Origin of the sequence: Phenylobacterium sp. (assembly GCF_030693405.1) — a bacterium.
Classification (GTDB): Bacteria; Pseudomonadota; Alphaproteobacteria; order Caulobacterales; family Caulobacteraceae; genus Phenylobacterium.
Map to the genome: position 1 here is coordinate 111,419 of NZ_JAUYAW010000044.1, position 55,419 is coordinate 166,837.

At 68.5% G+C, this 55,419-nt stretch carries 51 protein-coding genes and 1 tRNA gene (1 of these 52 running past the window's edge); 19 read left to right on the forward strand and 33 right to left on the reverse strand.

Going from position 1 to position 55,419, the window contains the following annotated elements:
* Positions 1-52 precede the first annotated feature (52 nt).
* Positions 53-1,087, reverse strand: coding sequence for a DUF2125 domain-containing protein (locus Q8N19_RS08605; protein ID WP_305589726.1), 1,035 nt, complete (start codon positions 1,085-1,087; stop codon positions 53-55).
* Between the two features lie 36 nt (positions 1,088-1,123).
* Here Q8N19_RS08605 and Q8N19_RS08610 point away from each other — a divergent pair, with 36 nt between their 5' ends.
* Positions 1,124-1,672, forward strand: coding sequence for a gamma-glutamylcyclotransferase (locus tag Q8N19_RS08610; protein WP_305589728.1), 549 nt, complete (start codon positions 1,124-1,126; stop codon positions 1,670-1,672).
* Here the strand turns inward: Q8N19_RS08610 and Q8N19_RS08615 are convergent.
* The 4 genes from Q8N19_RS08615 to ftsE are packed head-to-tail and all read right to left on the reverse strand — an operon-like array spanning position 1,669 to position 4,702.
* Entirely contained in the window at positions 1,669-2,373 is a 705-nt protein-coding gene (locus Q8N19_RS08615) for a 1-acyl-sn-glycerol-3-phosphate acyltransferase (protein WP_305589729.1), read from the reverse strand. The two genes, Q8N19_RS08610 and Q8N19_RS08615, sit on opposite strands and share 4 nt — an antisense overlap.
* Positions 2,374-2,431: 58 nt before the next feature.
* Positions 2,432-3,058, reverse strand: coding sequence for a YdcF family protein (locus Q8N19_RS08620; protein ID WP_305589731.1), 627 nt, complete (start codon positions 3,056-3,058; stop codon positions 2,432-2,434).
* Positions 3,059-3,065: 7 nt separating this feature from the next.
* Positions 3,066-3,974 (reverse strand): ABC transporter permease, encoded by a 909-nt coding sequence (locus Q8N19_RS08625; RefSeq protein WP_305589733.1) that lies wholly within the window; start codon positions 3,972-3,974, stop codon positions 3,066-3,068.
* Complete coding sequence (gene ftsE, locus Q8N19_RS08630) at positions 3,971-4,702, reverse strand: cell division ATP-binding protein FtsE (RefSeq protein WP_305589735.1); 732 nt, start codon at positions 4,700-4,702, stop codon at positions 3,971-3,973. The genes Q8N19_RS08625 and ftsE overlap by 4 nt, the downstream gene beginning before the upstream one ends.
* Positions 4,703-4,758: 56 nt before the next feature.
* Here ftsE and Q8N19_RS08635 point away from each other — a divergent pair, with 56 nt between their 5' ends.
* Together Q8N19_RS08635 and Q8N19_RS08640 are read left to right on the forward strand one after the other, a co-directional pair.
* Complete coding sequence (locus Q8N19_RS08635; RefSeq protein WP_305589737.1) at positions 4,759-5,649, forward strand: DUF3426 domain-containing protein; 891 nt, start codon at positions 4,759-4,761, stop codon at positions 5,647-5,649.
* Complete coding sequence (locus Q8N19_RS08640) at positions 5,642-6,169, forward strand: phosphoribosyltransferase (protein WP_300575631.1); 528 nt, start codon at positions 5,642-5,644, stop codon at positions 6,167-6,169. Before Q8N19_RS08635 ends, Q8N19_RS08640 begins: the two co-directional genes overlap by 8 nt.
* Positions 6,170-6,180: 11 nt before the next feature.
* On the opposite strand, the gene Q8N19_RS08645 is transcribed toward Q8N19_RS08640, so the two are convergent.
* The 5 genes from Q8N19_RS08645 to argH all read right to left on the reverse strand — a co-directional run bounded on the left by Q8N19_RS08645 (position 6,181) and on the right by argH (position 12,450).
* Positions 6,181-7,290 carry a PepSY domain-containing protein gene (locus Q8N19_RS08645; RefSeq protein WP_305589740.1) on the reverse strand — a complete coding sequence of 370 codons (1,110 nt, stop codon included), beginning with the start codon at positions 7,288-7,290 and terminating at the stop codon, positions 6,181-6,183.
* Positions 7,290-9,341, reverse strand: a complete 2,052-nt coding sequence (locus Q8N19_RS08650; protein ID WP_305589742.1) for a TonB-dependent receptor — start codon at positions 9,339-9,341, stop codon at positions 7,290-7,292. The genes Q8N19_RS08645 and Q8N19_RS08650 overlap by 1 nt, the downstream gene beginning before the upstream one ends.
* 111 nt (positions 9,342-9,452) lie before the next feature.
* Positions 9,453-10,721 carry a diaminopimelate decarboxylase gene (lysA, locus tag Q8N19_RS08655; protein WP_305589744.1) on the reverse strand — a complete coding sequence of 423 codons (1,269 nt, stop codon included), beginning with the start codon at positions 10,719-10,721 and terminating at the stop codon, positions 9,453-9,455.
* Positions 10,718-11,008: a hypothetical protein gene (locus tag Q8N19_RS08660; RefSeq protein ID WP_305589746.1), complete on the reverse strand. Its 291-nt coding sequence runs from the start codon at positions 11,006-11,008 to the stop codon at positions 10,718-10,720. The genes lysA and Q8N19_RS08660 overlap by 4 nt, the downstream gene beginning before the upstream one ends.
* Positions 11,005-12,450 carry an argininosuccinate lyase gene (argH, locus tag Q8N19_RS08665; RefSeq protein WP_305589748.1) on the reverse strand — a complete coding sequence of 482 codons (1,446 nt, stop codon included), beginning with the start codon at positions 12,448-12,450 and terminating at the stop codon, positions 11,005-11,007. The genes Q8N19_RS08660 and argH overlap by 4 nt, the downstream gene beginning before the upstream one ends.
* On the opposite strand from argH, the gene Q8N19_RS08670 reads away from it, so the two are divergent.
* Entirely contained in the window at positions 12,451-13,068 is a 618-nt protein-coding gene (locus Q8N19_RS08670) for a TlpA disulfide reductase family protein (RefSeq protein WP_305589750.1), read from the forward strand.
* A 165-nt stretch (positions 13,069-13,233) separates the two neighbouring features.
* On the forward strand, positions 13,234-13,437 hold the full coding sequence (locus tag Q8N19_RS08675; RefSeq protein WP_293318179.1) for a cold-shock protein: 204 nt from the start codon (positions 13,234-13,236) through the stop codon (positions 13,435-13,437).
* An 82-nt stretch (positions 13,438-13,519) separates the two neighbouring features.
* Here the strand turns inward: Q8N19_RS08675 and Q8N19_RS08680 are convergent, their stop codons facing one another.
* The 3 genes from Q8N19_RS08680 to Q8N19_RS08690 all read right to left on the reverse strand — a co-directional run bounded on the left by Q8N19_RS08680 (position 13,520) and on the right by Q8N19_RS08690 (position 18,285).
* Entirely contained in the window at positions 13,520-13,954 is a 435-nt protein-coding gene (locus tag Q8N19_RS08680; protein ID WP_305589753.1) for a helix-turn-helix domain-containing protein, read from the reverse strand.
* A 666-nt stretch (positions 13,955-14,620) separates the two neighbouring features.
* Complete coding sequence (locus Q8N19_RS08685; RefSeq protein WP_305589755.1) at positions 14,621-17,011, reverse strand: bifunctional diguanylate cyclase/phosphodiesterase; 2,391 nt, start codon at positions 17,009-17,011, stop codon at positions 14,621-14,623.
* Positions 17,012-17,016: 5 nt separating this feature from the next.
* On the reverse strand, positions 17,017-18,285 hold the full coding sequence (locus tag Q8N19_RS08690; RefSeq protein WP_305589757.1) for a FecR family protein: 1,269 nt from the start codon (positions 18,283-18,285) through the stop codon (positions 17,017-17,019).
* A 177-nt stretch (positions 18,286-18,462) separates the two neighbouring features.
* Between Q8N19_RS08690 and Q8N19_RS08695 the strand changes: the two genes are divergently transcribed.
* Positions 18,463-20,073 carry a ShlB/FhaC/HecB family hemolysin secretion/activation protein gene (locus Q8N19_RS08695; protein ID WP_305589759.1) on the forward strand — a complete coding sequence of 537 codons (1,611 nt, stop codon included), beginning with the start codon at positions 18,463-18,465 and terminating at the stop codon, positions 20,071-20,073.
* A gap of 4 nt (positions 20,074-20,077) precedes the next feature.
* On the opposite strand, the gene Q8N19_RS08700 is transcribed toward Q8N19_RS08695, so the two are convergent.
* On the reverse strand, positions 20,078-22,096 hold the full coding sequence (locus Q8N19_RS08700; protein ID WP_305589761.1) for an ATP-binding protein: 2,019 nt from the start codon (positions 22,094-22,096) through the stop codon (positions 20,078-20,080).
* Positions 22,097-22,192: 96 nt separating this feature from the next.
* Positions 22,193-22,414, reverse strand: a complete 222-nt coding sequence (locus tag Q8N19_RS08705) for a hypothetical protein (RefSeq protein WP_305589763.1) — start codon at positions 22,412-22,414, stop codon at positions 22,193-22,195.
* Between the two features lie 224 nt (positions 22,415-22,638).
* Here Q8N19_RS08705 and Q8N19_RS08710 point away from each other — a divergent pair, with 224 nt between their 5' ends.
* The gene (locus Q8N19_RS08710) at positions 22,639-24,426 is read left to right on the forward strand and encodes a long-chain-acyl-CoA synthetase (RefSeq protein WP_305589765.1); all 1,788 of its coding nucleotides are present in this window, start codon (positions 22,639-22,641) and stop codon (positions 24,424-24,426) included.
* A gap of 13 nt (positions 24,427-24,439) precedes the next feature.
* Here the strand turns inward: Q8N19_RS08710 and Q8N19_RS08715 are convergent, their stop codons facing one another.
* On the reverse strand, positions 24,440-25,936 hold the full coding sequence (locus Q8N19_RS08715; protein WP_305589767.1) for a sensor histidine kinase: 1,497 nt from the start codon (positions 25,934-25,936) through the stop codon (positions 24,440-24,442).
* A gap of 157 nt (positions 25,937-26,093) precedes the next feature.
* Here Q8N19_RS08715 and uvrC point away from each other — a divergent pair, with 157 nt between their 5' ends.
* The 4 genes from uvrC (at position 26,094) to Q8N19_RS08735 (ending at position 29,995) form a co-directional block, all read left to right on the forward strand.
* Positions 26,094-27,953 carry an excinuclease ABC subunit UvrC gene (uvrC, locus tag Q8N19_RS08720; protein WP_305589852.1) on the forward strand — a complete coding sequence of 620 codons (1,860 nt, stop codon included), beginning with the start codon at positions 26,094-26,096 and terminating at the stop codon, positions 27,951-27,953.
* Between the two features lie 68 nt (positions 27,954-28,021).
* Positions 28,022-28,288 carry a hypothetical protein gene (locus Q8N19_RS08725; protein WP_305589769.1) on the forward strand — a complete coding sequence of 89 codons (267 nt, stop codon included), beginning with the start codon at positions 28,022-28,024 and terminating at the stop codon, positions 28,286-28,288.
* Between the two features lie 20 nt (positions 28,289-28,308).
* Positions 28,309-28,929 (forward strand): CDP-diacylglycerol--glycerol-3-phosphate 3-phosphatidyltransferase, encoded by a 621-nt coding sequence (gene pgsA / locus Q8N19_RS08730; protein WP_305589771.1) that lies wholly within the window; start codon positions 28,309-28,311, stop codon positions 28,927-28,929.
* A gap of 241 nt (positions 28,930-29,170) precedes the next feature.
* Complete coding sequence (locus Q8N19_RS08735; protein WP_305589773.1) at positions 29,171-29,995, forward strand: SH3 domain-containing protein; 825 nt, start codon at positions 29,171-29,173, stop codon at positions 29,993-29,995.
* 59 nt (positions 29,996-30,054) lie between these two features.
* On the opposite strand, the gene Q8N19_RS08740 is transcribed toward Q8N19_RS08735, so the two are convergent.
* The gene (locus Q8N19_RS08740; protein WP_305589775.1) at positions 30,055-30,951 is read right to left on the reverse strand and encodes a pirin family protein; all 897 of its coding nucleotides are present in this window, start codon (positions 30,949-30,951) and stop codon (positions 30,055-30,057) included.
* Between the two features lie 156 nt (positions 30,952-31,107).
* Between Q8N19_RS08740 and Q8N19_RS08745 the strand changes: the two genes are divergently transcribed.
* Positions 31,108-31,578 carry a 2TM domain-containing protein gene (locus tag Q8N19_RS08745; protein ID WP_305589777.1) on the forward strand — a complete coding sequence of 157 codons (471 nt, stop codon included), beginning with the start codon at positions 31,108-31,110 and terminating at the stop codon, positions 31,576-31,578.
* A gap of 15 nt (positions 31,579-31,593) precedes the next feature.
* On the opposite strand, the gene Q8N19_RS08750 is transcribed toward Q8N19_RS08745, so the two are convergent.
* Positions 31,594-32,262 (reverse strand): alpha/beta hydrolase, encoded by a 669-nt coding sequence (locus Q8N19_RS08750; RefSeq protein WP_305589779.1) that lies wholly within the window; start codon positions 32,260-32,262, stop codon positions 31,594-31,596.
* A gap of 148 nt (positions 32,263-32,410) precedes the next feature.
* Here Q8N19_RS08750 and Q8N19_RS08755 point away from each other — a divergent pair, with 148 nt between their 5' ends.
* A complete protein-coding gene (locus Q8N19_RS08755; protein WP_305589781.1) occupies positions 32,411-33,742 on the forward strand; it encodes a DUF6880 family protein in 1,332 nt (443 codons plus the stop codon).
* A 21-nt stretch (positions 33,743-33,763) separates the two neighbouring features.
* Here the strand turns inward: Q8N19_RS08755 and Q8N19_RS08760 are convergent, their stop codons facing one another.
* From Q8N19_RS08760 to Q8N19_RS08770, 3 genes are all read right to left on the reverse strand, one after another.
* Positions 33,764-34,165: a GFA family protein gene (locus Q8N19_RS08760; protein ID WP_305589783.1), complete on the reverse strand. Its 402-nt coding sequence runs from the start codon at positions 34,163-34,165 to the stop codon at positions 33,764-33,766.
* A gap of 93 nt (positions 34,166-34,258) precedes the next feature.
* Positions 34,259-34,708: a ribose 5-phosphate isomerase B gene (gene rpiB / locus Q8N19_RS08765; protein ID WP_305589785.1), complete on the reverse strand. Its 450-nt coding sequence runs from the start codon at positions 34,706-34,708 to the stop codon at positions 34,259-34,261.
* A gap of 8 nt (positions 34,709-34,716) precedes the next feature.
* Positions 34,717-35,214 (reverse strand): Lrp/AsnC family transcriptional regulator, encoded by a 498-nt coding sequence (locus Q8N19_RS08770; protein WP_300575567.1) that lies wholly within the window; start codon positions 35,212-35,214, stop codon positions 34,717-34,719.
* A 141-nt stretch (positions 35,215-35,355) separates the two neighbouring features.
* Between Q8N19_RS08770 and Q8N19_RS08775 the strand changes: the two genes are divergently transcribed.
* Together Q8N19_RS08775 and Q8N19_RS08780 are read left to right on the forward strand one after the other, a co-directional pair.
* The gene (locus Q8N19_RS08775; RefSeq protein ID WP_305589787.1) at positions 35,356-38,787 is read left to right on the forward strand and encodes an indolepyruvate ferredoxin oxidoreductase family protein; all 3,432 of its coding nucleotides are present in this window, start codon (positions 35,356-35,358) and stop codon (positions 38,785-38,787) included.
* 50 nt (positions 38,788-38,837) lie between these two features.
* A complete protein-coding gene (locus Q8N19_RS08780; RefSeq protein WP_305589789.1) occupies positions 38,838-39,959 on the forward strand; it encodes an NAD(P)/FAD-dependent oxidoreductase in 1,122 nt (373 codons plus the stop codon).
* A gap of 116 nt (positions 39,960-40,075) precedes the next feature.
* Here the strand turns inward: Q8N19_RS08780 and Q8N19_RS08785 are convergent, their stop codons facing one another.
* Genes Q8N19_RS08785 through Q8N19_RS08795 form a run of 3 tightly spaced genes read right to left on the reverse strand, consistent with a single transcriptional unit; the run spans position 40,076 to position 44,096 of the window.
* The gene (locus Q8N19_RS08785; RefSeq protein WP_305589791.1) at positions 40,076-41,326 is read right to left on the reverse strand and encodes a PQQ-dependent sugar dehydrogenase; all 1,251 of its coding nucleotides are present in this window, start codon (positions 41,324-41,326) and stop codon (positions 40,076-40,078) included.
* Positions 41,327-41,367: 41 nt separating this feature from the next.
* The gene (gene asnB, locus Q8N19_RS08790; RefSeq protein ID WP_305589793.1) at positions 41,368-43,068 is read right to left on the reverse strand and encodes an asparagine synthase (glutamine-hydrolyzing); all 1,701 of its coding nucleotides are present in this window, start codon (positions 43,066-43,068) and stop codon (positions 41,368-41,370) included.
* Positions 43,068-44,096: a glycosyltransferase gene (locus Q8N19_RS08795; protein WP_305589795.1), complete on the reverse strand. Its 1,029-nt coding sequence runs from the start codon at positions 44,094-44,096 to the stop codon at positions 43,068-43,070. The genes asnB and Q8N19_RS08795 overlap by 1 nt, the downstream gene beginning before the upstream one ends.
* A 104-nt stretch (positions 44,097-44,200) precedes the next feature.
* On the opposite strand from Q8N19_RS08795, the gene Q8N19_RS08800 reads away from it, so the two are divergent.
* Positions 44,201-44,277 (forward strand) — tRNA-Met (locus Q8N19_RS08800).
* Here Q8N19_RS08800 and Q8N19_RS16965 read toward each other — a convergent pair.
* The 8 genes from Q8N19_RS16965 to Q8N19_RS08840 all read right to left on the reverse strand — a co-directional run bounded on the left by Q8N19_RS16965 (position 44,234) and on the right by Q8N19_RS08840 (position 52,537).
* Complete coding sequence (locus tag Q8N19_RS16965; protein WP_371133818.1) at positions 44,234-45,868, reverse strand: recombinase family protein; 1,635 nt, start codon at positions 45,866-45,868, stop codon at positions 44,234-44,236. The two genes, Q8N19_RS08800 and Q8N19_RS16965, sit on opposite strands and share 44 nt — an antisense overlap.
* 179 nt (positions 45,869-46,047) lie before the next feature.
* Positions 46,048-46,758 (reverse strand): DUF2786 domain-containing protein, encoded by a 711-nt coding sequence (locus tag Q8N19_RS08805; protein WP_305589797.1) that lies wholly within the window; start codon positions 46,756-46,758, stop codon positions 46,048-46,050.
* A gap of 478 nt (positions 46,759-47,236) precedes the next feature.
* Complete coding sequence (locus Q8N19_RS08810; RefSeq protein ID WP_305589799.1) at positions 47,237-47,557, reverse strand: hypothetical protein; 321 nt, start codon at positions 47,555-47,557, stop codon at positions 47,237-47,239.
* Entirely contained in the window at positions 47,554-47,793 is a 240-nt protein-coding gene (locus Q8N19_RS08815) for a hypothetical protein (RefSeq protein WP_305308858.1), read from the reverse strand. Before Q8N19_RS08815 ends, Q8N19_RS08810 begins: the two co-directional genes overlap by 4 nt.
* The gene (locus Q8N19_RS08820) at positions 47,790-48,293 is read right to left on the reverse strand and encodes a hypothetical protein (RefSeq protein WP_305589801.1); all 504 of its coding nucleotides are present in this window, start codon (positions 48,291-48,293) and stop codon (positions 47,790-47,792) included. The genes Q8N19_RS08815 and Q8N19_RS08820 overlap by 4 nt, the downstream gene beginning before the upstream one ends.
* Positions 48,293-51,478: a MucR family transcriptional regulator gene (locus tag Q8N19_RS16970; RefSeq protein WP_371133817.1), complete on the reverse strand. Its 3,186-nt coding sequence runs from the start codon at positions 51,476-51,478 to the stop codon at positions 48,293-48,295. Before Q8N19_RS16970 ends, Q8N19_RS08820 begins: the two co-directional genes overlap by 1 nt.
* Before the next feature lie 11 nt (positions 51,479-51,489).
* Complete coding sequence (locus Q8N19_RS08835; RefSeq protein WP_305589803.1) at positions 51,490-51,924, reverse strand: hypothetical protein; 435 nt, start codon at positions 51,922-51,924, stop codon at positions 51,490-51,492.
* A 217-nt stretch (positions 51,925-52,141) separates the two neighbouring features.
* Positions 52,142-52,537 (reverse strand): helix-turn-helix domain-containing protein, encoded by a 396-nt coding sequence (locus tag Q8N19_RS08840; RefSeq protein ID WP_305589805.1) that lies wholly within the window; start codon positions 52,535-52,537, stop codon positions 52,142-52,144.
* A gap of 169 nt (positions 52,538-52,706) precedes the next feature.
* On the opposite strand from Q8N19_RS08840, the gene Q8N19_RS08845 reads away from it, so the two are divergent.
* Positions 52,707-53,048, forward strand: a complete 342-nt coding sequence (locus Q8N19_RS08845) for a hypothetical protein (RefSeq protein ID WP_305589807.1) — start codon at positions 52,707-52,709, stop codon at positions 53,046-53,048.
* 7 nt (positions 53,049-53,055) lie between these two features.
* Here the strand turns inward: Q8N19_RS08845 and Q8N19_RS08850 are convergent, their stop codons facing one another.
* Entirely contained in the window at positions 53,056-53,793 is a 738-nt protein-coding gene (locus tag Q8N19_RS08850; protein ID WP_305589809.1) for a helix-turn-helix domain-containing protein, read from the reverse strand.
* Positions 53,794-54,637: 844 nt separating this feature from the next.
* On the opposite strand from Q8N19_RS08850, the gene Q8N19_RS08855 reads away from it, so the two are divergent.
* The gene (locus tag Q8N19_RS08855) at positions 54,638-54,991 is read left to right on the forward strand and encodes a hypothetical protein (RefSeq protein WP_305589811.1); all 354 of its coding nucleotides are present in this window, start codon (positions 54,638-54,640) and stop codon (positions 54,989-54,991) included.
* 2 nt (positions 54,992-54,993) lie between these two features.
* Positions 54,994-55,419: the 5' portion of a hypothetical protein gene (locus Q8N19_RS08860; RefSeq protein WP_305589813.1), read on the forward strand. Its footprint extends 24 nt past the window's final position; the window shows 426 of its 450 coding nt (coding positions 1-426); the start codon lies at positions 54,994-54,996; the stop codon falls past the right edge of the window.

The window sequence follows — 55,419 nt, forward strand, 5'->3', positions numbered from 1 at the left end:
GGGCGCAATAGGCGCCCTTCGCGCAAGAAAGTTGCAGCCGAAACCATCGGCCTCAATAGACCCGCGGCGCCGGCCCGATGGCCACGGGGCCAAGGGTCGTCTGGCCGGCCTGGAAGGTGATGGCCGCCTGAGCGACATTGTCCGCGCCCTGGCGCGCGGCGGCGACGGCGGCGGCGGTCTCGGCGGTCTCAGGGGGCAGGACGCCGCCGGCGCCCAGCGCCGCAAGGGCCTCGGGCGCCTGGCGCAGGGTGACGTCCAGGGTTCCGCGCAGACGGCCATCGGGGCCGACGAACAGCTGGCCGCGATTGACGCCGATCACCGCCTCCCCGGCGGTCAGGCCGGCTTCGCGCACCTGCGCCATGCCGCCGGCCTGGCTCCAGTTGCGCACGGCGTTGGGCCAGTCAGGGCCGCTGAATTCACTCATCTTGGTGAGCAGGGCGTCCCACTTCAGGTCGATGTCGCCGTCCTGGGCGATGCGGGCGAACAGGCCTGACATCTGCGCCTGGCCATCCTCGACCTCCAGGAACAGAGCGCCCTGATCCTCGGGGCCAGGCCGCAGGTGGAAGGCCACCTTTTGGGCCTGAGACAGGGCGAAGGGCTGGGCGCCCGGCGCCGGGGTGAAGATCAGCTCCCGGCCCTCGAAGTCAAAGCGCGGCGGCCTGGCCTCGGCGTTTCCCAGGCTGGCGCGGATCATCTTGCCGGTCACCTGGACCGCGCCTGAGCGAGGCCGGGTGAAGGTCAGGCCGTCGGGCGCGGCAAATATCCAGCGGCCCAGCGCATGCATATAGGCCTCGGACTCCAGGCGCGGGGTAGCCAGGGCCCAGCCGGAGGGCTCGCGGATGACCGCGTCGGTGAGGGTGACGTTCAGGCGGAAGGGATAGCCGCCGATGCTGCGCGTCCCCCAGCTGACCTCATAGCCTGCGATGCGCAGGTTTTCCGCCGTCGCGTCCATCCTGTCGCCGACCTGAATGCGGGTCCAGAACCAGAATCCGCTCCAGACGATCATCGCCAGGAACAGGAGGGCGAAGGGCAGGATCAGGCCCAGGCGGCGGGGTTTGCGGGCGGGGGCGGGATCAGGCACAGACATGGACGGCTTTGCAGGCTTTCTACGGACAGGTCAGGAATGGCGGACGGCGAGGGGCGGTGGGTGTTCGGCTATGGGTCGCTCATGTGGCGGCCGGGCTTCAGCTTTGTCGAGCGCTCGAGCGCCATCCTACACGGCCGTCGCCGGGCCTTCTGCATCTATTCGGTCCACCATCGGGGCACCTATGAGCGGCCGGGCCTGGTGCTGGGCCTGGCGCCCGGCGGCGCGGTGCGGGGCGCAGCCTATCTGGTGGCAGAGGCCGACTGGCCGGAGGTCTATGCCTATCTGATGGAGCGCGAGCAGCCCACCGAGACCTATCTGGAGGCCTGGCGACCTGTGCGCCTGGCCGATGGCCGGCGGGTGGAGAGTCTGGTCTTCCTCTCCGACCTCAGCCATCCCCAGTGGGCCGGGGCCCTTACCCTGGAGCGGCAGGCTGAGCTGATCACTGGCGCCGTCGGCCTGTCGGGGCCCAACGAGGACTATCTGCGCGACCTGTTGGGCCACCTCCGCGACGAGGGCGTGCGCGACCGGGCCATGGAAGACCTGCTGATCCAGGTCGAGACTCGCACCAGAGCCGCGCTGGCCTAGAGGTCCAGCAGCTTCATCGAGGCCGTTTCGATCCGTTCCTCCAGGGTGCGCATGAACTCGGCGCGCTTCAGGCCCGGCGGGATCGGCTCCAGATATTCGAAGACGATGACGCCCGGTTTGCGCAGAAAGCCGTGCTTGGGCCAGTGGACCCCGGAATTGGTGGCCACCGGATGCACCGGCAGGTTCAGCTCCCGGTAAAGGGCCGCGATGCCGGGCTTGTAGCTGCCGCGCACGCCGGGCTCGCCCCGGGTGCCTTCGGGAAAGATCACCAGCTGGCGGTCTTCCTGCAGGCGCTCTTCGGTGTCGCGCACCAGCTTTTTCAGCGCGGCGGCCTGGGCCTCGCGGTTGACCACGATCATACGCGCCTTCTGGGCGTACCAGCCGAAGAAGGGGATCCACATGAGCTCCTTCTTCAGGACGAAGCAGGAGTCTGGCAGCCAGGCGAACTGGGCGAAGACGTCGAACATGCACTGGTGCTTGGGCGCCACCAGGGCCTTGCCTTTGGGCAGGTGCTCTAGTCCCCGGACCTCGACGCGGATGTCGCAGATCCGCAGCAGGGCGATGACGCCGCGGCTCCAGAAATCGAGCGCCCGCAGAATCCACGTGCGCGGCGCCAGCATCAGCGGGGTGATCAGGATCGCCACGGTGGCGGACCACAGATAGAAGAGCGCCACAAAGAGCAGGGAGCGCAGAGCCGTCACGGCGAGCCTCTTTCTTGCATTGTCCTTGGTCCCTGGTTCGCCGCTGGTCGGCGAAAGATCAACCGCCCTGAGAGGCCGGCTCTGGCGGCGCCTCGTCCTTGGGGCCCAGGCGCAGGACCAGTTCGCGGCCGAGAATGGCCAGGTATTTGGAATACTCCATCACCATCAGCCGGGCGCCGCCGGTCGTGCGCCACCAACGCTGGGCGTCGAGGCTCGGCGTGGTCACGGGGTAGGCCTGGAGCGTGATGCCAGGCAGGGCCGAGCCCAGTTCCAGCATGGCCCGGGGCATATGGTAGTCGGCCGTGACGATGATCAGGCTGTCATAGCGCCTGGCCCGCACCCAGCCCGCGGTCTCCTGGGCGTTGCCAAAGGTGTCAGCGGCCTCGAAGCCCAGATCGACGCAGCAGTCGTAGAGCAACTGTACGGCCCGGCTGACATTGCGGATGTCTTCGCGGCTGGCCTCTCGGTTGACGCCGGAGATCAGCATCCGGTCGCCCTTGCCGGCCTCCAGGAGACGCATGCCCGCGGCGATTCGTTCGTTCGATCCCGCGCCGGTGAGGGCGACGATGCCGTCGGCGACCACGGGTTCCGGAGCCGGGGTGGACTGCTCGATCCGGATGGCGAAGGCCAGAAGGCCGGCGGCCCAGATCAGGGCGGCCACAAAAAGGAGGGCGAGCGTTTTCATGGGGCTCTCAGGACAGCTCGCGAATGAGACTCGCGGCCGTCACCCGCGCCGCCACCGCCGCCACCAGGGCTGCGGCCAAGGGGCAGGGTAGAACAGCCAGCAGATCGCTCCAAGCCACTGGAAGCACGGGCGTCAGCCCCTGTCCGCCGCCGCCCAGCCGCATCGCCGCGCCCAGAACTGCGGCGCAGGCGGCGCCCACCAGGCCGGCGCCCGCGGCCATCTGAGCGAACCGGACCTGGAACAGTCGGGCGATGAAGGCGTCCTCGGCCCCGGTCAGGTGCAGCAGCTCGACCACCTCGCGCCGGGCGGCCAGGCCCGCCCGGGTGGCGAAGGCGACGACCGCGGCGGCTGCGGCCGAAATTAGCAGGAAGACCCCAAGCCCGACCCAGCGGGCGATCGCCGCGCCGCGCTGGATGTCGGCGAGCCAGGTGGTGTGGTCGTCCACCACCGCATCCAGGCCGCGGGCCAGCAGGGCCCGCTCCAGGCTCTGGGCCGAAGCTGGGGCCTCGCGGTCGAGCACCACCGCCACCAGGCGGGGCACCGGCAGGTCGGCGAGATCGGCGGCCTCCCCCAGCCAGGGGGCGATCAGGGCCTCGGCCTTCTCCCGCTCAAGCGCTCTCGCCTCGGCGACGCCAGGGACGCCGGCTAGGGTCTCGGCGGCGCGGGCGGCGGCGGAGTCCGGGGTTTCATTAGCCTTGGGCCGGACGATCACCGTCATCTCGCCGCTGAGCTGGTGGGACCAGCCCCGGGCCGCCCGGTCCGAGGCGATGACGCCAAGCGCGGTCAGACAGGCCAGGAAACAGAGGACGGCGACCACGAAGACCAGGGCGCTGTCGCGGGTGTCCCGCTCGGGCAGGAAGGGGGCCGGCCGCCACCGGTCGAGGTCGAAGGGCCCGCTGGTCCGGCGACGGCTCATGGTCGCGCCCCGGCGGAAACCGGGCCCATGTGCGCCAGCCGCCCATCCTCCAGGTGCAGGACCGGCATGCCCGACCTGGCGACCAGATCCTGGTCGTGGGTGGCGATCAGCACGGTGGTTCCCAGGCGGTTCAGCTCCAGGAACAGGCGCAGGATGCGCAGGCCCATCTCATGGTCCACATTGCCGGTGGGCTCGTCGGCGAGCAGGATGTCAGGACGTCCCACCACGGCGCGGGCGATGGCCAGCCGCTGTTTCTCGCCGCCGGCCAGGGTGGGGGGCAGGGCGTGCATCCGGTCCTTGAGGCCGACCCAGGTGAGCAGCTCGGCCACGTCCTGACGGTAGGAGTCGGGCTTGCGACCGGCGATCCGCAGCGGCACGGCCGCATTGTCGAAGGCGCTCAGATGATCGAGGAGGCGAAATTCCTGGAAGACCACGCCAATCCGGCGGCGCAGGAACGGACGCACCTCGGCCGGAGTCTGGACCACATCCTGGCCGAACAGGTGCAAGAGTCCCTTGGACGGCTGGGCGGCCAGATAGATCAGTTTCAACAGGGAGGTCTTGCCCGCCCCCGAGGGGCCGGTGACGAAATGGAAAGACCCTTGCGGCAAGGAGAAGGAGAGGTCCCTGAGCGTCTCAGGCTCGCGTCCGTACCGCATGGAGACGTCGTCGAAGCGCACGACGGCGTCCCAGGCGTCGGCCGTTTCTGCGGCGTTCGGGTTTCTGGACATGGAGACCGGAATCGGCGACCTCGATACGGTGGGCTGGAGGGTCCGATACAGCGGCCATGATACTGACCTGTCCAGATTGCTCCACCAGCTATTTCGTGGACGACGCAAAGATCCCTGAACAAGGGCGCGTCGTGAAGTGCGCGAGCTGTGGAAACCGGTGGACGGCCCGCCGCGAAGCGCCTGCGGCGGCCCCTGAGCCGGTCGCAAGCCCCGCACCCGCCCCCGCCGATAGCCCCCCTGCGGCCGCCGATCAACCCACGCCCGAGGTTGCCCCGGCGCCTGAGGCCGAGCCCACGGGCCGGGCCGGCGAGGCCCTGCCGCGGGCTTTCCGAGCGAAGGCCGATGATTCCCGACGCCTGCGGGAGGCCGCCGCCACCGGCGTGGTCTGGGCCGGCATGTCGGCGGCGCTGGCCCTGATGATTGTGGTGGCCGTGGTGTTCCGGGTCGATGTGGTGCGCCTGTGGCCCAGCGCGGCCGGCGCCTTCGCCAGCGTCGGGCTGCCGGTCAATAGCGTCGGCCTGGCCATTGAGGGGGTGGAATTCGAGCCTGCCCTCCATGACGGCCATGCGGCCCTGTCGGTGTCGGGCATGATCCGCAATATCGAAGATCGCACCATCACCGCCCCGCCCCTGCAGATCCGCCTGCTGGACAAGGCGGGCGTGGCGGTCGCCACCAAGATCGCCCGCCCGGCCGATCCGGTGATCCCGCCTGGCGAGACCCGCCATTTCGCCATCTCCCTGATCGATCCGCCGGGCGCGGCGGCGGACCTGGAAATCACCTTCGCCGAGCTGCGCGCCGCCGCTGAACCCCCCGCGGCCCCGGCTGAAATGCTCGACCTGCGCGGGGCGGCCGAGGCCAGCCTCCCCGAGGCGGCCCATCCGCCGGCGCGGGACGCTGTCCCCCTGGCCGAGCCGGCGCACGCCGCCGAGGCGGAGCACCATGACTGAGCCGGTGGCCGAGATCCTGTTGGACGAGGCCGAGGTCGCCGCCCGGGTGGAGGCGCTGGCCAAGACCATCGCGCCCAGGATCGACGACGACACGGTGGTCATCTGCCTGCTCACCGGCGGTCTGTGGTTCTGCGCCGATCTGACCCGGGCCCTGGCGCGGGCCGGACGCCATGTTCGCTTCGACGCCCTGTGGCTGGCCTCCTATGGCGACGCCCGGGCCAGTCTTGGCCGCTGCGAAGTGCGCGCCGACCTGCAGCGTCCGCTGGAGGGTCGCCGCGCCCTGATTGTTGATGATGTGATCGACACCGGTCTGTCGCTCAGCGAAGCCGCCCGGCTGGTGCGGGACTCCGGCGCCTCTGAGGTGCTGACCTGCGTCTTCGCCACCAAGCCCTGGCCGACGCCCCGGGCCATCGAGCCGGACTTCGTCGCCTGGACCGCCCCGCCGCGCTTCCTCGTCGGCTACGGCATGGACGCCGCCGGCCGCCTGCGGGGCCTGCCCTATGTCGGGGCGATGGACTGAGGCTAGACGGCCTAACGGACCAGGGGACGCCCGCGCCTTAGCCAGAGCATGAGGCCGGTGACTGACAGGGCCGCGGTGATTATGCCGCCTAGGAAGACCAGTGCGCGGCCGACCTCGCCGAAGGCCTGGCCGGAGTGAAGGGGGTACTGCCAGGCGAAAAAGGCGTCGCCAAGCCCCTTTCCTACATCATGGCGGCGCCCGACGATCTCGCCGGTTTCCATGTCCACATAGGTCCAGAGGCGGCCCTGGTAGTCCAGATCGCGGGGATCAAAGGTGCGGATGGCGTAGACACCCTTGTCAGGGAGGGGGCGCAGGCTGTCGATCTCTTCTAGCGGCGCGACCTTCGACATGGCTTGGTCGATGGTCAGGCGCGCCTCGATGGTCCGGTCCGGCAGGCTGTATTCCAGTCGGTCTGACACGGCTGCGATGGGGCGCACGGCCTCCCGGCTCAATTCCGGCCAAGCCAGGGTGACGCCGGTCAGCGCCAGGGCGAAGGTCACGGGCCAGGCCCATAGCCCCGGGGCGCGATGCCAGTCGAAGAGTCGGCGCAGGCTGCCAGGGCGGCCATTGACCCAGAAGGCCTCCCGCCACAGGGCGAGCTTGGGCACGGCCAAGGCCAGGGCCAGGAGGTGATCGATCAGCCAGAATAGACTGATTAAGCCAAAGACCGCCGTCACCCACGGGGCGACCAGCAGATCGACGTGCAGGCCATAGAGCAGATCAGGCAGGTGTCGCCTGTCCAGGGACCAGACCCCACTCTGGCGCCATCCCACCAGTTCGCCGCTCTGGGGATGGGCGAACACTTGAACACCCGTCCGCTGGCCCTCAATCGTCGCCGAGCCAATCAGCCAGATTGTCTCATTCGGCCGATCGGGAAGGTCGATATGACGAGACTGGAGCCCTGGAAACAGCGCCTCTGCCCGGGTCAGCGCCGTGGTGACCGGCGCAGGGACAGGCGGACCCGTCCGGGCGACCTGACGCAGGTCGCCGTTCAGGGCGTGATCCAGCTCCTCATAGTAGGTGATCGCCGAGCCGGTGATCGCCAGCAGCATCAGCCACAGTCCGGCGGCGAGGCCGAACCACCGATGCCACAGCCGCAGGGCGCGCCGGCCGGCCTTCATCAGAAGCGGTAGGAGGCGGTCAGCCTCACATTGCGCCCGGGTTCGTTGAGGCCGCGGACGATCTCATAGCCGGGGATGGCGCTGTAGTCGGCCACGCTGGCATGGGCGCGGTAGGTCTCGTCGAAGACGTTGTAGATCGCCGCGAGCAGCTCGATGTTGCGGTCTTCGAAGGGTGTCCAGCGGGCGAACAGGTCCAGGACCGTGTAGCCAGGCTTATCCACGAACTGGGTCTGTCCGATATAGCCCAGCTCCACCTCGCGATAGAGCACCTCGATATCATTAAGGTCGCTGTAGTGGGTCAGGCTGGCCTGAAAGCCCAGGCGGGGGCTCGGGTCGAACCGACCGGTCACGTTGACGTTGTCGCCCATCGAATTGCCAAGGGCGATCTGTTCATAACCCTCGATCTGGCGACCGTTCAGGCGGGCGTCGTAGCTGTTGTAGAAGGCGTCCACCCCCCACAGGCCCGCATCATAGCCGAGCCGAATCTCGACGCCGTCGGATTGGTAGTCGCCGACATTCTCATAATAGGTGGCGGCCTGAGGGGCGGGACCTGATCCCAGCTGATCAAGGATCACATCCTTGATCTTCATGTCGTAATAGACGGCCGAGGCCGTCCAGCCGTCCTGAACCCAGGCCAGGCCGACCTCGAAATTGCCCACCGTCTCGGCCCTCAGGTCCGGCGCCAGGGAGCGGCGGCCGGGTCGGCTTTCCAAGGTGAAGGCGTCGCCGATCTCCTTGCCCCGGAAGGCCTCGGCATAGCCGATATTCAGGGTGAGCCCGGCGAGAAGCTCATAGTCCAGGCCGGCGTTGAAGCTGAAGCCGTCACTGGCGGCGCGCCCGCCATAGGTGATCTGCTCCAGCTCATAATCGTCATAGCGGGCGCCGAAGCTGATCTTGAGGGCCTCGGTCGGACGCCAGAGGTTCTGGGCGTAGATCGCGCTCAGCTGGCCTTCCTCTTCGAAGCGGCTGACGTTCCGATCCCAGGTCCACGGCCCCCACTGGGCGATGTCGCCGAGGTACTGGCTCATGACGGAGTCTCGCCGGTGCTCGACGCCAGCGGTCAGACGGTGGGCGCCCAGTTCGAAGCGGCCGCGCAGGTCAAAGCCCTGGGACTCGATCTCGGCCCCATAGAGGCCCCAGCGATCAAAGCGGTCCTGGGTGAAGTCCGTGCGGGTGACATAGCCGGTGGCTTCCAGGTCCCACCCCTGCCCGGAGTCAAAGCCGTAATTGGCCACGGCCGTGCGCCGCTCGGCCTCGGCGGGGAACAGGCGGTCATTGACGCGCACGGGCCAGTTGGGCCGTTGCCCGAAGGCGCCCTTCTCCTTGCGCTGCTCGTAGCTGACGGCGAACCGATGTCCGTCCCCGAAGTCTCCGCCGACCTTCAGGAAGCCCAGGGTCTGCTCGCCGGCGGTGCCGCGCATCAGGACGCCGTCGCCGTCCTCCATGGCTTCGCGGTCCACATGGACGAAGGACGCCATCACGCCGACGTCTCCCGTCAGGCGTCCATAGCCGGTCAGGCTGTATTTCTGGCCGTCATTGGAGAACCAACCGGCCTTGGCGATCGCGCCGAAGCGCTGATCGCCCTCCAGTAGGCTCACCGGGTCGCGGGTGCGGAAGCGGATGGCGCCGCCGATCGCGCCGAAGCCTGCGGTGGCCTCACCAGCTCCGGTCTGAAGCTCCACGGTCTCCAGCAACTCAGGCTCGATGGAGACGCGGCCGATGTGGTGGAACAGGGTGCCGCCCTGGGGGGCGCCGTCCACCGTGACGTTGAGCTGGGAGTCTTCCAGCCCGCGGACATAGATCTTCTGGGCCAGGCCGACCGAGCCGCCGACGGTCACCGACGGCGTGCGGCGAAAGATGTCCTGCAGATCGTTGGCCTGGGTGGCCGCCAGCTCCGAACGGGTGACGGCCACATCGGTCAGAGCGCCGACGACCACAAGCTCGTCGATCTCGCTCGGGCGCTCAGGCGCGGCCAGGGCCAGGGCGCTGGCGGGCAATGCCAGCAGGATGGGCGCGGCGGAGGCGGCGCAGACGAGAGCGTGTTTCAGCATGTGATCCCCCAAGGTTCGTCAGGGGGCGTCTAAACAACCTCACGCAAGACGGTCAAGAATAATGCGAACGACTCGCATTATCTCTCGCATATCCTGGTCATCCGAGCTGCCTCACAGCCAGGGGGCAGGCGTCTCCCGGGCCAGCATCTCCTCGTAGGTCGGCCGGGGGCGCACGATGGCGTAGTCGCCGCCCTTGACCATGACCTCGGGGACCAGGGGGCGGCTGTTGTACTCGCTGGCCATGGAGGCGCCATAGGCCCCGGCGCTCATGAAGGCCACCAGGTCGCCGGATTCGAAGGCCGGCAGGGCGCGATCCCGGGTGAAGGTGTCGCCGGTCTCGCAGACGGGGCCGACCACATCATAGGGCCTGGCCTCCCCCTCACGGGGATTGACCGCGCGGATGTCGTGATAGGCGTCGTACATGGCCGGACGCAGCAGGTCGTTCATGGCGGCGTCCAGGACCAGGAAGCGCCGACCCTCAGGCCGCTCATGAACGTGCACCACCTGAGCCAGCAGCACGCCCGCGTTGGCCGCGATCACCCGGCCGGGCTCGAAGGCGAGCGTCACGTCCAGGCCGCGGGTCGCCTGCGCAACGACCTTGGCGTAGTCGGCAGGCGTGGGGGGCTCGGGCTGGTTGAAATAGGGCACGCCCAGCCCGCCGCCCAGGTCCAGACGCTCCACGTGCAGGCCTTCGCCCTTGAGGCGACGGACGAGACCCGCCATCTTTTCGAACGCCTCGGCCATGGGGGCGAGATCGGTGATCTGGCTGCCGATGTGACAGGCCACGCCGACAGGCTTCAGCCAGGCGTTGTTGGAGGCCTGGGCGTAGAGCCGCTCAGCTTCGGCGAAGGAGACGCCGAACTTGTTCTCCGACTTGCCGGTGGCGATCTTGGCGTGGCCGCCGGCCGCCACATCGGGATTGACCCGGAAGGCGATGGTGGCGCGTTTGCCCAGACTTTGCGCCACCTGGGCGATGGCCAGCATTTCCGGCTCGGACTCCACATTGATCTCGCAGACCCCGGCGTCCAGGGCGAAGGCGATCTCAGAGCGGGTCTTGCCGACGCCGGAGAAGACGATGCGCTCGGGCGGCACGCCGGCGGCGAGCGCCCTGCGGATCTCGCCCTCGGACACCGTATCGGCCCCGGCGCCCAGCTGGGCGAGTGTCCTGAGTACAGCCAGGTTGGAGTTGGCCTTCACCGCAAAGGCGATCAGCGGGTCGTGGACGCCCTCGGCCTCCAGGGCCTCGCGCAGGACCGTATAGTGCCGCTCGAAGGTGGCGGTGGAATAGACATAGACCGGCGTGCCTACCGCCTGGGCGATGGCCGCCAGGGGCACATCCTCACAGTACAGCTCGCCGTCCCGCAGTTCGAAGTGATTCATCGGGGATTGGCGTAGGGGTCGGGAAGGGCGCCCTGCGGGCCCGAGGAGCTCGGATTGGACGACGTCCCATCGATGGGCAGGGTGCGCGACGGCGCCGGGTTGGTGGAGCGGGTGCGTGGATCGACCGTGTCCACCGGCTTGCCGGCCGCCGGCCGCGGGCCGACCACCTCGCCGGTGGCCGGATCGCCCCACAGGGGCGGCGGACGATCAAGGCCGCCGGCCTTGCCGCAGGCGGCGATGGTCAAGGTGCTGGCCAGGGCCAAGAGCAGCGGGACGCGGAGGTTCATTTCAGCAAGTCCTTCCAGCGGGCGACCTGGGCGCGAACCTGGTCGGGAGCAGCGCCGCCATAGCTTTTGCGGCTGGCCACGGATGCGGCCGGTGTCAGAACCTCATAAACGCCGGAGCCGATGCGCGGGTCCAGGGCCTTCATGTCGTCCAGGGGCAGGTCGGCCAGGTCGCAGCCCAACAGCTCGGCCCGCTTCACCGCAGCGCCGGTGATGTGGTGGGCGTCGCGGAAGGGCATGTCGAGGGTCCGCACCAGCCAGTCGGCGAGATCAGTGGCGGTGGAGAAGCCGGCCCCGGCCGCTGCCGCCATGCGCGCGGCGTTGGGGGTCAGGTCGGCGACCATGCCGGTCATGGCGCCCAGCGACAGGTCGAGCACGTCGAAGGCTTCAAAGGTCGGGACCTTGTCCTCCTGCATGTCCTTGGAATAGGCGAGCGGAAGGCCCTTCATCACCACGGTCAGCTGGGTGAAGGCCGCCAGCATGCGGCCGGCCTTGGCCCGGACGAGCTCGGCGGCGTCCGGATTCTTCTTCTGCGGCATGATGGACGAGCCGGTGGTGAAGGCGTCCGACAGGGCGATGAAGCCGAACTGCGGCGTCATCCAGATGACGATCTCCTCGGCCAGGCGCGACAGGTGTGTGGCGCAGATGGCGCCGGCCGCCAGAGCCTCGAGCGCAAAATCGCGGGACGAGACGCTGTCCAGCGAGTTGGCGGTGGGCCGGTCGAACCCGAGCGCCTTGGCCGTGGCGTGACGGTCGATGGGGAAGGGCGAGCCGGCCAGGGCCGCGGCGCCCAGGGGGCATTCATTCATGCGGATCGCCGCGTCGGTGAACCGCGAGGCGTCGCGGCCGAACATCTCCACATAGGCCATCAGGTGGTGGCCGAAGGTCACCGGCTGGGCCGGCTGCAGGTGGGTGAAGCCCGGCATCAGGGTCTCAGCGTGGGCCTCGGCCTGGGCCACAAGGGCCCGCTGGAGGGCCTGAAGTTGCCCCGCCGTGCGATGGCAGGCCTCGCGGACCCACATGCGGAAGTCGAGCGCCACCTGGTCGTTGCGTGAGCGGGCGGTGTGCAGCCGGCCGGCCGCCGGGCCGATCAGCTCGCGCAGGCGGGCCTCCACATTCATGTGGATGTCTTCGTATTCGTCGCGGAAGGGGAAGGTCCCGTCGGCGATCTCCGCCTCGATGCGCGAGAGGCCGTCCTGGATGGCGGCCTCGTCAGCGGCTCCGATGACCCCCTGGGCCTTCAGCATCGCCGCGTGCGCCCGGGAGCCGGCCAGATCCTGCGGCGCCAGACGCTTGTCGAAGCCGATGGAGACATTGATCGCCTGCATCAGGTCGGCGGGCTTGGCGGAAAATCGTCCGCCCCACATGGCCTGACCCTGGCCGGAGGGCTCGGCCTTCGCCATATGGACGTCGTGTTGCGGTGTATCGGAGGCTTTGTCGGACATATGAGCGATCAGTCAACGGCGAAACCCGGACCCCGCCTGTTCGGCAAGGTCCTTTGGGGCGTCGCCGCCCTCGGCGTCGCGGCGGTGGTCTACATCATCGGCCAGGCTTCCACCAATCCCGATGCGAGCCGGGGGATGCGGGCCTTCGCCAAGGGCGAGATGGCCGCCCTGCAGACGCCCAAGGATCCCCGACCGGCGCCGGTGACCACCATCTATGACCCTGATGGCCAGCCCGTGCGGCTTGGCGACTACCGCGGCGAGGTGGTGGTGCTGAACCTGTGGGCCACCTGGTGCCCGCCCTGCGTCGCCGAAATGCCGACCCTGGCGGCGCTCGCCAAGCACTATGAGGGCCAACCGGTGCGGGTGCTGGCCGTCAGCATCGACCGCCCGACCGAGATCGACAAGGCGCGGACCTTCATCGGCCAGCACGCCCCGCTGGCCTTCTACAGCGACCCCAATATGAAGCTCGCCTTCGACCTGGTCCCCCCGGCGCCGGGCATGCCCACCACGGTTATCTATGGGGCCGACGGCATCGAGCGCGCCCGGCTGTCGGGGGGCGCGGACTGGGGCGGAGAGGACGCCAAGGCCGTGGTGGATCAAGTTCTAGGCGCCGAATAGCGGCCTTTTCGGATTGACCGGCGAAAGGTCGTCGTCGAAATTTGAGGGGCGACAATCCGAGATTTGGGCCGAGCTAAGCTGCGTTTCCCGAGGACTGAGATTGTTGACGGGCGCCCGGTTTCCCGCGGCGTCACGTTTCGTCAGCTAGTCGGGAGACGACAGATTATGGCCTCAGGTACGGTCAAGTGGTTCAACACCACCAAGGGTTACGGCTTCATCCAGCCGGATGACGGCGGCAAGGACGTGTTCGTCCATATCTCCGCCGTGGAGCAGGCCGGCATGCGCGCCCTCAATGAAGGCGACAAGGTCAGCTATCAGCTGCGCGAAGAGCGCGGCAAGACCGCTGCGGTGGATCTGAAGACCCTCTGATCGACGCGATCGCTGATCCGGCGGAAGAGGGCGCGGCGGTGACGTCGCGCCCTTTTTCGTGGCCGGCCGGCAAGACCCCGCCTCAGGCCGGTTCGCGCTTGCGGGCGATCGCCGTCTGCATCGGGGCGGTCGTCCCGGGCGACAGGATGCGCAGGAAGCTGACCAGGGCGGTGCGGGCGTCCTGCGGCAGCTGTTCGTAAACCGTGAGCAGCTCCAGCGCGCCAGGGGTGCGCATCCGCGACAGCAGGTCGAGGTCGACGCTCGGCTCTTCGTCGGGGGTGTCCAGCACGTCCAGCAGGTCAGTCACCCGGCAACGCAGGGCGCGGGCGATCTGGACCAGGCGGGAGAAGGAAATGCGGTTGGCGCCGTTTTCGTATTTCTGGATTTGCTGGAAGCTCACGCCGCACTGTTCCGCCAGGGCCTCCTGCGACATGCCGATGGTCCGGCGGCGAATGCGCACGGCCGCCCCCAGGGCGATGTCCATGGGATCGGGGCTCTTGGTCGTGGACTCCGTCAAATCCGTCTCCTCATTCCTGCAGGTTATCCCAACGGAAGCGCCGTCGAGCCGAAATGTTTCAAGTGTGAGAAGTTGTGGTTGCTCCTCACCACCCGCCTAGCGTCGGTAACCCATGAGTTGCAAGAATGACGTTCTACGAAAATGGGTAGATCGTGACGTGTCGCGATGTCGCGGCGGGACGGATGCGCGACAGCCTGGCCTGTCTTGCGCCGCAAATGCATCTCATGCGCGTTTCTAGCGACGCCAGGTTGCCGCCCGCCCCCGTCGGCAGGGGCCAGCGGGCAAGGTCGATCGCCGCCACCCCGCCACAGTTCGCCGCCTCGCAATAGGCCCACACCGGCCCTTCAGTACATTTCGGGTCTGAAACAAAGGCCGCAGCGCCCTGCTCTTCAAACCCCCGTGATCGTATTGTCATCGCCACCTCCATCGCTCGAACAAAAGCAGAACAACGGGTGCGACGCGACTCCCTTATGGGTGAGGGCGCGGGACTTGCGATCTAGGGCTGAGGGTATCGTTGGGCAGGTGCGAGAGGGCCGCTGATACGGGCGGTGATCCTCGACTGCCGATCCAGTCCCCGATGTGGGGATCGCGACAATCCAGTACACACGTTAATCATGTTGAAAACACGTCGCAAAACGTCGCATGACGCGACGTGCTGCAGCAGCTCTAGGAGGCGGCGGCCAGGGCTGGGGAGGGCGCCGCGGCGTCCAGGAAGCTCTTCAGTTCAACCAGCGGCATCGCGCGGGCCACCAGATAGCCCTGAATGAGGTCGCATCCGAGCCCGAGAAGGACCGCTTCCACCGCGGCGTCTTCCACACCTTCGGCGACGACCTTCATGTTGAGACTGTGCGCCAACTCGATGGTCGAACGCAGGATCAGGCGATCGCGCTCAGTGGACACCGCCGTAGCGATGCTGCGGTCGAGCTTGAGTTCGTCGGCCTCAAGGGTCTTCAGATAGGACAGCGACGATAGCCCGACGCCATAGTCGTCGATGGAGATGGCCAGCCCCGCCTGCCGGAAGGCGCTCACCGCCGCTATGGCCGCCTGCGGGCTTTCGATGACCGCGGTCTCAGTGACTTCCAGGCATAGTTCATGCGCCCGCGCGCCGACCGTGTGGAGCACGAAGTCCCGGAAGGCCAGGTCGCAGAGCACCCGGCCTGAGACGTTCACCGACACTTTCAGATCATACCCTGCCCGTCGCAGCGCTGAGCTGTCGGCCAGGGCCTGGGTCAGGGTCCACTCGGTCAGTTCCCGGATGCTGCCCGTCTCTTCGGCGGCGAGGATGAAGATGTCGGGCCGGATGGCGCCCCGGGTCGGGTGGGTCCAGCGCATCAGCGCCTCAACCCCGACAATCGCGCCGTCCGCCGCGCGCTTGGGTTGATAGTGCAGGCCGATCTGACCCTCTTCGAGACCCTGCCGGAGATCGCTCATCAGGGAGAGGTTCAGCGTCGGATCGGGGAAGGCCGCAGGTTGGAACATCAGGCGCCGATGGGTCTGCCGCCGAGCCTCATCCAGGGCGATGGTCGCCTGTTCGAGGAGCCGCTCGTCCGTCTCGGACGGGTTCCAGTCATAGGCCACGCCCAGGCGAAGGAAGGCGTCCACCAGGGCGCCATCCACCTGATAGGCTGGGTCCAGGGCCTCCAGACGCGCGAGCTCAGCCTCCAACGCCGCCACGTCGCCCCGGCGCACCACCAGGCCAAGCACGCCCGTGGACAGATAGCCAAGCCGGCTGGCGTGACAGGTCCTCAGGAGGCGAGCGGCCACCGCACGCACCACATCATTGGCCATGCCATAGCCGATGGCCGCCCGCATCTGCGCGTAACGATCGACCCCAATGGCCACGACGGCGACGGCGCCGGCCTCACCGCGACGGGCGCGGGCGATCTCTTCCAGAAGCGCGCGCCGGTTGGGCAGCTCGGTTTCGGGCTCGTGCATGGCCAGATGCAGCAGACCGGCTTCCCGGGCGCGCACGATGTCTTCCCCGCGTCGCCGCAGCTCCAGCTGGATTGCGACCGCCAGGCAAAGCAACTGGGTCAGCAGCAGGGGACTCACCGGCAGGACGGCGGGCGCCAGCGCCTGCACGACAACCGGCGCCCCCAGGATCAGCACGATCACCAGCAGATGCCGGCGGGCCAGCCCTTCCAGACTGTTCGTCCGCCGGGTGGGGCGGAGAGTCAGGGCCACGGCGATGATCAGGACCAGGGTGACCAGCGGGTGGGGCGCGTGCAGGGCGCGACCCTGGGCCAGGCTCTCATAGGCCAGGGCGTGGACGAACACCCCTGGCAGGATCCCGTGGCGGGGGGTCGCGAGATTGTCGCCCAGTTCCAGGGCGGTGGCGCCGACCAGCACCTTGCGCCCGCGGACGAGCGCCGGATCGAACCGGTTCTCATAGACGTCCTGGAAGCTGAGGGTCGGGATGCTGGCCGGCTCGATGCCATAGTCGATGGAGAAGGCCCCCGTGCGGCCATAGGGCTCGCCGGCCATCAGGGCGGCCATGGAGGGACGGAAGGCGTCCTCGGCGGCGAAGCCCCGCAGATATCGTCGCACCTGCCCGTCTGAGTCAGCGACGACGTTGACGCTGGCGAGCAGGGCTTCATCGGACAGCGCCGCCAGGGGCGTGTTCTCGACCATCGGCGCGCCGGCCGTACTGCGCTGGGCGGGCTGAACAAAGGTGGGAAGGATCACCGCGCCTGGGGTTTTGGCGATCACCTCGGCGAAGGCGCGATCCATCTCCGGCGTCGATCTGGCGCTGAAGTCCACATCGAAGCCCACAAGCTCGGCGCCTGCGGCGCTCAGATGATCGAGCGCCTGGGCGTAGCGGTCACGGTCCCACGGCCAGACATCGGCGATGTTCAGGCTTTTCGCGTCGATCTCAACCAGAACCAGGTCCTGGCTCGCCGACCGCTGGATCAGCGCGAACCGCTGGCTGGCCAGGGCGTCTTCCACCGGCCGCAGGGCGCCGCTCGCCGTGATCACCGCCACGAGGGCCACGATGATGGCGACGGTCGCCAGGCATCGGGTCAGTGAGGCCCCCAGGGGCGCAGTGGGCGGCGTCATGGCGTCTAGGGCTGTCGGCCCTGTCCCCCGCCATTGCCGTTGTCGACACCTGAGGGGACGTCCGCAGGGGGGCCGTTTCCATTGCCGCTATTGGCGCCTGCGCCTGCGGGGACGTCGGCGGGCGGGCCGTTTCCATTGCCGTTGCTGGCGCCGGGGCCGGCAGGGACGCTTGCAGGAGGGGCGTTTCCATTGCCGTTATCGGCGGCGGGGCCAGCGGGGACATCGGCGAGCGGACGGCCGCCATTGCCGTTATTGACGCCTGGGCCGGCAGGGACGATCGCAGGTGGGCCGTTGCCATTGCCATTATTGGCGCCTGCGCCCGCGGGGACCTCGGCGGGCGGACCGCCGCTGTTGCCGTTGCTGGCGCCGGGGCCTGCGGGGACGCTGGCCGGAGGGCCGCCGCCATTGCCGTTATTGGCGCCGGGTCCAGCCGGGACGCTGGCCGGAGGGCCATTGCCGTCGCCATTGCCGCCATTTGAGAGACCGGGGCCGGTGTTGGCCGACTGCGCCATGGCCGCGACGGACGCGCTGGCCAGGGTCATGGCCTGATCACCGCCATTGGAACTCTGCGCCGACGGCTGATCAGCGCCTGCGCTCACCACCCTGCCTGTCGCGAGGTCGCGACCGAGGGGGGCGTCAGGCCCCGCGACGACGCCTTCGGACACCTGGCTGTAGTCCAGGGCGGGCAGGTCCTGGGATGCCGGCTCCGGGATGGCGACGCTGGCCGGAGCAATCACGCCCACCTGGTCGGGGGCTTCTCGGGTCACCCGGCCCGTCACGCCAGACGGGATGTCGTTGGGCGGGCCGCCAGCATTGGCGCGAACCTCCACCAGGCCCTCGGCGACGTGGACCGTGTCGCTGACCGCGCCGACCGAGACGGTGAAGGTGGTGCCCTTGACCACGGCGGCCAGCAGCGGGGTGTCGACGCGGAAGTGGGGCTGGGCCTGCTTGTTGACCTGGAAGACGATGGAGCCCAGGTCCTGCATGATCCGGATCATGCCCGCTGGCTGACCGGCGGCCACGGTCATGCGGCTGTTGGGGCCGATCACGATCCGCTTTTCGCCGTTGCTCAGCACAGCGCGCGCACCGCCAGCGGTGGTGATGTCCGCCCCAGCGGGAATGGTCAGGTTCGGGGCGCCAGCCTTGGGTTCCTCGCCCGGCGCGGCGACACGCACCCGTCCGGTGACCTCGACCAGGCGCCAGTCGGCTGCGGCCGCGGCGCCTGCGCCCAGCAAAACAGTCGTTCCCATCAGGGCCGCGAGGGCCCGCTTCATGCCATGCATCTTCTACGCCTTCAGGCCAGACCGCGCTTCGGCGGCTTTGGGTCGAACCTGAAGCCTAGGGCAGCAGGGCTAACCGAGACCTAATGTTTGAGCAATTTTATATTGTTAGCAGGTCGTTCACCTTCTTGGCCGACCCTGGTTAACCCTGTTGCAGCCTCGAGGCCGGTATTGTCTGCGCGTCTGGTTCTGCGTCGTGCGGCGCCCGCCCTGGCGTCTGTCGCGGCCGTCCTGACCGCAGGGTTCGGGGGCGGTCCGGCTGATCGCGCCCTGGCCCGCGCGGAAGACGAAACGCGGCAGTCAGCCGCCGCTGAGGCCCCGGCCGCGGATCGTTTCGTGCTGCGCGGCCTGACGATCGACGGGGTGAGCGCCTATCGGCAGGGGGACCTGGCGCCCCTCTACGCCAATGCGCTGGCCACCGAGGTCGGGATTTCCGATCTGGCGGGCGTGGCTCAGGCCCTGACGGATCGCTACCGCAAGGACGGCTATTTCCTGGCCCGCGCCGCAACGCCGCGACAGGTCGGCGCGGAGGGGCACGCACGGCTGGTCGTCTATGAGGGCTATGTCGGCGAGGTCGCCTTTGAGGGAGACGCCGTTCCGGCTGTCGGCGCCCTGCTGGGCGATATCGTGGACATCCGGCCCCTGAAATTGGCCGACCTGGATCGACGCCTGGCGCTGGCCAACGATCTGCCAGGGGTCAAGGTGACCGCCAAGCTGGAGCCGGACTTCGATGATCCGGCCCGGCACAGGCTGGTGGTGCACACCCGGCTTCGCCAGATGGAGGGCCAGGTCTATGCGGACAACCGTGGCGGCGAGCAGGCCGGACCCTGGCAGGTCTATGCCCGTGGCGCGGTCAATTCCGCCCTGCGATCCGGCGACCAGCTGGGGCTCGGCGTCCTGACCACGCCGGGACCGGCGCCAAGGTTCACCCAGGTGGATGTCTCCTACGGCGCGCCGCTGCCCGGGGGCGGGCAGCTTCGCGGGACCCTGGCCGCCTCCAAGGCCGATGGCGACCCCGATGGGCTGGCTGCGACCTTGGGCAATGAAAGCCAGTCGGCCAGCGTCCGGCTCTCACTACCCGCCGTGCGTCGTCAGGACCACGCCCTTTGGGTGCTGGCCCAGGCCGATGTCCGCCGGGTCGAGCAGAACTGGACGACGGCCGACCTTGTGGACGAGCTGGCCGTGGTGCGGCTGGCCCTGCAGGGTGAGCGACGGGGAGAGGGCCGCTACTCTACCGCTTTCGCCCAGATCAGCCGTGGCTTTGGCGGGCTGGGCGGCGATGTCCGGGATGGGCGTACGCGATGGGACGCCAGCGGCCGGTTCTGGAAGCTCTATCTGCACGGTTCGCATTACCGCGACCTCGGACCGAGGGCTGGTCTGTTCATGTCCGCCAACGGCCAATGGTCCCCCGATCCCCTCCTGGCGTCAGAGGAGTTCTCGGCGGGAGGTCTGCCTGTGGGCAGGGCCTATGACTATGCCGAGATCATGGGCGATCGTGGTGTGGCCGGGCAGGTGGAGCTCCGGGCGGGCTGGGATCCGCAGCTGCGGCCAATGACCTTCTTCCAGACCTATGGCTTCGTCGATGGCGCCAAGGTCTGGAACTATAACGCCGCCCCGGGGTGGGAGTCGGTGGACCTGGCGTCGGCCGGCGCAGGGGTGCGGCTGGTGTTCAAGGAGCGGCTGAGCCTGCGCTTTGAGCTGGCCAAGCCCCTGACACGCAAGCCCTACGCCCACGAAACCAAGGGCCTGCGGGGCTTCATCTCGCTGTCGTCAAGCTTCTGACCCCTCAGGCCGCAGTAGCGCCCTGTCCGTCGGCGACGCTTTGCAGCACGGCGATGAGCCGCTCAGGCTCGATGGGCTTGGGCATGTGCAGGTCGGCGCCGGCCTCAAGGCTGGCGGCCCGGTGTTCGGGCAGGGTGTTGGCCGTCAGCATGACGATGGGAGTGCGGCCCTGGTCGGAGGAATGCTCTCTGGCCCGAATGTTCCGGATCGCGGTCAGGCCGTCCATCACCGGCATCTGCATGTCCATCAGCACCATGTCGAAGGGCGCGGCCTCGAAGGCCTGACAGGCCTCCAGCCCGTTCTCGGCCAGCACCAGCTCCACGTCGAATTCGGAGAGCAGAACCTCAACCACCTGACGGTTCACCGGATGATCATCGGCCACCAGGATACGCAGAGGGCGGGTCTGGATGGTCTCCCGTTCCGTCGGCTCAGCCTCCGGGGCGCCTTCAGCCACGGGCAGGGGGATATCGGCCCAGAAGCTGGCGCCCAGGCCCGGCCGGCCTTCGGCGTCCATCGTCCCGCCCATCAACTCCACCAGCTCGCGGCTGATGGCCAGGCCCAGGCCCATGCCCCCATAGCGGCGGCCGATGCTGGCGTCGCCCTGGGCGAAACGCTTGAAGAGCTCGGCCTTGCGGGCCGGATCAAAGCCCATGCCGTGATCGGTCACCTGCAGCCGCCAGCGATCTTCGCCCGTCGGTTTCAGGCTGACCTGGATGTCCCCCGACTCGGTGAACTTGATGGCGTTTGTCAGCAGGTTGGCCAGAACCTGCTTCAGCCGCACCGGATCACCCACCACCCGTGTCTCCGCCTCGGGCGCGATATCCAGGGAGAGGGTCAGGCCCTTTTCTTCGGCCCGGGGGCGCAGAAGCGTGTCGATGGTCCGCGCAGCGTCGGCGAGATTGAAGGACTCGCGACTGATGCGGACAGAGCCCGTCTCCATCCGGGCCACGTCGAGCAGATCAGACAGGAGCCGTTCCAGACTGGTCCCTGAGGAGCGGATGATCTCCACCATGTTCCGCTGCACGGGAGACAGGGGGGTGGCCTCCAGGGCCGCGGCGACCGCGCAGACCCCATTCAGCGGCGTGCGGATCTCGTGGCTCATATTGGCCAGGAACTCCGTCTGGGTGCGCTGGGCCTCCATCTGCTGACGCCAGGCGTTACGCGCCCGTCCGATCATCACCGCGCCGACTGCGCCAAAGGTCAGCAGGACCGCGAGGATGGGCAGGATGGAGTTGCGAAGCAGCAGCGCCCCGGGCCGCTGCGGCGTCCACGCCAGGATGAGCGGGGCGTCAGACTGCTCGACGTCCATCCGGACCTGAGCATCGCCGGGCTTCAGGTGGGCCTCTCCCAATCCGGTCCGCAGATCCGCGAGCTGGTAACGCTCAGCGAGCAGGTCAATGGAGACCTCGCGAACGGGCAACAGGGTGAGCATGACCAGACCGCGGTCTTCACGCGGCATGGCCGCGCCGGTGTCGGGCTGAATCAGTGTGGCGGTCGCCAGGACATTGCGGCCATCAACCACGGCGAAGCCGCTGGCCTGGATAGGCGCGGGCATGGTCGACCAGGGCGCCCGAGCGCTGTTCAGGGGCGGTCGCTGGGTTTCGTCGTCCCTGACCGCCGCCACGAGGTCATCAAAAACCGAGATGGTCGCGGCATCCAGGGGCGCCCGCTCCCGCCCCCGGCGGTGGTAGATGGGCTGGTCCTGCGGATCGAGGACCGTCAGCTCGCTGAACTCAAAGCCCAGGGCGTAGAAGTCGTTCAGATTGGCGTCGGCCCAGTCCAGGTCGCGGCGGTTGTCGAGGAAGAGGATGACCTCGTCCCAGGTGGTCTCCGAGACCGTGGCGGCCTCAACCTCGGCGATGGCGGAGACCAGGCCCTGGCGCACCAGTTCCTCCTCGCGTGTCCGGGTCTGCTGGTCGACGCTCTGGCTCCAGAGCACAAGGCTGAGGATGAAGACGGTCATCGCGGCCAGAGCGATGGCCACGGCGGGAACGAGCAGGTTACGGTTACTGAGGCGACGCATTTCGCTGTCCTCAAGTGTCCCGAGCGTGTTCAGAGACAAGCTCTCCCGATTCCGAAAACCAAGGTTAGCCCAAATAGGCTGCGCGCTTGATCCGGTCTAGTCCCGGGGCGGGCTGGGCGTCCTGACGGGATCACTGGGCGGCCAGGCGCGGACGGCGACGGCGGCGGTCAGCGAGCCGAGCACGGCCATGACCGCGCCGAGCGCCTGGACGTCAGACATGCCGGTAGCCAGCAGCCGTCCTGTCATGGCGCCGGAGACAAAGACGAGGCTTGCGGTGCCCCATTCGGCCATGCCTTGCGAAAACAGCCCCTTGAACATGTGATCATTCCACCTTCTGCGGTTGGAGGATCATGCCCAGAGCGCGGTTAGATTTTTCTTACGGGGGGCCTGGCTGCGGCTTCTGGACGCAGGGTCCGCGGCCCGGCGCGGGGCCTGATGAACGCGTCGCTGTCGGTTCGGAAATCTAATACCCTGTTTGTGGCTGCTATGCCTTGACCCCAATCAAAACCGACCATCAACTCGGTTAAAATCAGAGGGATCAAATGCGCCCGAAGGACCAGCTGGCACGTGAGCTGCGGTACATCCGTAAGATCTCGCGCACCCTTCCAAGGGTGAAATCTGTCTCACCGGATTCCGCCAATCTGGTCTGTGATGATCTGCAGGCCGCGATGGACAAGTGGCGCGACCGCCCGGCAATGACCTTCGAGGGGCGCACGGTCACCTATGCCGAGCTGGACGGGATCGCCAACCGCTACGCCCATTGGGCGACCGGGCTGAACCTGCGCCGGGGCCAGACGGTGGCGCTGTTCATGCCCAACCGGCTTGAGTACTTCTGCATCTGGTACGGACTGTCCAAGGTTGGGGTGGTCACCGCCCTGATCAACAACCAGCTCACCGGCGCGGGGCTGGCCCACTGCCTGAACATTTCCGGCGCCAGCCACTGCATCGTCGATCCTGAGACTTCTGGGGCGTTTGAAGAGGTCAAGGATACCCTGGAGACCCAGGTTCATCAGTGGATGCTCGGGGAAGCGCACAATGAGCAGCGCGATCTGGTGCAGGCGCTCAAGAGCTGCAGCCACCTGCCCCCCGACCGCAGCGTCCGCGAGGGGATGACCGCCCGGGATACCTGCCTGTACATCTTCACCAGCGGCACCACGGGCCTGCCCAAGGCCGCTCGGGTCACCCACATGCGCGCCCAGTTCTACATGCTGGGGTTTGCTGGCGCGACCGGCGGCAGGGAGACCGACCGCATCTATGTGACCCTCCCGCTCTATCACGCCACCGGCGGCCTCTGCGCCCTGGGCGCGGCCCTCCTGAATGGCGGTTCAGTGGTGCTGAAGAAGAAGTTCTCGGCAAGCCAGTTCTGGCCTGACATCTCGGCTGAGGGCTGCACCATGTTCGTCTATATCGGCGAGCTCTGCCGCTACCTGGTCAACCATCCGGTGTCCGAGGTCGAGACCCAGCACAAGCTGCGCCTGGCCTTCGGCAATGGGCTGCGGCCCGATGTCTGGCCGGTGCTCACCAGCCGCTTCCGCATTCCCGACGTCCTGGAGTTCTACGGCTCCACGGAAGGCAATGTGTCGATGTTCAACTTCGACGGAAAGGTGGGTTCGATCGGCCGCATCCCAAGCTACCTGCGGCGCCGGATGGGCTTCAAACTGGTCCAGTTCGATGTGGAGAATGAGGTTCCGGTCCGGGGTCCGGACGGCTTCTGCATCGCCTGCGGCGTAGGCCAGATCGGAGAGTGCATCGGGCGCATCAGCAACGATCCCCGGACGGAGTTCACCGGCTATCTGGACAAGGCCGCCAGCGAGAAGAAGGTCCTCCGGGACGTGTTCGAAAAGGGCGACGCTTGGTTCCGGACTGGCGACCTGATGCAGCAGGACGCCGAGGGCTACTACTATTTCATCGACCGGATCGGAGACACCTTCCGCTGGAAGGGGGAGAATGTCTCCACCAACGAGGTCTCCGCCCGCCTTCAGGAGGCGCCGGGCGTGCTGGAGGCCAATGTCTACGGAGTCGAGGTGCCCGGCGCCGACGGGCGGGCCGGCATGGCCGCCCTGGTCACCGACGAGGCCTTCGATCTGGAGGCCTTCAATGCCCATGTGGGGCAAGAGCTGGCGCCCTACGCCCAGCCCCTGTTCCTGCGGATGATGCCCGCCATGGAGGTCACCGGCACCTTCAAGCAGCGCAAGGTGGAGCTGGTCAGCGAGGGGTTCGATCCCGCCAAGGTGAAGACGCCGCTCTACTTCAAGGATCCCGACAAGGGCTATGTGAAGATCACCAAGGCGGTGTTCACCAAACTGACCGCGGGCGGCTACCGAATCTAGGCCTGCGGGCGGATCAGGCCGCCGCTTCGTCGCGCGTCCGCTGCGCATGAAGCCGGAGCTTGAGATGGCATTTCAGGCCGGCCTCGGCGAAGTCCAGCCGGGCCTCGCCGTCGATATCGCCCTGCAGGCTCCGTTCGATAAGGCGTGAGCCAAACCCCTGACGGGCCGGGGGCGAGACCTTCGGGCCGCCCTCCTCAGACCAGGTGAGCTCCAGGCGCGGCCCGCCATCCTGACCGCGAACCTGCCAGCGCACCCGCACACAGCCTTCGGTGGTGGACAGCGCCCCGTACTTGGCGGCGTTGGTCACCAGCTCGTGGAAGACCAGCCCCAGGGTCAGGGTCTCCGCCGGCGACAGGGCGATCTCGGGTCCGTCCAGCTGGTAGCGCTCCACCCCATGCGGTCGCAGCTCCATCAGGATGACGTCTTCCAGGGGCGCCCCCTGCCAGACCGACTGGGTCAACAGGTCGTGGGTCGCCGACAGGGCCAGCAAGCGGGCCTCGAAGGACTCCCGGAAGGCGGCGGGGCTGGCGGTGGTGCGCAGGGTCTGGGCGGCGATCGCCTGGACGGTGGCGAGCGTGTTCTTCACCCGATGGTTCAGCTCATCCAGCAGCAGCTTCTGTTGACGCTCGGCCCGCACCCGGTCGGTGACGTCGCTGCCCTCGACAAAGACCCCCCAGGGCGCCCCGCGGGCGTCGAGGATCGGCTGGTAGATGAAGTCGACGAAGCGCTCTTCCGGCGGCCCCTCCGCCTGCCGTTGAAGCATGACGCTGGCGGCCTGACCGAGATAGGGCTGACCGGTCACCATCACGTCATGGAGGATGTCCTGGAAGGCTTGGCCCTCCAGTTCCGGCAGCGCCTCCGCCAAGGGCCGGCCGATCACCGCGCGCCCGCCGATCAAGTTCTGATAGGCGTTGTTGACCAGCCGGAAGACGAAGTCCGGGCCGATCAGCACCGCCATGAAGCCCGGCGCCTGCATGAACAGGTTGCGGATCTGATTGGTCTCCTCGACCAGGATCAGATTGGTCTCCTGTAGCTCCCGGGCCCGCTGATAGAGCTGGGTGGCGCCTTCCAAGGGGGCGTCCGGCAGGCCGCCCGCGGGGCCAAAGGCCATGTCTTTCAGGCGCTGGATTTCAGTGACGTCCACCGTGTTCTGGAGGACGTAGGCGACTCTGCCCTCGGCGTCGAACAGGGGGGTGTGGACCGCCGACCAGAACCGCATTTCGAATCCGCCGCCCCGCGTGACGGGCAAGGGGATCGCATAGGGGATCAGGGCCAGGGTATCGGGCTGCCCGGTGGCCAGGACCTGTTCGAATGACGCCCGCAGTCGTCGTCCGCTGTCGCCCGGGTTGGGAAACAGATCGAAGATGTGGCCGCCGATCAGCTGATCGCGCGTCCGCTCTGTCGCCCGCTGATAGGCGAGATTGGCCTCGACGAAACAGAGGTCGCGGTCCAGCACCATGTGCGGACTCGGCAAGGTCTCGAACAACGCCCTGAAGTCGATTTGCGGCAACGCTAGCCCCCGTATCGTCCGGTAACGCTTTCACCGGGGAAGCGATCCACAGGCGCCTCATGGCCATAGCGGGCCGGTCTTGAGACATCAATCTTGCTGGCCGAGTGTAATCGTCGCGCCTCTGGGTCTGGCGGCGGGAGTCGCCTATATCGTCGGCATGGTTGAACGCGACGCCGCGCCGCTGATCGGCGCCGCCCTCATCAAGGATCAGGTCAAGCGGCTCCCCGATTCGCCCGGCGTCTACCGCATGGTCGGCGAGGACGGCGAGGTGCTCTATGTGGGCAAGGCTCGCTCGCTAAAGAAGCGGGTGACCCAGTACGCTCAGGGGCGTTTTCACACCCAGCGCATAGCCCTGATGGTCGACCTCACGCGGTCGATGGAGTTCGTCACCACCCGCACCGAAACTGACGCCCTGCTGCTCGAGATCAATCTGATCAAGCAGCTGAAGCCCCGGTTCAACGTCCTGCTGCGGGACGACAAGAGCTTTCCCGAAATCGTCATCCGCCGGGACCACGACGCCCCGCAGCTGCGCAAGCACCGCGGCGCCCATTCGATCAAGGGCGACTATTTCGGCCCCTTCGCCAGCGCCTGGGCGGTGAACCGGACGCTCAACACCCTGCAGAAGGCCTTCCTGCTGCGGTCCTGCTCCGACAGCGTCTACGACAGCCGCGCCCGGCCCTGCATGCTGCACCAGATCAAGCGCTGCGCCGCCCCCTGCACGGGGCTGGTCTCGCTGGAGGATTACAACGCCCTGGTGGACGAGGCCGAGGCATTCCTGCGGGGCAAGAGCCGGGCGGTGATGGCCAAGCTGTCGGCCGAGATGCAGACCGCGTCGGACGAGATGGAGTTCGAGCGCGCCGCGCGCCTGCGCGACCGTATCCGGGCGCTCGCCTCCGTCGCCCAGGAACAGCAGATCAATCCCGAGAGTCTGGAGGAGGGCGACATCATCGCCCTGCACGGCGAGGGCGGGCAGGCCTGCGTCCAGGTCTTCTTCTTCCGCGGCGGCCAGAACTGGGGCAACCGCGCCTATTTCCCGCGGGTCGATAAGAGCGATGAGGCGGCCGATGTCATGGCCGCCTTCCTTGGCCAGTTCTACGAAGACAAGCCGGTCCCCAAGCTGATCCTGACCAATGTGGAGCCCGCCGACCGGGACCTCCTGTGCGAGGCCTTCGCCCTCAAGGCCGGCCGCAAGGTGGAGATCCTCAAGCCCCTGCGCGGGGAAAAGCGCCAGCTGGTGGAGCACGCCCTGACCAACGCCCGGGAGGCCCTGGGGCGGCGGATGGCCGAGAGCTCGGCCCAGTCCAAGCTGCTGATCGGGGTCTGCGAGGCCTTCGGCCTGGACGCGCCGCCGGAGCGGATCGAGGTCTATGACAACAGCCACATCATGGGGACCAACGCCGTCGGCGGCATGATCGTGGCCGGGCCCGAGGGCTTCCTCAAGAACCAGTATCGCAAGTTCAACATCAAAGGGACCGAGCTCACCCCGGGCGACGACTACGGCATGATGCGCGAGGTGCTGCGCCGCCGCTTCGCCCGCATGGTCAAGGACGAGGAGGCTGGCGAAGCCGCCCCGCGCCCCGACCTGGTGCTGATCGACGGGGGCGCAGGGCAACTGGCGGCCGCCCAGGAGATCATGGCCGATCTCGGCGTCGACGACATCGCCGTGGTGGGCGTGGCCAAGGGGCCGGACCGGGACGCCGGCCTGGAGCGGTTCTTCATGGCCGGGCGCACGCCCTTCATGCTCGAGCCCAAGTCGCCGGTGCTCTACTACCTTCAGCGGCTGCGGGATGAGGCCCACCGCTTCGCCATCGGCAGCCACCGGGTCCGCCGCGCCATCGACATGAAGAAGAACCCCCTGGACGAGATCGAGGGGGTTGGTCCGGGGCGCAAGCGGGCCCTGCTGCACGCCTTTGGGTCGGCTAAGGGGGTGTCGCGGGCCTCTGTGGAGGACCTGGCCAAGGTGGATGGGGTCAGCCAGGCCCTGGCTCAGCGGATTTACGAGCGTTTCCGCAAATAGGCGCCCGATCGCCCGCGGGTCGGCTATGGTCGTAGGCCAACCCCGTGAGCCCAGTACCGGAGAAGCGCATGGCCTTTCGCCTAAGCCTAATCGCCGCCGCCATTGTCGCCCTGTCGGGTCCGGCGCTGGCCAGTTCCCCAGACGCCTGGGCCGACTTCCGGATCGAGGTGCGCGACACCTGTCTGGCCGCGGCCAAGGCCCAGGGCATGAAGGCGCCGGAGGTGGTCGTCCATCCGTTCGGCTCGGCCTCCTACGGGATCGCGGTGCTACGGGAGGGCGACGACAAGCGGATCTGCGTCTTCAACAAGGCCACCAAGGCCGTCGAACTTACCTGATCGACCATTCAAGGCGTGTGATGAAAGCTCTTCCCAACATCCTGACCTCCATGCGCCTGGTGCTGGCGCTGTTCATGTTCGTGGCCTTGGCCACGGCGGCCGGCGCGACGCCCTGGATCAGCGAGCGCCTGACGCTAGAGGCGCAGTTCACCCTGCAGCGATGGGCCTTCTACGCCTTCGTCATCGCCGCGGTGACCGACTGGTTCGACGGCTGGCTGGCGCGAAAATATGACGCTGTCACGGTCTGGGGTTCGATCCTCGACCCCATCGGCGACAAAGTGCTGGTCTGCGGCGCGGTGCTGGGCCTCATGTCGCTGGGTCCCCAGCCCCTGGTCCTGCTGCCAGCCGGCCTGATCCTGTTCCGCGAGTTTACCGTCAGCGCCCTGCGCGAGGTCGGCGCCGGCAAGGGGATCGTCCTGCCGGTGACCATGCTGGCCAAGTGGAAGACCGCCCTTCAGATGACCGCCCTTGCGGCAGAGCTGTTCGTGGCAAGCTGGGGAGCGTTTGGCCTGCCGCACACGCCGGAACTGCTCGGACCCGCAAGCCTGGTGGCCCACACTCTGTTCTGGCTGGCGGCGATCGTGACGGTGATCACCGGCGCCCAGTACTGGGAGCAGACCCGCAAGGCCCTCGCAGGCTGAGGGGGGTCGGCCTGGCCTTGCGGGCCGGCGGGGGCGTCCCCGCCGCCGGACGGTCCATCTGCATCAGGCGGACCAGCATGGTCTCGCCAGTCATTCGCAGCATCATCGGGTCTCTCCCTGCGCCGATCAGGGTACGATAATGAGAATGAATCGCATTTATGGTCAAGGGAACAGCTCTACTGTGGAGCTAATGGGGGCTGGATGCGTTAGGATGGGGCAATCAACCAAAGAGACATTCCCCATGCGCCCTATCGCCTATTCCCTGGTCGCGGCCCTCGCCCTCTCCTCAGCGCCTGGCCTCGCCTCCGCCCAGGCGGCTGGCACGCCGCTCGGCAACTTCTTCGCCTGTGAGGCCAGCGGCCAGCGGCAGGAGACCGGCGCTCTGCTCGGCGGCGTCGCCGGCGCCCTCCTGGGCAGCCAGGTCAGCAAGAATGAGCGCGCCCTCGGCGCGGTGGTTGGCGCAGGCCTCGGCGCTGTGGCCGGCTCCTGGATCGGCTGCCGGATGCAGGTCAGCGAGCAGCAGCGTGTGGTCAACGCCGTCGAAACGGCGCTGAACACCAACCAGAGCCAGACCTGGAACGACCCCACTACCGGGACCACCGGCCGGGTCGACATCATCAACGCCAACTATGGCGGCGGCGCCAGCGCCGGCGCGACCTTCGGTCAGCCGACCTCGGCGGCCAACCTGCGCTTCAGCGGCCGCGCCCAGCCTCTGCGGACCTCGTTCGAGCCGACCAACGCCCAGTACACCACGCGCAACACCGTCAACCTTCGCGCCTCGCCTGCGGCCAACGCGGCCGTGGTGGGCCAGCTGCGCGGCGGCCAGACCTTCAATGTCGCCGGTCGCGTCGCGGGCGACCGCTGGCTGCTCGTGGAACAGAACGGCTATGTCACCGGCTATGTGGCCGAGTGGGTGGTCCAGCCCGTGGCCAGCGGCGGCGGCTATGCCAGCGTCAACTGCAAGCTGGTGCAGCAGACCATCCAGCCCCGCATGGGCCGGGCCACCACCGAGCGCTACACCGCCTGCCCGGATGCGGGCGGCGGCTGGCGCCTCAGCGCCGCCTGATCTTAAGCGCGCTCACAACGACTAAGGCCCGGGGTTTCGCCCCGGGCCTTTTTTCTGCGTCACGACATGGGATTGGCTTCCGGCGGCGGATCGCCGGGCAGGGGGATGAACTCGCCATCGTCGGCGTCGGGCAGCTTCATACGCCCGGCCCGCCAGTCGGCCTTGGCCTGTTCGATCCGGTCCTTGGAGGACGAGACGAAGTTCCATTCGATGAACCGTTCGCCCACCGGCTCGCCGCCCAGCAGCATGACGATGGCGTCGGTGACGCCGGTCAACAGCACCGGCTGGCCCGGGGCGAAGACCAGCATCTTGCCTTCGCCATAGGTGTGGCCGTCCACCTCCACCTCGCCCCGGGCCACATAGGCCGCCCGCTCAGGATACTCCGCAGGGAGTTGCCCGCGGGCGCCGGCCGGCAGGGTCCAGTGGACATAGAAGAGCGGCGAATGCACCGGCACCTTGGACTTGGCCCCAAAGGCCTCGCCGGCGATCAGCACCGCCTTCAGCCCGTCGGCCTCCGCATGGGTCACCAGGTCGTCGGCGTCAAAGTGGACGAAGCTGGGGTCAATCTCCTCCTGCGCGTGCGGCAAGGCGAGCCAGGCCTGGATGCCATCCATCCGGCCCCCGTGACCGCGCAGGTGCTCGAACCGCTCCGAATGAGTGATGCCCTTGCCTGCGGTCATCCAGTTGACCTCGCCAGGCTTGATCTCCTGCACCGCGCCGACGCTGTCGCGGTGGGTCATCTGGCCGTCGAACAGATAGGACAGGGTGGAAAGCCCGATGTGCGGATGGGGCCGCACGTCCACATTGGCCGGAAAGCCTGGATCAAACCGCGCCGGTCCCATGTGATCGAAGAAGATGAAAGGTCCCACCATCCGCCGACGGGCATAGGGCAGCACGCGGCCCACCTCAAATCCCCCGAGATCCTTGCGGCGCTGGTCAATGACGAGGTCGATCATGGGCGGCTCCGGTCAGGTTGAGGCCTGGAACATAGTAACCCGGCGGCTGCTTGTCGCCCTGCTGACAGCCTGTGTCGGGTCGTTGACGGGGGGATGTCGTGGCGGCTGAATGGGGTCTGGCGGCAGGGTCCCGGCGATCGCAGACAGGGGAATAGGGTGCTGATCCAGAAGCTGAGGTTGCAGCGCGGCTGGTCGCAGGAGCAGCTCGCAGAAGTGTCCGGGCTGAGCGTGCGAACGGTTCAGCGGCTGGAGCGTGGCCAGACCGGCAGCCTTGAGTCCCTGAACGCCCTGGCGGCGGTTTTCGAGATCGACATCTCTCGCCTCACGGAGCCCGAAATGGACAAGCCCAATACCGAGACCGTCAGAGCCGACGAGGCTCTCGCCCTCGCCCAGGTGCGCAGGCTGAAGGCCTTCTATGTGCACTTCGCCCAGTACGCCGTTGTCATTACCATCCTCGCCCTGATTAACCTGGTGGGCCAGCCGGGCTACTGGTGGTTCGTTTGGCCGGCGCTGGGCTGGGGGCTGGGCGTGGCTGCCCATGCGGCCTCGGTGTTCGACATCTTCCCGTTCCTGAACGGCGACTGGGAAAAGCGACAGGTGGAGAAGCGCCTGGGCCGCGAACTCTGAGGCGTGGGGCCGTCCCTAGTCGGACCCGCCCAGCACCCGCGCCAGGAAGTCCCCGCCCAGCCTGAGGCCGGTCTCGTCGATGCTGTGGCCAAGGCCTCGGGCGGCGTGGGTGGCGACTTCGAAGTTCAGCGCCTGGAAGTCCGCCTGCGCCTGGCCCATGGCGGCGAAGGGGACCATGGGATCGGCGTCCCCATGGATCAGCAGCAGAGGCGGCCGGGTCTTCACCTCGGACTGCAGCGCCTCGGCGTCGGCCAGCAGGCCGGAATAGCCGACGACGCCGGCCAGGGTCTCGGGGCGCCGCGGGGCCACATGCAGGGCCATCATGGTCCCCTGACTGAAGCCCACCAGGGCGACCTTGCGGTTGGGCAGGTCATGAGCAGCCCGGTGCATGTCGATGAAGGCGTTCACCAGGGGCGCGGCCTGCCGCACGCCCGCGGCCCGGCTTTCCCGCCCAAGGTCGGTGAGCGCCCACCACTGATAGCCCCCAGGTGCGGCCGGGCAAGGCTCCGGCGCATTGGGGGCCATGAAGGTGGTGTCGGGCAGGGCGTCGCGCCAATAGGGAACCAGCCCCATCAGGTCGGCCCCGTTGGAGCCATAGCCGTGGAGCAGGATCACCAGGGATTGCGGCGCGCGGCCGCTGGCCGGGGCGGCCATGGGGCCGGTGAGGCGGGTCAGGGTGCTCATGGATCGGTGGTGAGACAATTGGGGGCGTGGGTCAACAGAGGCGCCCGCCTTGCCAAGGCGGGGCTTTCACGTGTTCTAGGGGCATGGGCATACATGAACGGTTCGGCGACCCCGAGAGGCGCAGACTGACTGCGCGGGGTGCGGTCTAATGGCCCGCCGCCCCGCCACCGCCAAGAAGGCCCTCTCTGAAGCCAATCTGGCGGCGCTTGGCGCCGAACGGCTGGCGGCCCTGCTGATGGAGACGGCGAGCCCGTCCCTGAAGCGGCGCCTGCGGATGGAGCTGGCCGCCGAGGCCGGGGCCGCTGACCTCGCCTTCGAACTGGACAAGCGCCTGACCGCCCTGGAGGCCAGCAAGACACGGGTCTCCTGGCGCAAGCGGCCCGAGCTGCTGACCGAGCTGAAAGCGCTGGAGGTCATGATCGCCGTCCGGCTGGCGGCGTTGGATCAGGGCCTGGCCCTGGACCGGCTGGTCGCCTGGTTCGACCTCTATCCGTCCCTGACCCGCCGGGTGCAGGACCCCAAGGGGGAACTGGCCCTGATCTTCGACGCCGCCGCAAGCGATCGGACCGCTCTGGCCTCGCAACTGGGGCCCGAGGTGGCGGGACCCATCCTGGGCGAGGCGCTCGCCACCCGGCTGTCGGAATGGGCGGTTTGGGTCGGTCGCGGGGCAGGGGCGCTGAGCCCGGAGCTCGCCCGGCGCCTGCTGATCGATCTGACCGCAGGCAAGGCCCCGCCCACCGGGCGCCTGGCCCTGGTGGTGCGGAGGCTGGCCGACCGGGCCGGCGACCTGGACGCCTGGATCCTTTCCCTGTCGGAGGCTGATCGGAAGAAGCCCGATGTCGCCGCCGAGATCGCCCGGCGCCTGGCGGAAGACGGCCGTGTGGGACCAGCCCGGGAGGCCCTGGAGGCGGCGCGGGCCTCGCACCCGCAGGCCCGTCCTGCCCGGGGCAAGGCCGCTGGCCCAGAGCCGCAGGGCGAGGCCTGGTACGCCGCCGAAATCGCCGTGCTGGAGGCCGAGGGCGAGGCCGCCGCCGCCGATGCGGCCCGGTGGCGCCTGTTCGAGCGTACGCTGTCGCCTGAGGCCCTGAGGGTCCTGCTGGCCAAGCTGGCGGACTTCGAGGATGTGGTGGCGCTGGATCGCGCCTTCGAGATCGCCGCCGGCCATGGGGACCTGATGCGGGCCCTGGCCTTCCTCATGGACTGGCCCGCCCACCGGGAGGCCGCGGCCCTGGTGCTGAAGCGGCGCGCTGAGCTCCGCGGCGCTCATAATGACCTGCCGGCCTGGGCCGAGCGGCTCTCGGCCCGTCACCCCCAGGCCGCCCTGCTGCTGGTCCGGGCCCGGGCGCTGGCCCTGCGCCGCCTGGGCGCCGGCTTCAGCGACGAGGTGGCCGACTTGATCGTCGAGGCCGAGTCCCTGGCCGTCGGCCTCACCGACGACGCCATCCCCAGCCACGTGGCGTTCCTGGCCGAGCTTCGCTAGGTCGCCAGCCCTTCGGCCATGTCAGGCGGGCGGGAAGCCCTGCGCCAGTTCGGGATGCGCCACGCTGGGATCGTACCAACTCGCGCCGTCTGATCGCCAGATGTGCCACTGGCGGTCGGCCGTCACAGGGGTGTCCAGGCAACCGAGCCTGAGCATGACATTGGGGGCGCCGTCCCGCTCAGCGACCAGCTGCGACCCGCAGACCGAGCAGAACCGCCTCACCTTGCCCGGCGAGGATTCATAGGCGCTCAGCAGGTCTTCGCCCCGCACCCAGCGCAGGCGCTCCCGCGGAACCGAGGCGATGCTGGAAAACGCCGCCCCATGAGCCTTGCGGCAGGTCTCGCAATGACAGTGGGCGATGGTCTCGACCGTCGCCTCGGCCTCATAGGCCACGCGGCCACACAGACAGCTTCCCCTCAACATCGCAGGTCCCTTCCCGGCTCAGCTTGTCGCCAAGCCTAGCGGGAAACGGGGGAGGCCGCGCGGCGGAATGTCAGGGTCGTGGCGGCTGTGGGATCAGGCTTCCAAAGCCTTGATCATCGCCACCCGGGTCGCATGCCGGCCGCCTTCGAATTCCGCGGCGAGGAAGGCGTCGACGATCTCCAGGGCCAGGCCCTCGCCGACCACGCGGGCGCCGAGGGCCAGCATATTGGCGTCGTTGTGCGCCCGGATCATCCGGGCCGAGAAGGTGTCGGCGCAGACGCCGCAGCGCACGCCCTTCACCTTGTTGGCGGCCATCATGATCCCCTGGCCGGTGCCGCAGACCACGATGCCGAGTGCGCAGTCGCCAGAGGCGACGCGGCGGGCGGCGGCCTCGCCATGCTTGGGATAGTCGGTGCTTTCCGGCGTGGTCGGCCCGATATCGACCACCTCCCACCCCTTGGCCGCCACATGGGCGGCGATGGCCTGACGCAGCGGGATGGCGGCGTGGTCGCTGGAGAGGACGATGCGTCTGGCGGCGGTCATGGCGAGTCTCAGCCCTGGCTGCTCACATAGGGGCTGATCAGGCCAAGCGGGGCGGCGGTGGTGTTCTTCACCGCGCGGATGACGATGCGGCTTTCGATGTTGGAGACGAGGCCCAGCGACAGGATCTGGTCGCGGAGGAAGTTGTCGAAGGCGTGCATGTCCCGGGTGACGATCCGCAGCTCATAGTCGGCCGAGCCTGTGACCGTGGCGCACTGGACCACCTCGTGCAGCTTGGTGATGGCGGTCTCGAAGGCGTCGAGATTGTCCCGGGTCGGCAGGGAGAGCTTGACGGTGCAGTAGACCTCGAAGTTCAGGCCTAGGCGCTCGCGATCCAGAATGGTCACCCGCCGCTGGATGACGCCGGCGTCCTCCAGGCGCTTGATCCGGCGCCAGCAGGGGCTGGAGGACAATCCGACCCGCTCGGCGATCTCGGCCACCGACAGGCCGGCGTCGTGCTGAATCAGATCCAGGATCTTGGCATCAACCGCATCAAGGGTCTCAGGCACGCTTTTCTCCCCAATAATCCGCATATGCGCCCGGTTCGTGCCCTGGAACCGGATGTCAGGGGCACGCCTTAGGTAAGCAATTGCGGCGTTCTTATATGATCTTGCAAGCCTATAGGGAGCCCCAAAGGGAAAGATATTGCGATGCGGCACACGGAAGTGACGCTCGACGACAAGTTTCTGCTCAACGAGGGTCGGGTTTTCATCACCGGGGTCCAGGCCCTGTTGCGGGTCCTGATGGACCAGCGACGGCTGGATGAGGCAGCGGGCCTCAACACGGCGGGCTTTCTGTCGGGCTATCGCGGCTCGCCGCTCGGCGGCCTCGACCAGCAGGCCCACCGGGCTTCCAAGCATCTGGACGCCGCCCAGGTGGTGTTCAAGGAAGGCCTGAACGAGGACCTGGCGGCCACCGCCGTCTGGGGCAGCCAGCAGGCCAACCTCTTCCCCGGCGCCAGGTATGATGGCGTCTTTGGCATGTGGTACGGCAAGGCGCCTGGCGTCGACCGGACCGGCGACGCCTTCAAGCACGCCAACTTCGCCGGGACCTGGGGCCAGGGCGGCGTGGTGGCGGTGGCCGGCGATGACCACAACTGCAAGTCCTCCACCCTGCCGTCCCAGTCGGAATTCGCCTTCCAGGACTTCGAGATGCCGGTCCTGTCCCCGGCCGATGTGCAGGAGGTGCTGGACTACGGCCTGATGGGCTATGCGCTTTCGCGGTTCTCCGGTCTGTGGGTCGGGCTGATCGCGCTCGCCGACACCATGGACTCCGGCATGACCATCGACGTGGCCCTGGAGCGCCACCGCTTCGTCCTGCCCCGGTTCGACATGCCGGCCGGGGGCCTTGGCATCCGGCTGAAGGATCAGCCGATGGACAAGGAGCGCAGGCTCCGGAGCTACAAGATTCCCGCAGCCATGGCGTTCGCCCGCGCCAACCGCATCGACCGGGTGACGCTGGCCTCGCCCCGGCCTCGGCTGGGCATCGCCTGCCAGGGCCAGGCCTATAAGGACGTCATCGAGGCCTTCGCGGCCATGGGCATCAGCCCGGCTCAGGCCGCCGATCTCGGGGTCTCGATCTACAAGATCGGCATGCCCTGGCCGTTAGAGCCGACGGGCCTGCGCGCGTTTGCCGCCGGTCTCGAAACCCTGATGGTCATCGAGCACAAGCGGCCCCTGATCGAGGGGCAGGCCCGCGCGGCGCTGTATGACCTGCCTGCCCAGGCCAGGCCCAGGATCATCGGCAAGACCGACGAGCAGGGCCATCCTCTGCTGTCGGACCTGGGCGCCCTGTCGGTGGCCGAGGTGGCGCTGGCCATCGCCGACCGCCTCCCGCCCGGACCGCACATGGACGGGGTCTACGACTATCTCAACCGGGTTTCGGCCGCCGGGGTCGCCGCCGTCAGCCTGTCGTCGGACCAGCAGCGCAAGCCCTTCTTCTGTTCGGGCTGCCCGCACAACACCTCGACCCGCCTGCCGGAGGGCTCGCGAGCCTTGGCCGGCATCGGCTGCCATTACATGGCCAGCTTCTCCGACCCCAATACCGACCTGAACAGCCATATGGGCGGCGAGGGCCTGAGCTGGGTGGGGGCCGCGCCCTTCACCACGGAGAAGCACGTCTTCGTCAATCTGGGGGACGGGACCTACAACCACTCCGGTTCGCTGGCCATTCGCGCCGCCGTCGCCGCCGAGGCCAACGTCACCTACAAACTGCTGTTCAACGACGCGGTGGCCATGACCGGCGGCCAGGCGGCCGAGAGCGGGTTTACACCCGCCCAGATCACCCGCCAGCTCGCGTCGGAGGGCGTGGCCCGCACCGTCATCGTGGCGGACGATCCGACCCGCTATGAGCGCGTCAAAGATCTGGCGCCCGGCGTCGAGGTCAAGCCGCGGGCCGAGTTGATGGCCGTGCAGCGGACCCTGCGCGACACCCCGGGCGTCACGGTCCTGCTCTATGATCAGGTCTGCGCCACCGAGAAGCGTCGCCGGCGCAAGCGCGGCAAGCTGGCCGCGGCCGAGAAGCGGGTGATCATCAACCCCCTGGTCTGCGAAGGCTGCGGCGACTGCTCGAAGGCGTCCAACTGCGTGTCGGTGGAGCCGCTGAACACCGAGTTTGGCCGCAAGCGCAAGATCAATCAGTCCAGCTGCAACCAGGACTATTCCTGCCTCGACGGTTTCTGCCCCTCCTTCGTGACTCTGGAGGGGGCGGAGAATCCGCACGGGGTGCGGCTGCCGGCGCTGACGGCCGACTCCACGCCGCTGCCGACCTTCGAGGCCTTGCCGGGCGTGCGCAACATCGTCTTCACCGGCGTCGGCGGCACTGGTGTCACGACCACCGCCTCGATCCTGGCCATGGCCGCTCATGTGGACGGTAAGGCGGCTTCCGTCGTGGACATGACGGGCCTGGCCCAGAAGGGCGGGGCGGTGTTCAGCCATGTCCGCATCGGCGAGGACGAAGAGAGCATTGTCGGCGGCCGCACGCCCGCGGCCAGCGCCCATGTGCTGATCGCCTGCGATGTCATGGTGGCGGCCGGCGCCGATGCGCTGGCCCTCTACGCCAAGGACCGGACCGTGGCCTTCGGCAATGCCGACCTGTCGCCCACGGCCGACTTCGTCACCGACCGGGACGTGCGGTTCGACTCCGGCGGCATGGCCAAGCGGATCGCCGCCGCCGCCCGGTCCTACGACGAGACCCCGGCCCACCACATGGCCGAGACCGAGCTCGGCGACGCCATCTACGCCAACATGATCATGCTGGGCTTCGCCTGGCAGAAGGGCGTGATCCCCATCTCCAGCCGGGCCCTTTATCGCGCCATCCGGCTGAATGGGGTGGCGGCCGAGCAGAATCTGCAGGCCTTCGAGATGGGGCGACGGGCGGCCCATGATCCCGAGAGCCGCGGGCGTAGAGAGGCCGATGTGGCCACCCCCGAAACCCTGCCCCTGGCGGAGCTGATCGCCCATCGCACCCGCGAGCTGGCCGCCTATCAGAACGCCGCCTACGCCCGGCGCTATCAGGATCATGTAGAGGCCATCGCTCACCTTGACGCGGCCCTGGGGTCGGAGACCCTGACCCGGGCCGTGGCGATCAATCTCTACAAGCTGATGGCCTACAAGGACGAGTACGAGGTGGCCCGCCTCTATGCCGACGGCCGCTTCGACGCCTATCGCAGCCAGAGCTTCCAGGGGGGCAAGGCCAAGGTCTGGCTGGCGCCGCCGATCCTGGGCGCCAAGGACGACCAGGGCCACCCGCGCAAGATCGCCTTCGGCGGCTGGATGCTGGACTATGGCTTCCCGGTCTTGGCCAGGTTGAAGGGACTGCGGGGCACCGGGCTGGACCTGTTCGGCTATTCCCTGGAACGCCAGATAGAGCGCGCCCTGATCGTGACCTACGAGTCCGACCTCGATCGGATCGCCCGCGAACTGACGTCAGAGCGTCTGGCCCTGGCGGTCGAGATCGCCCAGGTCCCGCAGGACATCCGCGGCTTTGGCCACGTCAAGCAGGCCTCTTTGGGGCCGGCCATGGCAAAGCGCGAGGCCTTGTGGGCGCAATGGGATGATGCGGGCGCGTCCGCCGAGGTCTGAGGGGCGCGAAATTCGTTTCCCTGAACCGCCCCTCGGGGTAGCCAGGGGGCATGGCTGATTTCGATTTCGACGCCCTGGTGGTGGGGGCCGGCGCCGTGGGCCTGGCCTGCGGCTACGCGCTTTCCCGCCGCGGCCTGACCGCGGTGGTGCTGGAGGCCGACCAGGCCATTGGCCAGGGGGTCTCCTCACGCAATTCCGAGGTGATCCACGGGGGGCTCTACTATCCCACCGGTTCGCTGAAGGCCCGGCTCTGTGTCCAGGGACGGCGCATGCTCTACCCGTTCCTGGAAGCCCGGAACGTCGCCTTCGACCGCTGCGGCAAGCTGGTGGTGGCCAATGGCCCTGAGGAGGTCGCCCGCCTCGAGCCGATCCTGGCCCAGGCCCAGACCAACGATGTTGAGGAGATGGCCCTGCTGACCAAGGCGCAAGCCCTGGCGCTGGAGCCCAACCTGTCCTGTGACGCGGCCCTGATCTCGCCCCAGAGTGGGGTCTTCGACAGCCACGGCTACATGCTGGCCCTGCAGGGTGAGATCGAGGCGGCCGGCGGCGCGGTGGTGGTCTCCACGCCTTTTGAGGGCGCTGAGCCTTTGGCCGGTGGCGGCTGGAAGGTGCGGGCCGGCGGGGCCGAGCCCACGACGCTCACCGTGCGCCTGCTGATCACCGCGCCGGGCCTCTCAGCCCAGGCCGTGGCCGGCGAGATCGAGGGCTTTCCCAAGTCGGAGATTCCTGCGGGCCACTATGGCAAGGGCCGCTACTTCCGCCTGCAGGGCAAGGCGCCCTTCGCCCGGCTGATCTATCCGCCGCCAATCCCGGGCGCGCTCGGCACCCATTATCGCCGCGACCTGGGGGGGCAGGCGGTGTTCGGGCCGGACCTGATCTTCGTCGATGAGCTGGACTACAGCGTCGAGCCGGACGCCGCCGCAGGCTTCTACGCCTATGTCCGCAAGTTCTGGCCGGCGCTGCCGGACGAGGCGCTGACGCCGGACTATGCCGGCATCCGCCCCAAACTGCATGGCCCCGGCGAGCCGCACCCCGACTTCCGCATTGACGGTCCCGAGGCCCACGGACTCGAAGGTCTCGTCGCCCTGTTCGGCATCGAAAGCCCCGGGCTCACCTCGTCCCTGGCGATCGGGGAAGAGGTGGCCGGGAGGTTGGGGCTGGCGAACGCCTGATTCAATCCCTCCGTCATGCTCGCCCTTGTGGCGAGCATCCCTGTCGAGGGCGGGCGCAGGCGGCGCGAGGGATGCTGGGCACAAGGCCCAGCATGACGGGGTGGGAGTTGGGCGCCTCAGTTCGCCTTGGGAACCAGCTTCAGGATCTTGCCCTCGGCGCTGTCGGTGGCGAGGTAGATGGCGCCGTCGGGACCTTGCTCAACCTCGCGGATGCGCGCGTTCACGTCAGTCGCCAGGCGCTCCTCGCCCACCACTCGGTCGCCGTCCAGGGTGAGCCGGACCAGATGCTTGTCGCGCAGGGCGCCGACGAACAGGCTGTCCTTCCAGGCCGGGAACAGGTCGCCCTGATAGAAGATCATGCCCGAGGGGCCGATCACCGGGTCCCAGTAATAGGCCGGCTGCTCCATGCCGGGCTGGGCGGTCTGACCCTCGCCGATGGCGTTGCCGGAATATTCCAGCCCATAGGCGATGGTCGGCCAGCCGTAATCCTTGCCGGCCTCGATGATGTTCAGCTCATCGCCGCCCCGGGCGCCGTGCTCGATCTCCCACAGGGCGCCGGTGGTGGGATGCAGGGCTGCGGCCTGCACATTGCGGACGCCTGAGGCGAAGATCTCGGGGCGCACGCCGTCCTGGCCGACGAAGGGGTTGTCGGCGGGAATGGAGCCGTCGCGGTTGATGCGCACGACCTTGCCCAGGGCGGAGTTCATGTCCTGGGCCTGCACCCGGCCGTCCATGATCGACCGTTCGCCCAGCGCGATCAGCAGATGGCCCCCGCGGTCGAAGACCAGGCGATTGCCGTAGTGCTTGGTGGAGTCCATGGCCGGGTTCTGCTGGAAGATCACCTGCACATCGGTCACCCGGGCGCTGGCGCCGTCCTCCACCAGCCGGCCGCGGGCCACGGCGGTGGAGTTGGTCCCATTCCCGCGGGGCTCGGCATAGCTCCAGTAGATCAGATTGTTCTGCGCGTAGTCGGGGTCCAGGACCACGTCCAGCAGGCCCCCCTGGTCCCGGGCGTCCACCTCCGGCAGGCCGGTGACAGGCTCTGACAGCACGCCCGCCGCGGTGACGATGCGCAGCCGTCCGGGCTTTTCGGTCACCAGCATGCGGCCGTCCGGCAGGAAGGCGATGGCCCAGGGCTTGTCGAGGCCTTCGGCGACAGTGACGACCTCATAGGCCACATCGGCGCTGACTTCCGGCGCCCGGGTCTGACCGGGGAAGGCCGGGGTCTGGGAGGGCGCATTGGCCGGCCGCGTTTCCCACGGCTCACCGCCGGGGGCGGAGGGCGCCGCCGGCTGGGCTGCGCCGTCGGTTCCGCCGCAGGCGGCCAGGACCACGGCGAGCGCGGTGGTGAGAAGCAGGTTTCGCATGGACAGATCTCCCTATGGTCGAGCTTTCAAGGCGCGACGCCTCAGTTCGTTCCCACCACCGCCTCCAGGGCCTCCTGGGGCGTGGCGCCGTCCACATGTATGAGCGACCAGACCGCAAGGAAGAGCAGGGGCCAGCGTCGCGAGTCGTTCTCATTCAGGAAGACATGCTGCGCCTCGTGCGCTCCGATCGCGACGCCGATGGGGATGACATGGCCGATGCGCTCGGCGATGGCCCGGGCGCGGGGCGCGATCCAGGCCTCCACCGGCACGGTGAAGCCCTGCTTGCGAGCCCAGGGGGAGGCTGTAGGACAGGCGGTCTCCAGCCATTTGCGCAGCAGCCACTTGCCATGGCGGCCGCGCACCTTGAACCGGTCGGGCAGGGTGAAGGCGAAGTCGGCAACGACGGGGTCCAGGAAGGGGGTGCGCCCCTCCAGGCCGTGCGCCATCAGGCAGCGGTCGAGCTTGGTCAGCAGATCGTTGGGCAGCCAGGTGGCGATGTCGGCGTACTGGGCCTGCTGCAGGCGGGTGAGGCCGGCCGGCGCCTGGGCCTGCTCGCGCCAGCGCTGCAGGAGTTCGGGATGCACGCCCCGGGGTTCGGCTGGGCGGCCGCCCAGCCAGGGGTGACGCAGCGCCCGGCGATAGCGGCCATAGCCGCCGAACAGCTCATCGCCCCCCTCGCCGGTGAGGACCACGGTCAGGGTTCCCCGGGCGGCCTTGGCCAGCTTGAAGGTCGGCAGGATGGCGTAGTCGGCGGTGGGATCATCCAGGGCGTTCGCCACCTGGGGCAGGAGCGTCCAGAAGTCCTCTTCGGTGAAGGTGGTCTCCCGCCAGTCGAGGTTCAGCGCCCGGGCCACCCGCTCGGCCTGGGCGCGTTCGTCCCGGGCGCCGGGGGCGTCAAAGCCGCAGGTGAAGGCGGTGACCGGCCGACTGTTGAGTCGGGACATGAGGGTGGCGATGGCCGCGGAATCGATCCCGCCAGACAGAAACAGGCCATAGGGCACGTCGGCCCGCTGATGGACGCGCACGCTGTCCTCCAGCACCGCATCCAGCCGCTTCAGCAGGGCCGCTTCACCGCTGGCCGCCGGCCGTGTCCGGGGCGGGGGCAGGGCGGGGCGGATCTCGTGGGGGACGAGCCGACCGTCCACCACCTCAATGATGGCGCCTGGCGCCGCGCGGCGAGGACCATAGAGGGCGGTCTCTTCGCCCAGGGTGTAGCTGAAGGCCAGCATCTCCCGGGCGCCCTCGGTGGTGATGGCGGGCGGCGCCAGGCCTGCCTTGACGAAGGCGCCGGCCTCCGAGGCGAAGGCGAGCCCGCTCTCCAGCTCCATCACATAGAGCGGCTTGATGCCGAAGGGGTCGCGCACTAGCCAGGTGCGGCCGTCCGGCCCCACCAGGCAGAAGGCGTACATGCCCCGCAGGCGGTGGAAGGCCGCCGGGCCCTCCTTGGCGTAGAGGTGCAGCAGGGGCTCGAAATCCGAGCCGGTCGTTAGTGCGTCCTGGAGTCCGAACTCCTCGGCCAGCTCCAGATAGTTATAGATCTCCCCATTGCCGACCACGATCCCGCCGGCCGCGTGCAGGGGCTGCCAGCCGCCCTCCAGGTCGATGACCGAGAGTCGCGCATGGGCCAGCGATCGCCCTTCTGTCTCTTCCACCGTGACGCCGTCAGGGCCCCGATGGGTCATGGCCTCGATCAGCGGGCGGGCTGATGCCTCACCGTCCAGAATCCCGGCTATGCCGCACATCAGCCGGCGCCAAATCTGGCGAAGAGGTCCCGCCACTGGGCGACCACGGCGCCTTGCGAGAAGTCAGCCTCCACGCGGTCCAGGCCGTTCTGAGCCAGGCGGGTGCGCAGCATGGGATCATCCAGCAGCCGGCGGATAGCCTTCGTCAGGGCCTCGGGATCATCCACCGGAACCAGCAGGCCGTCCTCGCCCTCGCGGATCAGGGCGCCGGGGCCCTGGCTGGCGGCCGCGGCCACCGGCAGGCCGTGCGCCCAGGCCTGGATCACCACATTGCCCAGGGGCTCGAAGCGCGAGGGAAAGACGCAGACATCGGCCGCCCGATAGAGGGCCGAGGGATCATTGCGCCAGCCCAGGAACCGCACCCGGGGCGCCACCCCTAAGGCCACGGCCAGGGCCTTCAGCCGCGCCTCCTCCGGCCCCGTCCCGGCGATCCACAGATAGGCGTCCGGCAGCTTCGTCAGCGCATTGAGGGTGACGTCATGGGCCTTGGCCTCATGCAACCGGCCCATGGCCAGCAGCAGGGGGGCTTCAGCCGGCGTATCCAGGCTGGCGCGCTCGACCGGCGCAGCCTCTGCCGGCGCCTCGGCGAAGTTGGGGATGTAGGCGACCTTGCCGGCCGGCCAGCCCTGACTCACCACCCACTCGGCGATGTCCTCGGTATTGGCCACCAGGGAGTCGAAGCCGGCATAATATTTCAGATTGTAGTAGCCACCCAGGCGGCCGATCCGCGCCCAGGGACCCTTGGGCGTGTGCCGCGCGGCCCGGTTCATCCAGGCCAGCGCCACGCTCACCGCCTGAGCCTGCGCGAAACGGCCGACCCGGCGCCGGGTCATCAGGTCAAGCGGGCCGCCGAATCCGAAGGTCTCCACCGCCAGGCCGGCGCGGCTCAGGAGCTGCTGGCGAACCGGGTGCGGACGCAGGGCCGCAGCCTGCGCCAACCCGTCGCCGGCGAGCGCCAGGGCCAGGTCGACGAAATAGGTCTCCGCCCCGCCTTCGCCGGCCGTTCCCAGAAGATGAAGCACGCTCATGCGGGCGCGAACCTAGCCTCGCTTTGGCCTGCGCCCAAGCCGCTTGATGCGGCGATCTGAAATCCCTATAACCCGCGCCTCGCGCGTCAGCGGCGCGAACCCGTGGCTGGGTAGCTCAGCTGGTTAGAGCGGTGGATTCATAACCCACAGGTCGGCGGTTCGAGCCCGCCCCCAGCTACCACTAGACTCATACTTGAGGCTGGTGACTTGGACGGCTCCCGGGCGAAGATCACCGGCGCCAGTGTCCCCTGCAGGATAACGTCCACCGGACCGCCGCGCTCCTGCGTGCGCGGTCGGATTTCGATTCGTTCGACCAAGCCCCGAACGGAGTCGACCAGCTCGCGCATGACCAGGTCGTCCGCGGCGATCGCGGCGCTGGCCAGCAGCACCTGCAGCGCCTCGACCTTTTTCGCCAGCCCCTGGCCAGCGCTGGGATGGAGATCCAGGCGTGGCGCCGTGTCATCGTTCGAGATCTCTGCGAGCTTGGCGGTCAACTCCAGGCGCTCGGTCTCCAGCCCCTGCAGCTTGGCCTTCATGGCCTCGGCCGCGAGCCCTGAGGCGATGGCGTCAACAATCCTGTCGATCCCCCGGCGAACCTCAGCCAGGCGCTTTTCCAGAGGCTGGCGGCTGTTCTGATTCTCGACCACGCGCCGGGCGCGGGCGGCGGTCCAGGCCTCGACGTAAGCGCGGATCGCCGCCGGCGACAGGAGCCGGGTCCGCAGGCCGTCGAGGACGGTCGCCTCGACGTCGGCCCGACTGACCGTGCGGCGATTGGCGCAGGCGACGTCGCCGCGCTCCCTGTGAGCCGCACAGATCAGACGGCCGCCGGTGTAAGCCGTGTACGACGCGCCACAGAGGCCGCATTTCAGGAGCCCTGTGAAGATCCCGGGCTTGCGCTTGTTGGCCAGCTGCAGGGGATGGTTCGCGCTCTCGCGGGTCTTGCGCTCGGCCGCCGCCTCCCATGCCGCCTGGTCGATGATCCGCAGGTGAGGGACCGGGGTCCGCTTCCACTGTTCGGGCGGGATGGGGCGCGGGGTGCGCTTGCCTGTGGCGCGATCCTTCCGGACGTCCATCCGGCCGTACACCTTGACGCCCGCATAGATCTCGCTCTGCAGGATCCCGTTCCCCCGCTGGCGCGAGCCGTTGATCGTCGAGGCGTTCCAGAGCCCGCCCGTGGGGCTGGGCACGCCGCGGCGGTTCAGCTGGTCGGCGATCTCGCGGCCGGTGGCGCCCTTGCCATAGAGGGCGAAGATCTCGCGGATGATCTCGGCCTGGTCCTCGACGATCTCGACCACGCCCCCGGGGGCCGTCCGATAGCCGTACAGGCGCGAGCCGGTGGCGAGGCCCTTCTCCGCATTCGACGCCATGCCGCGTCGCGTCTTCTGCGCCAGATTCTTGAGGAACATCGACGCCTGCAGGCCCTTGAAGGCGACGTGCAGATCCTGGACGTGGTCCGTGGTGAGGGTGGCGATCATCACGCCGGCGTCCTCCAGGCGGCCGGCGATATGCGCGAGGTGTTCGAGGTTCCGCGCGAGGCGGTCCTCGTCCTCGACCAGGAGGATATCAAACTCCCGGGCCTCGGCCGCGGCGATCGCGTCCAGCAGGCCCGGCCGGTTGGCCATAGCCGCGCCGGAGATCGCCGCATCCTGGAACAGGGTGGTGACGGTCCAGCCCTTGGCGTGGGCGTGGCGCGTGCAGACCGTCAGCTGATCGGCGATCGAGCGTTCGTTCTGCCGTTCCGAGGAGTAGCGGGCATAAAGGGCGGCTCGCACGCGGGCGGGCTCCTAGTTCTGTGTTCGACCGGGTTTCGCTGTCTGCGACAACTGTCGGGCATAGTCCTCGGCTTCATCGGCCTCGGCAAGGGCGCGGATAAAACGCAGAAGTTCCGGGGGAAGGGTCTCCTCCCCGGGGCGATCGCGCTCGCCCGGAAACTGCAGCACCGCGCCCTTGTTCACGGCCGACGACCGTTGAGCTGGCCATGCGCAGGCCCTGCGCGCAGGCCGGGTTTCAGGCCGACGCGATCGGCGGCGAGGCGGCCGGCCTGGTACTCCGGATCCAGGTTGCGCGAGCTGCGCCCGGTGGATGACTCCAGCTCGATCCCGGCCACATGCAGGGCTTTGTCGATCAGCTCGCCCCTGAGAACGACCAGGCCCGTCCCGGCCGGCGCTGGCGGCGGCTTGAGGGCGCGGATCCGTTCGGCCAGACGTTCGGCCATGCCGTCGAGGAAGGCGCGGATCCGCATGGCCTGAACCGTCCGGCGCAGCAGCGCGACGTCACGCTGCAGGCGGGTCAGCTGACCGCGCATGGCGTGCTGACAGATCTCCAGCAGGTATGTCGCGATCTCGACTTCGTGCGTGAAGCCGAAAAACGTCACCTGGACCGGCCGGACGCCGGCCCCTGTAGTCCAGTAGCGGACGCCGACCAGGTCGGCGATGGCCGCGGCGACCTTCCAAACCTGAGGGCCAAGGTCGTCAACGTCCTGACCCATGGTCTGGGCGAAGGGCGTCGAGCGCAGCTCCAGGTCGTCGAGCGTCAGCTCGTACTGCGCCAGCAGCTTGGCGGCCAGCTCGGCTGCGGCCACGGCCTCGGCCTCCGTGCAACCGTTGGCGACCGTCTTCGCCAGCAGGGCGCGGATCCGCGCGGCGATCTTCTGGCGCTCCATCACGGGCGCGCCCTGCGATGATCGGCCGTGATTTGGTCTGCAGCCCGGAGATAGTCGCGCGGCGAGCGAAACGTCCGCGTGGGAACCAAGTCCTTCCGCCCCGCGTCCCATTCGGCGAAATGCCACCAAACGAGTTCAGTCAGCGCCTCCCAGGCCGTCTCCTCAGACCATTCGGGCGTCTCGCCCCCGTCCGGCCCCCCGACCATGATGGTGCCCTTGCGGGCTTCATTCGGGGGGCGGAGAACGATGTATCCACCCGCCCGTGTTTGGCGTTTGAGCGGAGCCCCCCTGGCCGTGCTGTAGTCGTTCCGCGGCTCATGGCCAGGATGACACCGGAACCGGTCCCAGTGCTTTCGGGCGCCGATCAGCGTGCCCACGCTGCTTCCGCCCAGCTCAGCGGGGTACTGTTCGCGACGATCACCTAGGAGCGGGAGCAGGGGCGCGGCGCGCTTGGAGAGCTTCTTCAATGTGCGCAGGTTCACGGGGCCGCCCTTCCTTCGACGATGGCGTAGCAGCGATGCGGGATCGCGAACCCCGCCCGCCGGAGGTCCGAGACGCGGGCGCCCATGGCGCGCCAGCTGCGGTCCAGTTCCCGGCCGATCTCCGGGAAGGTGCAGCCGGCCGAGTAGAGGCTGAGGATCTCGCGCGTGCGGGGCGTGAGCCGCCCGGCCGGGCCGAGGATCTCGGCCACGTCGCGCGGATCCCGGCCGGCGATCTCTGCGATCTCCTCGACGCTGTCGCCGGAAAGCGCGCACTCCAGCGCCCAGGAGCGTTCTTCGTCACACCAGGGCCGCGTCATGGCCGGGCCTCATGGCTCGCCCGTGCCCGGCGCGTCGCCCAGCCCTTGCGGGCCTGCTGACTGTTGCAGCCTCCGCCCCGGAAGGGCGGGGCCTGGAACCGCACACCGCAGTCCCTGGCGCGGCCGGTGACAGTGTTCTTCGTCACGCCCAGGAGGGCTGCGGCTTGTCGCTGAGACAGGCCGAGGTCGGCCAGCGCCTGCAGGCGTTCGCGTTCGGCGTTTCGGTCCAGGGTCATGACCGTCCCCCGTCGATCACGGTCGGCCGGAAGCCGCCCCCGTCCGGCCGCTCGACCCCGGCGGCGTGCAGGAAGCCCCGTCGCCATTCGACGTACTCCGCTGCTGGCGCCCCCTGGAGGATCTCGAAGGCGTAGTGGCCGAGCGCCCGCAGGACGGTCGGGCCGTCGAGCTGAGGCGCACCCGCGCCGTCGCGGGGCGAGCAGGTGACGGCGGCCGCGTGCAGCGCCTCCAGGAGGAGCGGGAGGGGGTTGTCCGTCGTTCGGCCATCGGCGTCGCGCAGCACGTCGGCGGCCACAGTGGCGAGGATCGCGCCGACCTTGCCCCGGCCGGCCCCTGGATCTCGCTGTTCCCAGACGATCCGAACCAGGGCGCAGTAAGCGCCGATCGTCCAGCTCCCGGCGTGCTGGCCGGGGGGGAGCTGGGCCAAACCCTGCAGCAGGGATTGCCGAAGATGCTCGAACCCGCCCGCGTACTCGCTCTCATGAAAACGGGAGACCATCAGCTGCGCTCCTCGACGGGTTCGCCGTGGTCCGGCCCGGTCTCGGCGCCGTCTTCGTGGGCCAGCTGTGCGCGACGCTCCTCGATCATCCGGGCGTAGTTCGGCGCCACCATCGGGTAGTCGGCGGGGAGACCCCACTTGGCCCGGTACTCCTCAGGGGAGAGGTTGTATTTCACGCGCAGGTGGCGGGTCATGGACTTGAACCGCCGCCCATCCTCCAGGCAGGCGATGGAATCCGGGCGAACGGACTGCTCGATCGGCACGGCCGGGGAGGGCGAACCGGACTCCTCGACCGCATCGGGGGCCGGGAGAGCGGCGGCGACCACAAAGCCCTGAATGGCATGAAGGGTGATCGTCCGGGGCTTCCCGACGTCGCGGCCGGTTTTCAGGCTTACCTGCTGCGCGTGGAACTGCGTCGTCTCCACCGGATAGGCCCCGCTCGCGCGCTCCGATGCGGCCAGGAGCCGATATCCGGACGCCGCCCCGCCGATGCTGACCACGTCGCCGACATGGAACGCCAGGAGCGGGGTTTCAGGCTCCTCGGCCGGGGGCGCTGCCTTGGCCGCCCAGGCCGCCGCGTTGAGCGCCTTGGCGAAGGGCTCGTAAGCCGCGCCAACTTCCATGAATAGCGGCGTCGCCGGCGGGATGATGCGCGCCAGAGTGTCGAGCAGGGCGCGGCCGGTGCGATGCAGCTCGGCCTGCAGTTCGTCGGCCGACTGCAGAGGCGGCGCGACGTGGCCGGCTGCGAGGTTCAGCGCGAACGCGGTCAGCTCGGCCCGGACCAGGGCGAGATCCTCGGTCTCGTCGCGCCACGGATCGACGCACGCGGCGGCCTTGCCGTTTTCGCCGCGGATCTCGGCCGTGGGTTCGTGAGCCGTGAAGGGGCCTTCAAGGCCGGCGAGCGCCAGGAGTTGGGCGAAGTCGCTTGCGCCGGCGGCGATCCCCTCGCGGACCTGTTCGAGCAGCTGCGAGGGCTCCTCGGAGTCAGCCTCGATCGGGAGATCAGTGTCGGTCTCCCCTGCGGGGGCCGCATCGACCGGCGTCGGGTTGAGCCAATCGGACTCGTAACGCCCCTCTCGCTCGATCCGCATCTGCAGGGCGAGGGGATCGTAAGAGCTGGCGAGCGCTTTCAGGACGTCCAGGGCCGCCGGGGTCAGCTCGACGGTCCAGGTCTCCCCTGGCTTGGCGGCGAACTGCAGGAGCGGCTTGGGCTCGCGCTTCCAAAGTCCAACCGCGACGCCGTCCAGCCAGTAGGGGCCGACGGGCGCAGGATTGCCCCCAGCCCGGGCCTGGGCGTGGGCGACTTCGCGCAGGATGCGGATTTCGACGGCCGCGAGAGTGTCCGGCGGCGTCGTACCAGCCGGCTCGGCCGGCGACCCGGCGCGCGGGCTCTGTCCGGTCGGCTGCGAGAGGTTGAGCCAGTCGTACAGATACTGGCCTTCGGCAAAGTCATCGGGATCGAGGGCGCCGGCGGCCATGCGGGCGCGGTGGAGAGCCCCCTGGCGGTTGCGATAGAGGCCGAGCCGCGTCAGCGCCCCATGCACGCCGCCTCCGCTGCTGGCTGCCCCGGCGCTGAAATGCAGCTTCGTGAAGAACCGTCCGTCATCCGCGCGGGCGAACTCAAGCATGCCGCCATGCAGCTGGCCGCGCTCCCCTGAGTCTGGGATGCGGCTGATCTCTGTCCATCCCTCGCCGGGCCGGAAGTCTTCCGCTGGATGGCGAAGGATTCTGTCGGCGATTTCCAGGGCCATGAGCTGCTCTGCAGCTGGCCACCAGTCGACGGACTTCACATCTCCAAATGGGGCGTCCGCCCCGGCCCCCTGATAAGGCTGGCGGTACTTTTCGAGATAGGTGACGACCTGGGGTTCGGGCTTCGCCTCGACCTTCTCTGTCGGCGGGGCAAGCGTCAGAAAGGGCGTCGCCCAGCGGCCGAGGTTGCCCATCTGGCGGGCCTGGTCGGCGGAGAGACCGGCCTCGCGGCGCAGGTGGAAAAGGGCGCGGGGGTTGTCGGCTGGGTGCAGGTTCTCCTGGCGCAGGCGGATATGGCCGAGCGGCTGCAGTCGGGCGCCGGCGACCTTGGGCGTGGCGTCGCCATTGATCAGCAGTTGGGCGAGCTTGGCGTTCTCCAGGCGGATCGCACTCTGCGAGGCCATGGCCTTGGTCCAGTCGATCTCGACGACCGGAACCGGAGAGTCGGGGAAGTTCTGCGAGGGGTTCAGCGCGGCTGCGGCGGCGATCTCGCCCAGGGCGAGGAGGTCGCGGGGTTCGAGCTTGGGCTTCCGCGCCGCGTCCAGATCCTCAGGCGAGGCGGCGGCCAGAGCCCCGCCGGGCGCGATCTCCTCCAGGTCCCGCTGTTCGGCGGTCTTGTCGTTGATCTGGCGAAGGTGCTGCAGGATTTCGCGCGCCCGGGGGATGGTCAGAAACTGCGGATCGTCTTTCGGAAGCCGCATGCGCGCCTGCAGATCAGGCGTCAGGTTCATCAGGTCGAGGCGCTGCTCGACGAAGCGGCGCGTCTTGCTGACCGCCTGGGCGATCTGGCCGACGCCCCAGCCGTGAGCCTCTTTGAGTTGCTTGAATGCAAGGCCTTCCTCCAGGGGGTGAAGGCCCTTGCGCTGCAAATTCTCGACGACCTGGTCGGCCAGGATCTCGGCTTCGTCGGATTGCGAGCTGACGTGATAGGGGATCTCGCGATCGGCTGGCCAGCGGGCGTCTTCCTGAGAGATCAGCAGGCCGATGGCGCGCCAGCGGCGCTCGCCGGCGACCAGCGTCGCGGCGTCCGGTCCGGAGAGGCGAACCAGGATCGGCTGCTGCAGGCCTCGATCGGCGATGCTCTCGGCCAGTTCGGCGAGGTCTTCCGCGTCGAACTGCTTGCGCGGTTGCTTCGGATCCGGCGCGATCTGGGCGTGCGTCAGTGGGGGAAGGCCGGCCCGGAGGCGACCCTCGACAAGATGCATGCCGGCCAAGGCTTGGCGGCCGCCGTCAGTCAGTTGGACCGGGGGCTTGTCGGGAGCCTTTTCCAGGGCGATCCAGCCCTCGGCCTCCAGCCCTTTGAGCGTCTTCCGGAAGTTCGACGGGTCGCGATCCCAAAGGCGGGCGAATTCCTCGACGGACTTCGGCGCGCCGTGAGTTTCCAGGTGTTCGAGCAGGGCGCGGTTGTCCACCGCAAGACGGGTCAGGGCCTTCATGGCGGATATCCTCAGGCGGCCGCGGCTGACTGGCTCAGCCAGTCCAGCGCTTCGGCGATCTCGTGCTGCGCGAGGCCTTCAACGAAGGCGACGGGTTGGATGGTGTTCGGCCCGTACTCAGGGGGCGCGTCGGCCGGGATCCGGACCAGGATCGCCACGTCGCCCAGCTGCAGGGCGCGGGCCTGGATCGCGTCGGCCGCGACGCCAAGCCGGCGGACTAGCTCCCCAATCGCCTGATCCGGGGTTGGTCCGAACAAGGTCAGAAACCCGCCCTTGGCGGCGAGCCGAGCGAACTCCGTAAAGCGGATCTGGATCACCCGTCCGCTCCGGAATGCGTTGTTGATGCGAACCCGGTTCGCATCAGACAGCACGGGGGCGCTCATGCCCGCCCCCAGCGCCGACGTACCGCGGCGGCCGCGACCAACCGGCGCAGCGTCGAGCGCCACGCCGGAGGTCCCCAGGTCACAAGGGGGGGAGGAGAGAGCGAGAGCCGCTCGTAGGCGGCCCTGGCGGCGGCCCAGCGCGGATCGTTGGGGGAGACGATGAACACGCCGCGCCGGGGATCCCAGGCCACCATGGGGACGGGGCGGGGTAGGACCGGAGCGCGCTCAGCCACGGCGGGCGGGGTCAGCCTTCTGAGGGGAATGATCTGCGCAGTCATGATCAGGCCGCCTGAGGGGCTTGGGCGAGCGAGCGCGCCAGATCGGCGAGGGCGCGGCGGACGCCGGGTTGAAGCCGCGTCGCCGCCTGGGCGATGGCCTGCCCCTCCGCCGACCGGAAGAACTCCGCCATAACCCTGGCGCCCTTGGGGTCGGGCTCCGCTTCCTCGACGCCCTCGAAGAACCAGGCGCAGGGGACGTGCAGCGCCCGGGCGATCTCGACCAGGCGCGAGAATGAGATCCGGTTCGTGCCGGCCTCATACTTCTGGATCTGTTGGAAACTGACGCCGCAGGCCTTCGCCAGGGCCTCCTGGCTCAAGCGGATTTCCTTCCGGCGGGTTCGGATCAGGACGCCGACTCTGACGTCAAGCGGGTGGGGGGCGTTTTCGACGACGGCCATGGCGGCTCCTCTCGCTGTCGCGTCCTCCGTGCTGTCGTTGACAACCGGGAACGGTTGCAAGGGACAAGCTTCCGTTGTCGTTGTCAATTGTCACGACAGCAAAAAAGGGGCCGAGACCGCGCTTGGCGGCGCCTAACCCTTGGCGGGCATGGCTTCCAAGGGGGGTAAAATGTCGCGAACTCTAGTGCTTGGCGGGCTTGCGGCCCTTGGTCTGGCCGGGGTCGCGGTTGCTCAATCACCCGAGCCGGCGGCCTGCGTCGCGTTGGATGATCGGCCCTGTTACGCCTCGCCGACAGTGGCGACTGAGCGGGGGGCGAGGCGTGCAGGTGCTGCGCCTAATGAGGCGGCGGGCTATTCCAAGGCCCGCGAGCTGGCTGCGTCAGGGAAATGCTATCGCGCTCTGGACGCCGCCCAGGCGACGCAGGATCCGGCCCTGGTGGCGGAGATCCGTCGGGCCTGCAGTCTTCCCCCGGTCGGCGACCCGAAGGATGGCGCGGTTAAGCTCTGGTGAGGCGGGCTCAGCGGTCGATGCGGTCTTGCACGGCATAGACGCCGACAACGTCAGACAGATCGAACTCGACGATCCGTTCCTCCGGCTGCAGCTCCCGGACATAGAGCTTCTCGCCGTCCGTGTGGTCGAACAGCTTGACGTAATAGCCCTGGCTGCGCGTCTCGACGACGCAGCCCTGTTCGCGCCGGGGCCAGCGATCCAGGTCATAGACGATCGTCGTCCCTGAGGACGCCCACGGGTACATGGAATCCCCGATCAGCTGCATGGCGCGGCTGCTGGGTCCATAGAGCGAGGCGAGGTCGAGCCAGCGCTCAGGCTCCGTGACGTCATAGATATGCGCCCCGCGCAGTCCGCCCCGGCCGCGCCCCCAGACTGGAACCTGCAGCGACGCGGTCGGAGCTGAGCGGGCTGCGCCCGTCGCGGCCGCGGGGCGAGCCTGGTCAGGCGCGGCGTCGGACGATCGGCCTCCGTCGGCTGGCTCGCTCAGAACCTGCGCCTTCTCCCGTTCCAGATCCTCGGGTGTGAAGCCGAGCGCCCGCGTCAGCCGGTCCTGCACGTCGCTGCGCAGGATCACCTGGCGTTGGCCGGCTTCGTAAGCCTGCCAGGATTGCTTGCGCTGGCCGATGGCCGTCGCGGCCTGTTCCTGACTGACGCCCCGGCCGTCGGGGCCAGCCCGCATGCGCAGGCGGCGCAGGGCTTCTGCGGTCGCTTTCACGGCGGCGGAGGGGGCGATCTGTGCTGTCATTCCTAGGCTTTTGTCCCCAGCTTGCAGACCCGGCAACGCGCAATCCGCTGTCGAAAGTGACAACGATCCGTTGTCAAAGACAGCAAATCAGGTTCCATCTCTGGGCGTCTCGAATCAGGACGCGCAGAGATGCACCTCACGAAACCCACGCCTCCCCCGATCATTCGACCGCCCCTCGCCCGTTGGGTCTGGGAACGGTTCGACACCCTCAGGGACGCCGGCGCGTACTTCGAAATGAGCGGGGAAACGGTCCGGGGCTATTGTCTCCCGTTTAGTCACCCGGACCGTAAAGTTCCCCGCCCGGAGGCGATGGCTCGTATTTACGAGCTGACGGCCGGAGAGATCACCCCTGACAGCTTCCATCAGCTTGCGCCGATCGCCGAAGGGCGCCCGGCCGAACTGGTGCGGGCGGTCTGATCGTGACCTGGGGCGGCGTCTCTGCGAGCAGCTCGAAATGCTCGCTGGCCTGCAGGAAGGCTCCAGCCAAGCCGTCGAGCGCCGCGCGGCCGCCGGGCTGGGTGAATGGGCAATTGGCGGGCTCAGCGCGCAACCGACCGGCTGCGTCGTACTCAGCCAGCTTCGTCCGGACATACGCCCGGCCCTCCTCGGCTGAATTCCAGGCTCCGGCGTCGATCAGCGCATCGACCATCAGTCTCAGGACGGCATTCGAGTTCATTTCGTTTCCCCCGGCCGCGGGGTTCTCCGCGGCCTCAATCACTGAACACGCGCGAGTTTTCTCGCGGGGGCCAATCGCCCCTGGCGTCCGCCTGCCATGCCTGCACGCCCGACGGGCGGAACAACCTAAGCTTTACCGTAGCGAGCATTTCCTAAACGGGGTCTTGCCATGAGCCGTCCGCCCGAACCCACAAGCGCCGATCTCGCCAACTGGCGGAAGCTGGTGCGAGAGGCCCGAAAGGCCGCAGCCGCACCGGCGGCGCCCTGCGGAGACTTGTCCAGCGCGGAACGCATGGCCAAGCGCTCCATCGTCTTAGGGCCTATGAGCGCCCTCAATCCTTGCATTCAGCTGGTGCGACGGGCGGGCCAGTTCGCCGCCTCGACCGTGCGCCAGCGCCGGGAGCAGGCGCCCGCGTTGATCGAGGCGTGTGAGGATGTCGAGGCGCGTCTCAAGTCCCCGGCCGCCGCAACGGGTGGCGCCGTGCCGCCTGCGCGCCGCCATCGCGCCGATATCGACGGCTGACCATGCGCGCCCAGCTGCGACGGGAGCTGTTCCCGCAACCTGCGCCCAGCCAGTCGCCGCCGCTCAGCGCCGACCATATGGCCGAAGCCCTGATCCTCGCGGCGATCGCGACCGGCGAGATCGACCGCCTGCAGAGCCATGGCTCCGCGGCGGTCGCGGGACTGATGACCTTGCGCGCCCGCTGGATCGCCTTGGCCGCCTTGCTGGCGCTCCATCCGGAAGCCGAGTTCGACCAGCTGGCGCGACCGCTGAACTGCGCGCCGAGCCCCCTGCGTCAGCTGGCGCGGATGCGTGGCCTGCCTTGGTGGTCCGAGGGCGACGTCCAGTCGGTGTTCATCGCCCTGGCCGAGCGCTGGAGCGCCCGGGCGATCGCGGGCGGACCTGAACTCAGGGAGACGCTCGCGGTCGCCCTGGCCAAGCGCACAAAA

Bases quoted from the DNA above. Each gene is read 5' to 3' on its own strand.
- Q8N19_RS08690 (WP_305589757.1), bottom strand. From the start codon at position 18,285: ATGAAGCGGGCCCTCGCGGCCCTGATGGGAACGACTGTTTTGCTGGGC.
- Q8N19_RS08645 (WP_305589740.1), bottom strand. From the start codon at position 7,290: ATGAAGGCCGGCCGGCGCGCCCTGCGGCTGTGGCATCGGTGGTTCGGC.
- Q8N19_RS08660 (WP_305589746.1), bottom strand. From the start codon at position 11,008: ATGAACCTCCGCGTCCCGCTGCTCTTGGCCCTGGCCAGCACCTTGACC.
- Q8N19_RS08750 (WP_305589779.1), bottom strand. From the start codon at position 32,262: ATGAGCACCCTGACCCGCCTCACCGGCCCCATGGCCGCCCCGGCCAGC.
- Q8N19_RS08760 (WP_305589783.1), bottom strand. From the start codon at position 34,165: ATGTTGAGGGGAAGCTGTCTGTGTGGCCGCGTGGCCTATGAGGCCGAG.
- Q8N19_RS08755 (WP_305589781.1), top strand. From the start codon at position 32,411: ATGGCCCGCCGCCCCGCCACCGCCAAGAAGGCCCTCTCTGAAGCCAAT.
- ftsE (WP_305589735.1), bottom strand. From the start codon at position 4,702: ATGTCCAGAAACCCGAACGCCGCAGAAACGGCCGACGCCTGGGACGCC.
- rpiB (WP_305589785.1), bottom strand. From the start codon at position 34,708: ATGACCGCCGCCAGACGCATCGTCCTCTCCAGCGACCACGCCGCCATC.
- Q8N19_RS08855 (WP_305589811.1), top strand. From the start codon at position 54,638: ATGAGCCGTCCGCCCGAACCCACAAGCGCCGATCTCGCCAACTGGCGG.
- Q8N19_RS08740 (WP_305589775.1), bottom strand. From the start codon at position 30,951: ATGATCGACCTCGTCATTGACCAGCGCCGCAAGGATCTCGGGGGATTT.
- Q8N19_RS08605 (WP_305589726.1), bottom strand. From the start codon at position 1,087: ATGTCTGTGCCTGATCCCGCCCCCGCCCGCAAACCCCGCCGCCTGGGC.
- Q8N19_RS08735 (WP_305589773.1), top strand. From the start codon at position 29,171: ATGCGCCCTATCGCCTATTCCCTGGTCGCGGCCCTCGCCCTCTCCTCA.
- Q8N19_RS08685 (WP_305589755.1), bottom strand. From the start codon at position 17,011: ATGACGCCGCCCACTGCGCCCCTGGGGGCCTCACTGACCCGATGCCTG.
- Q8N19_RS08810 (WP_305589799.1), bottom strand. From the start codon at position 47,557: ATGACGCGGCCCTGGTGTGACGAAGAACGCTCCTGGGCGCTGGAGTGC.
- Q8N19_RS08675 (WP_293318179.1), top strand. From the start codon at position 13,234: ATGGCCTCAGGTACGGTCAAGTGGTTCAACACCACCAAGGGTTACGGC.
- Q8N19_RS08840 (WP_305589805.1), bottom strand. From the start codon at position 52,537: ATGGCCGTCGTCGAAAACGCCCCCCACCCGCTTGACGTCAGAGTCGGC.
- Q8N19_RS08620 (WP_305589731.1), bottom strand. From the start codon at position 3,058: ATGAAAACGCTCGCCCTCCTTTTTGTGGCCGCCCTGATCTGGGCCGCC.
- lysA (WP_305589744.1), bottom strand. From the start codon at position 10,721: ATGAATCACTTCGAACTGCGGGACGGCGAGCTGTACTGTGAGGATGTG.
- argH (WP_305589748.1), bottom strand. From the start codon at position 12,450: ATGTCCGACAAAGCCTCCGATACACCGCAACACGACGTCCATATGGCG.
- Q8N19_RS08640 (WP_300575631.1), top strand. From the start codon at position 5,642: ATGACTGAGCCGGTGGCCGAGATCCTGTTGGACGAGGCCGAGGTCGCC.
- Q8N19_RS08785 (WP_305589791.1), bottom strand. From the start codon at position 41,326: ATGCGAAACCTGCTTCTCACCACCGCGCTCGCCGTGGTCCTGGCCGCC.
- Q8N19_RS08845 (WP_305589807.1), top strand. From the start codon at position 52,707: ATGTCGCGAACTCTAGTGCTTGGCGGGCTTGCGGCCCTTGGTCTGGCC.
- Q8N19_RS08850 (WP_305589809.1), bottom strand. From the start codon at position 53,793: ATGACAGCACAGATCGCCCCCTCCGCCGCCGTGAAAGCGACCGCAGAA.
- Q8N19_RS08805 (WP_305589797.1), bottom strand. From the start codon at position 46,758: ATGGAGCGCCAGAAGATCGCCGCGCGGATCCGCGCCCTGCTGGCGAAG.
- asnB (WP_305589793.1), bottom strand. From the start codon at position 43,068: ATGTGCGGCATAGCCGGGATTCTGGACGGTGAGGCATCAGCCCGCCCG.
- pgsA (WP_305589771.1), top strand. From the start codon at position 28,309: ATGAAAGCTCTTCCCAACATCCTGACCTCCATGCGCCTGGTGCTGGCG.
- Q8N19_RS08710 (WP_305589765.1), top strand. From the start codon at position 22,639: ATGCGCCCGAAGGACCAGCTGGCACGTGAGCTGCGGTACATCCGTAAG.
- Q8N19_RS08625 (WP_305589733.1), bottom strand. From the start codon at position 3,974: ATGAGCCGTCGCCGGACCAGCGGGCCCTTCGACCTCGACCGGTGGCGG.
- Q8N19_RS08700 (WP_305589761.1), bottom strand. From the start codon at position 22,096: ATGCGTCGCCTCAGTAACCGTAACCTGCTCGTTCCCGCCGTGGCCATC.
- Q8N19_RS08610 (WP_305589728.1), top strand. From the start codon at position 1,124: ATGGCGGACGGCGAGGGGCGGTGGGTGTTCGGCTATGGGTCGCTCATG.
- Q8N19_RS08775 (WP_305589787.1), top strand. From the start codon at position 35,356: ATGCGGCACACGGAAGTGACGCTCGACGACAAGTTTCTGCTCAACGAG.
- Q8N19_RS16970 (WP_371133817.1), bottom strand. From the start codon at position 51,478: ATGAAGGCCCTGACCCGTCTTGCGGTGGACAACCGCGCCCTGCTCGAA.
- Q8N19_RS08820 (WP_305589801.1), bottom strand. From the start codon at position 48,293: ATGGTCTCCCGTTTTCATGAGAGCGAGTACGCGGGCGGGTTCGAGCAT.
- Q8N19_RS08795 (WP_305589795.1), bottom strand. From the start codon at position 44,096: ATGAGCGTGCTTCATCTTCTGGGAACGGCCGGCGAAGGCGGGGCGGAG.
- Q8N19_RS08705 (WP_305589763.1), bottom strand. From the start codon at position 22,414: ATGTTCAAGGGGCTGTTTTCGCAAGGCATGGCCGAATGGGGCACCGCA.
- Q8N19_RS08670 (WP_305589750.1), top strand. From the start codon at position 12,451: ATGAGCGATCAGTCAACGGCGAAACCCGGACCCCGCCTGTTCGGCAAG.
- uvrC (WP_305589852.1), top strand. From the start codon at position 26,094: ATGGTTGAACGCGACGCCGCGCCGCTGATCGGCGCCGCCCTCATCAAG.
- Q8N19_RS08650 (WP_305589742.1), bottom strand. From the start codon at position 9,341: ATGCTGAAACACGCTCTCGTCTGCGCCGCCTCCGCCGCGCCCATCCTG.
- Q8N19_RS08635 (WP_305589737.1), top strand. From the start codon at position 4,759: ATGATACTGACCTGTCCAGATTGCTCCACCAGCTATTTCGTGGACGAC.
- Q8N19_RS08780 (WP_305589789.1), top strand. From the start codon at position 38,838: ATGGCTGATTTCGATTTCGACGCCCTGGTGGTGGGGGCCGGCGCCGTG.
- Q8N19_RS08725 (WP_305589769.1), top strand. From the start codon at position 28,022: ATGGCCTTTCGCCTAAGCCTAATCGCCGCCGCCATTGTCGCCCTGTCG.
- Q8N19_RS08815 (WP_305308858.1), bottom strand. From the start codon at position 47,793: ATGACCCTGGACCGAAACGCCGAACGCGAACGCCTGCAGGCGCTGGCC.